The sequence below is a fragment of the Roseivivax sp. GX 12232 genome (genome assembly GCF_021272185.1).
Taxonomy (GTDB): Bacteria; Pseudomonadota; Alphaproteobacteria; order Rhodobacterales; family Rhodobacteraceae; genus Roseivivax.
The window spans coordinates 1-57,671 of sequence record NZ_JAJSEC010000003.1; the positions used below are offsets into that span (position 1 = coordinate 1).

Annotated in this window: 44 protein-coding genes (1 of these 44 running past the window's edge); 27 read left to right on the forward strand and 17 right to left on the reverse strand. The window is 65.4% G+C overall.

Going from position 1 to position 57,671, the window contains the following annotated elements; all coding sequences use genetic code 11:
- Positions 1-513: 513 nt before the first annotated feature.
- On the reverse strand, positions 514-720 hold the full coding sequence (locus LR948_RS06520; RefSeq protein ID WP_232753186.1) for a SlyX family protein: 207 nt from the start codon (positions 718-720) through the stop codon (positions 514-516).
- An 89-nt stretch (positions 721-809) separates the two neighbouring features.
- On the opposite strand from LR948_RS06520, the gene hisS reads away from it, so the two are divergent.
- The 4 genes from hisS (at position 810) to choX (ending at position 5,123) form a co-directional block, all read left to right on the forward strand.
- Complete coding sequence (hisS, locus tag LR948_RS06525; protein ID WP_232753187.1) at positions 810-2,294, forward strand: histidine--tRNA ligase; 1,485 nt, start codon at positions 810-812, stop codon at positions 2,292-2,294.
- On the forward strand, positions 2,291-3,373 hold the full coding sequence (locus LR948_RS06530; RefSeq protein WP_232753188.1) for an ATP phosphoribosyltransferase regulatory subunit: 1,083 nt from the start codon (positions 2,291-2,293) through the stop codon (positions 3,371-3,373). Before hisS ends, LR948_RS06530 begins: the two co-directional genes overlap by 4 nt.
- Positions 3,370-4,062 carry an ATP phosphoribosyltransferase gene (hisG, locus tag LR948_RS06535; RefSeq protein WP_232753189.1) on the forward strand — a complete coding sequence of 231 codons (693 nt, stop codon included), beginning with the start codon at positions 3,370-3,372 and terminating at the stop codon, positions 4,060-4,062. The genes LR948_RS06530 and hisG overlap by 4 nt, the downstream gene beginning before the upstream one ends.
- Positions 4,063-4,196: 134 nt before the next feature.
- Positions 4,197-5,123, forward strand: a complete 927-nt coding sequence (gene choX / locus LR948_RS06540; RefSeq protein WP_232753190.1) for a choline ABC transporter substrate-binding protein — start codon at positions 4,197-4,199, stop codon at positions 5,121-5,123.
- 509 nt (positions 5,124-5,632) lie between these two features.
- Here the strand turns inward: choX and LR948_RS06545 are convergent.
- The 3 genes from LR948_RS06545 to LR948_RS06555 form a co-directional block, all read right to left on the reverse strand.
- Positions 5,633-6,478: a class I SAM-dependent methyltransferase gene (locus tag LR948_RS06545; RefSeq protein ID WP_232753191.1), complete on the reverse strand. Its 846-nt coding sequence runs from the start codon at positions 6,476-6,478 to the stop codon at positions 5,633-5,635.
- Complete coding sequence (gene yghU, locus LR948_RS06550; protein ID WP_232753192.1) at positions 6,475-7,329, reverse strand: glutathione-dependent disulfide-bond oxidoreductase; 855 nt, start codon at positions 7,327-7,329, stop codon at positions 6,475-6,477. Before yghU ends, LR948_RS06545 begins: the two co-directional genes overlap by 4 nt.
- Positions 7,330-7,725: 396 nt before the next feature.
- Positions 7,726-8,154: a DUF1489 family protein gene (locus tag LR948_RS06555; RefSeq protein WP_232753193.1), complete on the reverse strand. Its 429-nt coding sequence runs from the start codon at positions 8,152-8,154 to the stop codon at positions 7,726-7,728.
- A gap of 102 nt (positions 8,155-8,256) precedes the next feature.
- On the opposite strand from LR948_RS06555, the gene LR948_RS06560 reads away from it, so the two are divergent.
- Positions 8,257-10,542 carry an adenosylcobalamin-dependent ribonucleoside-diphosphate reductase gene (locus LR948_RS06560; protein WP_232753194.1) on the forward strand — a complete coding sequence of 762 codons (2,286 nt, stop codon included), beginning with the start codon at positions 8,257-8,259 and terminating at the stop codon, positions 10,540-10,542.
- A gap of 456 nt (positions 10,543-10,998) precedes the next feature.
- On the opposite strand, the gene LR948_RS06565 is transcribed toward LR948_RS06560, so the two are convergent.
- The 4 genes from LR948_RS06565 to LR948_RS06580 form a co-directional block, all read right to left on the reverse strand.
- On the reverse strand, positions 10,999-11,352 hold the full coding sequence (locus LR948_RS06565) for a hypothetical protein (protein ID WP_232753195.1): 354 nt from the start codon (positions 11,350-11,352) through the stop codon (positions 10,999-11,001).
- A 282-nt stretch (positions 11,353-11,634) separates the two neighbouring features.
- Complete coding sequence (locus LR948_RS06570) at positions 11,635-11,976, reverse strand: hypothetical protein (RefSeq protein WP_232753196.1); 342 nt, start codon at positions 11,974-11,976, stop codon at positions 11,635-11,637.
- A 165-nt stretch (positions 11,977-12,141) separates the two neighbouring features.
- Positions 12,142-12,660 carry a CIA30 family protein gene (locus tag LR948_RS06575; RefSeq protein ID WP_370634887.1) on the reverse strand — a complete coding sequence of 173 codons (519 nt, stop codon included), beginning with the start codon at positions 12,658-12,660 and terminating at the stop codon, positions 12,142-12,144.
- 198 nt (positions 12,661-12,858) lie between these two features.
- On the reverse strand, positions 12,859-13,152 hold the full coding sequence (locus LR948_RS06580) for a hypothetical protein (RefSeq protein WP_232753197.1): 294 nt from the start codon (positions 13,150-13,152) through the stop codon (positions 12,859-12,861).
- 73 nt (positions 13,153-13,225) lie between these two features.
- Here LR948_RS06580 and LR948_RS06585 point away from each other — a divergent pair, with 73 nt between their 5' ends.
- The 9 genes from LR948_RS06585 to LR948_RS06625 all read left to right on the forward strand — a co-directional run bounded on the left by LR948_RS06585 (position 13,226) and on the right by LR948_RS06625 (position 24,989).
- Complete coding sequence (locus LR948_RS06585) at positions 13,226-13,930, forward strand: hypothetical protein (RefSeq protein WP_232753198.1); 705 nt, start codon at positions 13,226-13,228, stop codon at positions 13,928-13,930.
- A 31-nt stretch (positions 13,931-13,961) separates the two neighbouring features.
- Positions 13,962-15,527, forward strand: coding sequence for an AAA family ATPase (locus LR948_RS06590; RefSeq protein ID WP_232753199.1), 1,566 nt, complete (start codon positions 13,962-13,964; stop codon positions 15,525-15,527).
- Positions 15,528-16,055: 528 nt separating this feature from the next.
- Positions 16,056-16,910, forward strand: coding sequence for an AraC family transcriptional regulator (locus LR948_RS06595; RefSeq protein WP_232753200.1), 855 nt, complete (start codon positions 16,056-16,058; stop codon positions 16,908-16,910).
- Between the two features lie 115 nt (positions 16,911-17,025).
- A complete protein-coding gene (locus tag LR948_RS06600; RefSeq protein ID WP_232753201.1) occupies positions 17,026-20,010 on the forward strand; it encodes a molybdopterin cofactor-binding domain-containing protein in 2,985 nt (994 codons plus the stop codon).
- A complete protein-coding gene (locus LR948_RS06605; protein WP_232753202.1) occupies positions 20,007-20,834 on the forward strand; it encodes a xanthine dehydrogenase family protein subunit M in 828 nt (275 codons plus the stop codon). The genes LR948_RS06600 and LR948_RS06605 overlap by 4 nt, the downstream gene beginning before the upstream one ends.
- A complete protein-coding gene (locus LR948_RS06610; RefSeq protein WP_232753203.1) occupies positions 20,822-21,328 on the forward strand; it encodes a (2Fe-2S)-binding protein in 507 nt (168 codons plus the stop codon). Before LR948_RS06605 ends, LR948_RS06610 begins: the two co-directional genes overlap by 13 nt.
- Positions 21,321-22,850 (forward strand): AMP-binding protein, encoded by a 1,530-nt coding sequence (locus LR948_RS06615; protein ID WP_232753204.1) that lies wholly within the window; start codon positions 21,321-21,323, stop codon positions 22,848-22,850. Before LR948_RS06610 ends, LR948_RS06615 begins: the two co-directional genes overlap by 8 nt.
- A gap of 35 nt (positions 22,851-22,885) precedes the next feature.
- On the forward strand, positions 22,886-23,692 hold the full coding sequence (locus tag LR948_RS06620; protein WP_232753205.1) for an enoyl-CoA hydratase/isomerase family protein: 807 nt from the start codon (positions 22,886-22,888) through the stop codon (positions 23,690-23,692).
- Positions 23,693-23,729: 37 nt separating this feature from the next.
- Complete coding sequence (locus LR948_RS06625) at positions 23,730-24,989, forward strand: benzoate/H(+) symporter BenE family transporter (RefSeq protein ID WP_232753206.1); 1,260 nt, start codon at positions 23,730-23,732, stop codon at positions 24,987-24,989.
- A 953-nt stretch (positions 24,990-25,942) separates the two neighbouring features.
- On the opposite strand, the gene LR948_RS06630 is transcribed toward LR948_RS06625, so the two are convergent.
- The 8 genes from LR948_RS06630 to LR948_RS18985 form a co-directional block, all read right to left on the reverse strand.
- The gene (locus LR948_RS06630) at positions 25,943-27,316 is read right to left on the reverse strand and encodes an aspartate ammonia-lyase (RefSeq protein WP_232753207.1); all 1,374 of its coding nucleotides are present in this window, start codon (positions 27,314-27,316) and stop codon (positions 25,943-25,945) included.
- 95 nt (positions 27,317-27,411) lie between these two features.
- The gene (locus LR948_RS06635; RefSeq protein WP_232753208.1) at positions 27,412-28,218 is read right to left on the reverse strand and encodes an ATP-binding cassette domain-containing protein; all 807 of its coding nucleotides are present in this window, start codon (positions 28,216-28,218) and stop codon (positions 27,412-27,414) included.
- A complete protein-coding gene (locus tag LR948_RS06640) occupies positions 28,211-29,248 on the reverse strand; it encodes an ABC transporter ATP-binding protein (RefSeq protein WP_232753209.1) in 1,038 nt (345 codons plus the stop codon). The genes LR948_RS06635 and LR948_RS06640 overlap by 8 nt, the downstream gene beginning before the upstream one ends.
- Before the next feature lies 1 nt (position 29,249).
- A complete protein-coding gene (locus tag LR948_RS06645; RefSeq protein ID WP_232753210.1) occupies positions 29,250-30,146 on the reverse strand; it encodes an ABC transporter permease in 897 nt (298 codons plus the stop codon).
- Complete coding sequence (locus tag LR948_RS06650; RefSeq protein ID WP_232753211.1) at positions 30,143-31,150, reverse strand: ABC transporter permease; 1,008 nt, start codon at positions 31,148-31,150, stop codon at positions 30,143-30,145. The genes LR948_RS06645 and LR948_RS06650 overlap by 4 nt, the downstream gene beginning before the upstream one ends.
- A gap of 61 nt (positions 31,151-31,211) precedes the next feature.
- Positions 31,212-32,786 carry an ABC transporter substrate-binding protein gene (locus LR948_RS06655; protein WP_232753212.1) on the reverse strand — a complete coding sequence of 525 codons (1,575 nt, stop codon included), beginning with the start codon at positions 32,784-32,786 and terminating at the stop codon, positions 31,212-31,214.
- A gap of 92 nt (positions 32,787-32,878) precedes the next feature.
- Positions 32,879-36,733: a hydantoinase B/oxoprolinase family protein gene (locus LR948_RS06660; RefSeq protein ID WP_232753213.1), complete on the reverse strand. Its 3,855-nt coding sequence runs from the start codon at positions 36,731-36,733 to the stop codon at positions 32,879-32,881.
- Between the two features lie 14 nt (positions 36,734-36,747).
- Positions 36,748-37,488: an IclR family transcriptional regulator gene (locus LR948_RS18985; RefSeq protein ID WP_232753214.1), complete on the reverse strand. Its 741-nt coding sequence runs from the start codon at positions 37,486-37,488 to the stop codon at positions 36,748-36,750.
- 1,288 nt (positions 37,489-38,776) lie between these two features.
- On the opposite strand from LR948_RS18985, the gene LR948_RS06670 reads away from it, so the two are divergent.
- From LR948_RS06670 to LR948_RS06685, 4 genes are read left to right on the forward strand one after another with little or no spacing between them, the layout of a single operon-like run.
- Positions 38,777-39,451, forward strand: coding sequence for a hypothetical protein (locus LR948_RS06670; RefSeq protein WP_232753215.1), 675 nt, complete (start codon positions 38,777-38,779; stop codon positions 39,449-39,451).
- Positions 39,448-41,667: a transposase family protein gene (locus LR948_RS06675; protein ID WP_232753216.1), complete on the forward strand. Its 2,220-nt coding sequence runs from the start codon at positions 39,448-39,450 to the stop codon at positions 41,665-41,667. Before LR948_RS06670 ends, LR948_RS06675 begins: the two co-directional genes overlap by 4 nt.
- 2 nt (positions 41,668-41,669) lie before the next feature.
- Positions 41,670-42,641 carry a TniB family NTP-binding protein gene (locus LR948_RS06680; RefSeq protein WP_232753217.1) on the forward strand — a complete coding sequence of 324 codons (972 nt, stop codon included), beginning with the start codon at positions 41,670-41,672 and terminating at the stop codon, positions 42,639-42,641.
- On the forward strand, positions 42,641-44,464 hold the full coding sequence (locus LR948_RS06685; protein WP_232753218.1) for a TniQ family protein: 1,824 nt from the start codon (positions 42,641-42,643) through the stop codon (positions 44,462-44,464). The genes LR948_RS06680 and LR948_RS06685 overlap by 1 nt, the downstream gene beginning before the upstream one ends.
- Before the next feature lie 554 nt (positions 44,465-45,018).
- Here the strand turns inward: LR948_RS06685 and LR948_RS06690 are convergent.
- On the reverse strand, positions 45,019-45,699 hold the full coding sequence (locus LR948_RS06690) for a GntR family transcriptional regulator (RefSeq protein ID WP_232753219.1): 681 nt from the start codon (positions 45,697-45,699) through the stop codon (positions 45,019-45,021).
- Between the two features lie 125 nt (positions 45,700-45,824).
- Between LR948_RS06690 and LR948_RS06695 the strand changes: the two genes are divergently transcribed.
- From LR948_RS06695 to LR948_RS06735, 9 genes are all read left to right on the forward strand, one after another.
- A complete protein-coding gene (locus LR948_RS06695; protein WP_232753220.1) occupies positions 45,825-47,150 on the forward strand; it encodes a malonyl-CoA decarboxylase in 1,326 nt (441 codons plus the stop codon).
- Positions 47,151-47,193: 43 nt separating this feature from the next.
- Positions 47,194-48,717, forward strand: coding sequence for a malonyl-CoA synthase (locus tag LR948_RS06700; protein ID WP_232753221.1), 1,524 nt, complete (start codon positions 47,194-47,196; stop codon positions 48,715-48,717).
- Between the two features lie 59 nt (positions 48,718-48,776).
- Complete coding sequence (locus tag LR948_RS06705) at positions 48,777-50,213, forward strand: amidase (protein WP_232753222.1); 1,437 nt, start codon at positions 48,777-48,779, stop codon at positions 50,211-50,213.
- Positions 50,214-50,234: 21 nt separating this feature from the next.
- Positions 50,235-51,554 carry a short-chain fatty acid transporter gene (locus tag LR948_RS06710; RefSeq protein ID WP_232753223.1) on the forward strand — a complete coding sequence of 440 codons (1,320 nt, stop codon included), beginning with the start codon at positions 50,235-50,237 and terminating at the stop codon, positions 51,552-51,554.
- Between the two features lie 290 nt (positions 51,555-51,844).
- Positions 51,845-52,843, forward strand: coding sequence for a Gfo/Idh/MocA family protein (locus LR948_RS06715; RefSeq protein ID WP_232753224.1), 999 nt, complete (start codon positions 51,845-51,847; stop codon positions 52,841-52,843).
- Between the two features lie 2 nt (positions 52,844-52,845).
- Positions 52,846-54,417 (forward strand): acyl CoA:acetate/3-ketoacid CoA transferase, encoded by a 1,572-nt coding sequence (locus LR948_RS06720; protein WP_232753225.1) that lies wholly within the window; start codon positions 52,846-52,848, stop codon positions 54,415-54,417.
- The gene (locus LR948_RS06725; protein WP_232753226.1) at positions 54,414-55,181 is read left to right on the forward strand and encodes an enoyl-CoA hydratase/isomerase family protein; all 768 of its coding nucleotides are present in this window, start codon (positions 54,414-54,416) and stop codon (positions 55,179-55,181) included. The genes LR948_RS06720 and LR948_RS06725 overlap by 4 nt, the downstream gene beginning before the upstream one ends.
- A 2-nt stretch (positions 55,182-55,183) precedes the next feature.
- A complete protein-coding gene (locus LR948_RS06730) occupies positions 55,184-56,722 on the forward strand; it encodes an aldehyde dehydrogenase family protein (RefSeq protein ID WP_232753227.1) in 1,539 nt (512 codons plus the stop codon).
- 41 nt (positions 56,723-56,763) lie between these two features.
- A protein-coding gene (locus LR948_RS06735; RefSeq protein ID WP_232753228.1) for an ABC transporter substrate-binding protein crosses the window boundary here: on the forward strand, positions 56,764-57,671 show its 5' portion. Its footprint extends 337 nt past the window's final position; only the first 908 of its 1,245 coding nucleotides appear in the window; its start codon is at positions 56,764-56,766; its stop codon lies off the right edge, out of view.

Here is a 57,671-nt window from a genome sequence, read left to right on the forward strand (position 1 = left end):
GGGGGGGCGGGGGGGGCCCCCCGGACCCGGTGAGGGGGCTCTGCCCCCTCTGCGGGCGTGCCGCCCGCATTCACCCCCGAGGTATTTGGACAAGCTGAAGGGCGAAGGGGGTGCGCTGGGTGCGCGGGTGTGCGTCGGGCCTGGAGGGTGCCGCCGGTTGTGGGTGCGGGATCTTTTGGGGGTGTCGGGCTGGCTGTGGTGCTGCGCGTCGTGGGGTGGCGTGTGGGCTTGCGGCGGCGTGGCGCGGGTGGCGGCGCGCGGACATGTGCGGTTTGCCGCAACTGAGGGCCGTGTGGCGCACGCGGCTGCGTGCGGGCCGCCTTCGTGCGCGACTTCGGGCTGTGTGGAGCCGACGGCGCGGGACGGCGTAGCGCGACTGCGGGCCGTTAAGAGCGGGCGGCGGCACTTAGTCCAGGAGGCCGTGAGCCGGTGGCCGAGCCCCGTGTCGGGCGTGCGGCGGGGCAGGCCCCTCGGGCGGCCTGCCGGTGGCCGGGGCCCCTGCGGCGCAGGCGCTCAGTAGTGCGGCGGGGTCTCGTCGCCGTAGAGATGCGCGCCGCCGCCTTCGGTCTCGCGCTGGGCCTCGCGTTCGAGCAGCATGGCGACCCGCGTGGAGAGCCGCTCAATCTCGCGGTCCTGGCGCGCGGCGAGATCCGAGAGGTCCTCGACCTGGCGGATCACATCGGCCAGCCGTTCCTCGATGCGCTGCACTCTGTCGTCCATGGCTTGCTCCTGGCGTTCTTGCCCCCCGGGGCGGGAGCGGCTAGAGGAGGCCGCGCGATCCCCAGCCCCCGAATCCAGAGCCTTACACCATGGCCAAACAGAAGAAACAGCCCCGTCCCAAGGCGGAGACGCCCAAGGGTTTCCGCGACTATTTCGGCGCCGAGGTGACCGAGCGGGCCGAGATGCTCGGCCGGATCACCGCCGTCTACCACCGCTACGGCTTCGAGGCGCTCGAAAGCTCGGCGGTGGAGACCGTCGAGGCGCTGGGCAAGTTCCTGCCCGATGTCGACCGCCCGAACGAGGGGGTCTTTGCCTGGCAGGAAGGCGAGGAGGCCGGCAAGGGCGACTGGCTGGCGCTGCGCTACGACCTGACGGCGCCCCTGGCGCGGGTCTATGCCCAGCACCGCAACGACCTGCCGACGCCCTACCGGCGCTATGCCACGGGGCCGGTCTGGCGCAACGAGAAGCCCGGGCCGGGCCGCTTCCGGCAGTTCTACCAGTGCGACGCCGATACCGTGGGGGCGCCCTCGGTGGCCGCGGATGCGGAGATCTGCGCGATGCTCTGCGACGCGCTGGAAGAGGTGGGGATCGCGCGCGGGGATTACCTCGTGCGGGTCAACAACCGCAAGGTGCTGGAAGGCGTGCTCGAGGCCATGGGCGTGACCGAGGAGGCCCAGAAGGCCGCGGTGATGCGCACCATCGACAAGTTCGACAAGGTCGGCGAGGCGGGCGTGCGCGAGCTCCTGGGCAAGGGGCGGCTCGATGCCTCGGGGGCCTATATCGACGGCGTGGGGCTGGCGGCGGAACAGGCCGAGCCGGTGATCGCCTTCCTGACCTCCAAGGGTGCGGGCGCCGAAGAGACGCTCGACAACCTCCAGCGGGCCGTGGGCGAGAGCGCGCTTGGCGCCGAGGGCGTGGGCGAGCTGCGCGAGATCGCGACGCTTCTGGCCGCCCAGGGCTATGCCGACGACCGCATCGTCATCGACCCCTCGGTCGTGCGCGGTTTGGGCTATTACACCGGGCCGGTCTTCGAGGCCGAGCTGACCTTCGAGATCCTCGACGAGAAGGGCCGCAAGCGGCAGTTCGGCTCGGTCGCGGGCGGCGGGCGCTACGACGACCTGGTCAAGCGCTTCACCGGCCAGGCGGTGCCCGCGACGGGCGTGTCGATCGGCGTCGACCGGCTGCTGGCGGCGCTGCGCGAGAAAGGCCGCGCGGGGGCCCGCGCCGAGGGGCCCGTCGTGGTCACCGTCATGGACCGCGCGCGCATGGCCGACTACCAGGCCATGGTCGCCGAGCTGCGCCAGGAAGGCATCCGCGCCGAGGTCTACCTCGGCAACCCCAAGAACTTCGGCAACCAGCTCAAATATGCCGACCGGCGCGGCGCGCCGGTGGCGGTGATCGCGGGCTCCGAGGAATTCGACAACGGCCGGGTGCAGATCAAGGACCTGGTGCTGGGCGCCGAGATCGCCGAGAACGCCACGCTCGAGGAGTGGAAGGAACGCCCCTCTCAGTTCGAGGCCCCGCGCGCCGAGCTGGTGGCCCGCGTGCAAGAGATCCTGGACCGCCGGTCATGAGCAGCCGGGCGGCACGCGACCGGGCCTTCGCGCTCCGGGGCGGCTTCGAGGCGGAAGGCGCCCGGGTGGTGGACTGCGAGATCCTGCAACCCGCCGAGACGCTGCTGGATCTATACGGCGAGGACATCCGCGCCCGTGCCTATGTCACCCAGGACCCGGGCCGGGGCGAGCGCATGCTGCGCCCGGATTTCACCGTGCCGGTGGTGCAGATGCACATGGCCCATGGCGCCGAGCCCGCGCGCTACACCTATGCCGGCGAGGTCTTCCGCCGGCAGGAGGACTTCCCGGGCCGGGCCTCGGAATACCTGCAGGTGGGCTACGAGGTCTTCGACCGCGCCGATCCCGATGCCGCCGACGCCGAGGTTTTCGCCGCGATCCGCGGCGCGCTGGGCAGCGCGCCCCTGCGCGCGGCGACCGGCGACATCGGCATCCTCAAGGCCGCGGTGGCCGGGCTCGAGACCAGCGAGGCGCGGCGGCGCGCGCTGATGCGCCACATCTGGCGGCCGCGCCGCTTCCGCGCGCTGATCAACCGCTTCTCCGGCAAGACCCCGATGCCCGAGGCGCGGGCCGCGTTGCTGGCCGCCGAGGACCCCTTTGACGGCGCCGGGCCCGAGATCGGCCTGCGCAGCCGCGCCGAGGTCGAGGCCCGGATCGCCACCCTGCGCGCCGAGGCCGAGACCCCGCCGCTGGCGCAGAGCGAGGTCGAGATGATCGACGAGCTCCTGGGCGTCTCCGAGACCTGCCCCTATGCGCTCGACCATCTCAAGCACCTGGCGATGGACTTCCCAGTCCTGCGCGCCGCAGTGGGCCGTTTCGAGCGGCGCTGCGCCGCGCTCGAGGCGCGCGGCGTGGACGTGGCGACGCTGGACTTCGAGGCCGCCTACGGGCGCAGCTCGATGGAATATTACGACGGCTTTGTCTTCGGCTTCTACGCCGAGGGGCGGCCCGACCTGCCGCCGGTCGCCACCGGCGGGCGTTACGACGCGCTGACCGAACGGCTGGGGCAGGGCGCCAGCATCCCCGCCGTGGGCGGGGTGATCCGGCCCGACCTTCTGGACGAGATTGGAGCGGCGGCATGAGCGTGAAGCTGGGCGTGCCCTCCAAGGGCCGGCTGATGGAGAAGACCTTCGACTGGTTCGGCCAGCGCGGCATCACGCTGGAGCGGACCGGCTCGGAGCGCGAATACGCCGCGCGGGTCACCGGCATCGAAGGTGTCTCGCTGGTGCTTCTGGCCGCCGGGGAGATCCCGCGCGAGCTGGCCGCCGGGCGCATCCACCTGGGCGTGACAGGCACCGACCTGGTGCACGAGAAACTCGTGCAATGGGACCAGAAGGTCGAGGCGCTGGCCGAGCTGGGCTTCGGCCACGCTGACCTGATCCTCGCGGTGCCGCAGTCCTGGGTGGATGTGACCACGCTCGACGATCTCGACGGGGCGGCGGCGGCCTTCCGGGCCGAGCACGGCTTCCGGATGCGGATCGCCACCAAGTATCACCGGCTGGTGCGGCATTACCTGCGCGACGGCGGCGTGGCCGATTACGCGCTGGTCGACAGCCAGGGTGCCACCGAGGGCACGGTGAAGAACCTCACCGCCGAGGCCATCGCCGACATCACCTCGACCGGCGAGACGCTCCGGGCCAACCACCTGCGGGTGCTCTCGGACGAGCCGATCCTGCGCAGCCAGGCGACTCTCTTCCGCTCGCGGACCGCCGAGAAAAGCGCCGAGACCCGCGAGACCCTGCGCGAGCTCTTGGCCAAGCTGGACCTCTAGCGCCGGTTTTTCTGTCGTGATCCCAGGGGCTTGCGCGCGCGTCGCGCAAATGTCGGGAATGTTCTTTGACTCGCGAGTCAAAAACCGCATGATCCGCCCCACACTCGATTGAGACATCTCAGGGAGAGACCGACATGAAAACGACGCTGACTTCCGCTTTCGCGCTGGCCCTCGTCGCCGGCAGTGCCGCGGCGCAGGAGACCTGCGACAGCGTGAGCTTCGCCGATGTGGGCTGGACCGACATCACCGCCACCACCGCCGCCACGACCACCGTGCTTCAGGCGCTGGGCTACGAGACCGACGTGAAGGTCCTGTCGGTGCCGGTGACCTATACCTCCATGGCCGACGGCGATATCGACGTCTTCCTCGGCAACTGGATGCCGACCATGGAGAACGACATCGCGCCCTACCGCGAGGACGGCTCGGTGGTCACCGTGCGCACCAACCTCGAGGGCGCCAAGTACACGCTGGCCACCAATGCCGCCGGTGCCGAGCTGGGCATCGACAGCTTCGGCGCCATCGCCGAGCATGCGGACGCGCTCGACGAGACGATCTACGGCATCGAGCCCGGCAACGACGGCAACCGGCTGATCCTCGACATGATCGAGGCGGATGCCTTCGGTCTCGGCGGCTTCGACATCCGCGAGAGCTCCGAGCAGGGCATGCTGGCGCAGGTCGGCCGCGCCTCGGACCGCGACGAGCCCATCGTCTTCCTGGGCTGGGAGCCGCATCCGATGAACGCCAACTTCGACCTCACCTACCTCGAGGGCGGCGACGACTACTTCGGCCCGAACCTCGGCGGCGCGACCGTGCACACCAACACCCGCGCCGGCTTCGGCGAGGACTGCCCGAACGTGCAGGCGCTGCTCGAGAACCTCGTCTTCTCGCTGGAGATGGAGAACGAGATCATGGGCGCGATCCTGAACGACGGCATGGACCCCGACGAGGCCGCCGCGGCCTGGCTGTCGGAGAACACCGACATGGTCGCGGGCTGGCTCGAGGGCGTGACCACCGTGGACGGCGGCGACGCCGAGGACGCGGTGATGTCGGCGCTGCAGTAAGCGGCTTCGGTTTGACCGGTTGGAAGGGGCGGCCCGGGGTGGGCCGCCTCTTTGTTGTTTGGGGGTGGGTGTTGTGGCTGATGGTTGGGGTGAGCCTCTTGGGGGCGATGCCCGTCACTGACGCCCGCTGCTGCGGAGCCGCTCGGCTTGCCAAGCCTCAGCTCCGCCCCGCTCAACCCAACCACCCCGCCGGATCAGCGCCCCACGCCTCCACATGCCCCCCTTGCGCCCGAATAGCACCGAAGGTGCCGGGCGCGCGCCGGACCGGCCCGATGGGCCGGCGCTCCTTGGGGTGGCGTGCTAAGATCGCCTCTAGTCCTGACCTTGCTGGGATAAAGCGCACCGCTCAGAGGTCAGCAGCGCCGGCCCCCGGTCCGGCGCGCGCCCTCCGTTTGGACGGGTTGGGAGGGGAGAAAGGCGTCTGGTGAGCCTGTCAGGAGAGAGACCGCCTGCGCCATCCCCGGTCAGCTCAAGCCCCCGACCAACACGCCCACAAACCCGCACCCCCTCTACCCCCTCGCCGCCACCAGGTTCACCCGGGCGGGCAGGCGGATGCCGTCGGCGGAGAGATACTTCTCCCAACGCCTGTGCATCCGGGCGAGGATCGCGGCCCGGTCGGCGGCGCTGCCGCCCATGTCGCGCAGCACCGAGGGGATCGGGCCGATCGCGGGCAGGAGGCGCTCCATCGCGGCCCAGCCCTCGGGGTGGTGCAGGCTCAGATCGACGGGCTCGACGGTGATGTCGCGCCAGCCGGCGGCGGCGAGGATCGCCTGCACCCGGGCGGGGTCGCGGAAGGCCATGGGGCCGGGCGCGTCGGGATCGCCGGCGGGCGGGGCGCCGAGGTGATCCACGGCCACCGCGCGGGCCTCGCCGAACCAGGGGTTGTGGCGCGCCTCGGACCAGGCGGCGAAAAGCATCCGCCCGCCCGGCGCCAGGGCGGCGCGGAGCCGGGCAAAGGCCGCCTCCGGGTCGTCGAAGAACATCACCCCGAAGCGCGAGAGCACCAGGTCGTAGGGGCCCGGAAGCTCGCCCACCTGGGCATCGGCCTCGAGAAAGCGCGCCTGCGCGAGACCCGCCGCGGCGCGGTCGGCCTCGGCCAGCGCCAGGAGCGGGGCCGAGATATCGACGCCATGGGCGGCCCCCTCGGGCCCCACGGCGCGGGCGGCGGAGAGCGTCAGCGCCCCGCCGCCGCAGCCCACGTCCAGCACCCGTTCACCGGGAGCCGGCGCCGCGCGGGCCATGAGCAGGGCCCGCACGGCATCGTGCAGAAGATCGAGGTCACGGTGATGCGTGACCCAGCGCTGCCCGGCGTCGCCGCTCCAGAACTCGGCCTGCGCGGCGTTCGGGCCGGTCATGCGCCGATCTTGTCCTGCGTCTTGGTCTCGAAGTCGCTGGCGTCATGGCGCTCGAGCAGCTGCTCGTGCGGCTCGCCCGAGGTGCGGTTGACCATGCGGCCGCGCGCCACCGGGGCACGGGCGTCGAGCGCCTTGGCCCAGCGCAGCACGTTCTTGTATTCATGCACCGACAGGAAGGTCCCTGCGTTATAGGCGCGGCCCAGGACCATGTTGCCGTACCAGGGCCAGATCGCCATGTCGGCGATGGAATACTCCGCGCCCAGCATGAATTCCTTGTCGGCCAGGTGCTTGTCCAGCACGTCGAGCTGGCGCTTGCTTTCCATGGCGTAGCGGTTGATCGGGTATTCCATCGGCTCGGGCGCATAGGCGTAGAAATGCCCGAAGCCGCCGCCGAGGAAGGGCGCGGAGCCCATCTGCCACATCAGCCAGGACAGGAGTTCCGGCCGGTCCTCGGGCTTGCCGAGGAACTTCCCGTAACGCTCGGCCAGATGCATCATGATAGCCACGGATTCGAAGACGCGGACGGGCTCGGAGCCAGTGCGGTCGACCAGCGCGGGGATCTTCGAGTTGGGGTTGGCCTCGACGAAGCCCGAGCCGAACTGGTCGCCGTCGCCGATGCGGATCAGCCAGGCGTCGTATTCGGCCTCGGAGACGCCGGCGGCCAGCAGCTCCTCGAAGAGAACCGTGACCTTCACGCCGTTCGGGGTGCCCATGGAATAGAGCTGGTAGGGATGCTTGCCGACCGGCAGCTCCTTGTCGTGGGTCGCCCCGGCGATCGGACGGTTGAGGCTGCCCCAGGTGCCGCCGTTCTCGGCGTCCCAGGTCCAGACTTCGGGCGGGGTATAGCTCATCTCGGCGCTCCTTGGGCGGCTGGGAATTGGGTTGTCTCGGGCCAGAACCTAACGAGCATGCGGCGAATGGCCAGAGCGGGGGAGGTTCGCGCCCGCACAGATGGCTCTGGGAATGCGAACAATGCGGGGTGCGAGGGAGGGGCGTGGTGGGAGCGGGTCAAAGCTTGGCGCGCGGGCTTGCGAAGCTGTGAGCCCGGGGAGGGTAGAGGGCGTCTCCGCGCAAGATTGCGGGCGACGGGCGGGCGATGAAGGGGACATTCCGAGCGACGCGCGCACTGCCAGCGAGCATCCCGACCATCCCGAGCGCCCAAACCACGACGGACGCCGAGCGTCACCAACGCCCCGAAATCACACCACCCCGAGGCGCCGCGCCCTAAAGCACTTCGCGCCGCCCCCTCAAAGCACCCCGAGCTCGGCCAGCGCCCCGGCCAGCTCCGGCGGCAGTTCGTCGTCGTCCTCGCGGGCGCGGGACAGATCGGCGGGCGCATCCTCGTCGGCGAGATAGCGCCAGCCCTGGAAGGGGCGGCGCGGGGCCGGGGTCACGCGGAAGATCTCGGGGTCGAGCACGATGGCGCAGCGGCGGATGCCGTCGCCGCCCGAGACCTCGTCGAGCCGGAGGATCTGCTGGCGGCACTGGATCAATCCCTTGATCACCCAGTAGATCGAGCCGCCGTCCAGAATCTGCTGCTCTTTCTTGGGCCACATGCGGGTGACATGGCGCGGCAGCCCGTCCGGCCCCTTGGCCCGGGCGGAGCCCTGCCAGCGGTTCAGGCTTTCGACGCTTTCGGTCCCCGCAGAGAGCTTCAGAAGGTGAACGATTGCCATGGCACTCCCCGATTTCTTCCCCTATATTGTAGGTCCCCCGCTCGGGCCTTCAAACCCTTGTGGGCAAACCCGTTCCCGACCTCAGCGACCGAGAATCACACTATGACCCGCTTCGCCGCCCCCATCGCCGAGCAAATCTGGGACATGAAGTACCGGCTCAAGGATGCCGACGACAGCCCCATCGACGCCAGCGTGGAGGACACCTGGCACCGTATCGCCAAATCCCTCGCCGAGGTCGAGAGCGACCCCAAGGCCTGGGAGCCGCGCTTCTACGAGGCGCTGGAGGATTTCCGCTACCTGCCCGCCGGGCGGATCACCGCAGGCGCCGGCACCGGCCGGGCGGTGACGCTCTTCAACTGCTTCGTCATGGGCACGATCCCCGACAGCATGGCCGGCATCTTCGACATGCTGAAGGAGGCCGCGCTGACCATGCAGCAGGGCGGCGGCATCGGCTATGATTTCTCCACCATCCGTCCCAAGGGCGCCCTGGTCGAAGGCGTGGCCGCCGACGCCTCGGGCCCGCTGTCCTTCATGGACGTCTGGGACGCCATGTGCCGCACCATCATGTCCGCCGGCTCGCGCCGTGGCGCGATGATGGCGACCATGCGCTGCGACCATCCCGACATCGAGGATTTCATCTCCGCCAAGGCCGACAGCGCCCGGCTGCGGATGTTCAACCTCTCGGTGCTGGTCACCGACGCCTTCATGGAGGCCGTGAAGGCCGACGGCAAATGGGAGCTGCTCTACGACGGCAAGGTCTACCGCACGCTGAAGGCGCGCGACCTCTGGAACCGCATCATGCGGGCGACCTATGACTATGCCGAGCCGGGGGTGATCTTCATCGACCGGATCAACGAGGCCAACAACCTCAACTACGTCGAGACCATCGCCGCCACCAACCCCTGCGGCGAGCAGCCGCTGCCGCCCTATGGCGCCTGCCTGCTGGGCTCGGTGAACCTGGCGCGGCTGGTGACCGATCCCTTCGGGCCCAAGGCCGAGCTTGACCCCAAGGCGCTCGACCGCCTGGTCGCCACCGCGATCCGCATGATGGACAACGTCGTCGACGCCTCGCGCTTCCCGCTCGAGAGCCAGCGGCTCGAGGCGCAGAACAAGCGCCGGATCGGCCTGGGCGTCACCGGGCTGGCCGATGCGCTCCTGATGCTGGGCCTGCGCTACGGCTCGGACGAGGCCGCGCGGCAGACCGAGGTCTGGCTGAAGCAGATCGCCCGGGCGAGCTATCTCGCCTCGGTCGAGCTGGCCAAGGAGAAGGGGCCCTTCCCGCTCTTCGACGCCGAGGGTTACCTCGCTTCGGGCAACATGCAGAACATGGACGAGGACGTCCGCGAGGCGATCCGCACCCATGGCATCCGCAACGCGCTTCTGACCTCGATCGCGCCGACCGGGACGATCTCGCTTTACGCGGGCAATGTTTCCTCGGGCATCGAGCCGGTCTTCGCCTATGCCTACACCCGCAAGGTGCTGCAGAAGGACGGCTCGCGCACCGAAGAGGAGGTGGTCGACTACGCCGTGCATCTCTTCCGCGAGAAGTTCGGCGCCGACGCCGAGCTGCCGGAGTATTTCGTCAACGCCCAGACGCTGAGCCCCAGCGAGCACGTGAAGATGCAGGCGGCGGCGCAGAAATGGGTCGACAGCTCGATCTCCAAGACCATCAACTGCCCCGAGGACATCGGTTTCGAGGCCTTCAAGGACGTCTACATGCAGGCCTATGAGACGGGCTGCAAAGGCTGCACCACCTACCGCCCGAACGAGGTGACGGGCTCGGTGCTGAGCGTGTCGGACGCCGAACCCAAGGCCGAGGAGAAGCCGGTGCTGGTCTCCGAGACCGAGGAGAGCGCCGAGGTGGTCTATATGTCCGAGCCGCTCGACCGGCCGCAGGCGCTCGAAGGGGCGACCTACAAGCTGAAGTGGCCCGACAGCGAGCATGCGATCTACCTGACGATCAACGACATCATCGTCGGCGGCCGGCGGCGGCCCTTCGAGGTCTTCATCAACTCCAAGAACATGGAGCATTTCGCCTGGACGGTGGCGCTGACGCGGATGATCTCCGCGGTCTTCCGCCGCGGCGGCGACGTGAGCTTCGTGGTCGAGGAGCTGAAGGCGGTCTTCGATCCGCGCGGCGGCGCCTGGGTGAAAGGCAAATACATCCCCTCGATCCTGGCCGCGATCGGCGGGGTGATCGAGCAGCACCTTCTGGCGATCGGCTTCCTCGAGGGCGAGGGCATGGGTCTGAAGAGCGACCCCCAGGCCTCGGTCGTCAACCTCGACGCCCCCCGCGGCAAGGCCTGCCCCTCCTGCGGGCAGTTCGAGATGCGGATGGTCGAAGGCTGCATGACCTGCGCGAGCTGCGGTCACTCGAAGTGCGGCTGAGGTGAGCGGGGGGCTGTTGGTCTGTCCCGACAGCCAATTCGTAGCCACCGGCGGGCTTGAAATGGCCATTTGACAACCAATTCGCGGCGATCACGCTGAATGCGCGTGATCGCCGCGTTTTGTTTTGGGTATTCTGGCCGGAGGTTCGGGTCCTTGGACGGAAGATAGGTTCACGTCCTGGGCGTCGCAAAGCGGGCTACTTCGGAATTCAGGGGGGGCTGGTGCTCGACGTTCGCAGAGATCAATCTGTCGGCGGCCAACCTGTAGAAAGATTGCGCGCATTCAGGATGCGAGACCGTGATAGGTGGGCTCTCCTTCGGTGGCCCGCACCCCAATGCCGGAGGCCGCGCCAAGTATCCGGCGACAGCGCCCATCCAATTTCCGGAAATATGATTGCCCCATGAAAAAAGCCGCGGCACCTGTGGCCGCGGCTTCACTCATGAGTTTTTTGGCGGGTTAGTGAAACCCGGCCAGCAGGTCGCTGATCCGTGCGCCATACCATCGCAGAGCGGTACCCACGCAGTATCCCGCGCGCAGGCTTACCTCGTCGAGCGTGCTGGCCTGGACTGAGGCGAGCGCTTCATGAATGGTCCGCAGCGCGCCGCGGACAAGGTATGTGTCCGGGCACACGGATCCGGACTGCGCATGCAGATCGCAGAGCGCATCGAAGGCGGTCGGCCCTGCTGCCAGATCCAGCAGGTCACACAATCCGGCGCCGTGACGGCGCAGGAAATCCGTCGCGCCGAGGGCGGCCTCGACGGCTTTGTCGGTCCCGTCACTATCCGTGACAATGGGTGAGGTGGTGAACATAAGTGCACTCCCGACATCCAGCCCGTGGCCCCTGCCACATGTTTCTTGCTGGTGTCAGATCGCCCGATGCCAGGATGTGCTTTGGGCCAGGACGCGTGGGTCGATATCTCTCCTTGGTCGTTGCAGGCTTCGGTTTTGGTGCTGGTAGTCCGGATGTTGGCTCTTTCGTGCAGAGCCGAAGAAGAAATCTGTGTCTCCGCCGAATTTCCAATGACGGTATCCGTCCCGCGGCTGTCTCCGAGGCAAGGCACGCCCGGCGAAGCACGCCGGGCGTAAGATTGATCAGCCGTGATGCGCTTCTGCGGCTCGGGCATCGCGCAACCCATCGAGCAGCTGGCAGATCTCCTCCACGGCCGGATCGAGCGGGTCGATGCGATTGAACCGGGCGGCCTCGACGCGGTCGAGATCGTGAACATGGCGCAGTGCCAGCAGGTCTTCGAGCGCGTCGAGTTCCCGGTTCAACCGCCTGGTCAAAGGCGGCGCAAGCGAGAGGTCGTCGACGAGGCACTGGACCCGTATCGAGGCGGCTGGTCCGCCGAGCAGATGGGCCGCGCAGGCAAGAGCGGCGCGGTTGGCAACTATGAAACCCGCGCAGGGCGAGGGGTTGAAGATGTCCTTGGGCATTCGAGATGATCCTTCTCATCCGTGCCGGTCCCCTGTGGACCGGCGTCAGAACGCCGCCGCGCTGCCCATCTGCGCCGCGTCGAGAATGAGATTGGCCGGTGCCCGAAATGGCGAAGAAAAAATAATGGCGAATGCGAGATCCGGGTTATGCCGCGCGCGAGGTTCTCAGCAGCGGCACAGCCGGACGCCCGCCACCGCGATCTCGGCATGGAACTCGCGTCCGATGGCGAGGATGCCGATCCGCCTCAGGCCGCTCGGATCGAACGCGACGTCGGTCCTGTGCGGGGTAACGGTCTCGAAAGGGACAATATGCGTCCGCCAGTCTTCGGTGGCGGTGACCGATACCCGAAACGACTGCCAAGGGTCGGTCCTCAGGCGGATATCGTAGGTCTCTCCGTTGCCGCAAAGGTCGAGCGCGATGCCGTTCCAGGCGCTGGCGTCGAAGGCAGACCCGTCGGGGCACAGGTCGAAGGCGATTTGGATGAAGCCGCCGTTATTGTCGAGCGAGACGTTGCCCCGTAGCACCGTCGCCTTCCGGCCTCGGTAGTCCTCGCATGACATGCGCCCCTGCGAGACGCCGCCCATGACGGCGTCGGCGACGTATTCCCAGTCGGGGTGCAGTTCCATGGAGACCACCTTGTTGCTGGATGTCGAATGCCAAGTGGCTACGATCATATCGAACATCAATTGTGCACCGGTATCTTGGCCGAAAGCACGCCGCACCTCCGAGCGGTACAACCGATTGCCCCGATGTTTGGCGCAAACACTTCCGGCCCTCTGCGGTCACTCACCAGATTGGCCTTAGCTGCATCGCAGCTTCCCAGAACCAGTCCTTCGCGGCACCTCCATCACCGCAGTCGTGGCCAGTGGTGTTTTCCCCGTCTAATTTTCGTGCCAGTCTCTGATGGAGCGGCAAAGATTGCTCATAGCCATCCCGGTCCGCATTCCACTACTCAGAGCCGGAACATTTTCAGTGAACATCGGCTCACTTTCGCCGTCCGCAACAAAGTGAATCACACCAGTTTCGTTGTCTTCGTCCTTGATAAATGTCCAGACGCCGAGATACTCGCCATCGCGCGTCAGAACGTCACCGCGCTCGACGTCGCTTTCAAAACCAACGAGCTTGATAAGGTATTTGAGTTCCATGACCGCAAGATACAGTGCCACAACGAACATGCAACGCCTCAGCGACCTGGCCTGGGTAACTACACGTTCACTTGCGGCCTGAAGCGGACTTTGAAGGGGCATTATGTTACAGAAGATAGCAGTTATAGAAAATGTCGGTCGATTTGAGAAAGCGCTCCCGACCCAAAATGTTCGATTCGAAAAATGCACACTTTTGTTTGGTGAGAACGGTTGGGGAAAATCAACGATTGCAGATATTCTGCGATCTCTCTCGCGCAGAGATCCTGAAATTATCGTTGGCCGCAAGACACTCGCTGGAGGGCCGGACCAGAAGATTTCTCTTCAGTTTGATTCAGGTCGGGCCAATTTCGAGCGAAGCAGTTGGAACGGGGCCCAAAGCCGCGTGGCAGTGTTCGACAGCCTCTTCGTGAATGACAATGTCTATTCTGGTGACACGGTCTCATCTGACCATCTACGTCGACAGTATGGTCTCGTTGTTGGCGAAAAGGGCGTGAAACTCGTTCGCCAGATCGTGTCGCTGGATGAAGCGAACACCGAGAACAATAAGATCATTCGCGCCCTCGAAGCGGAGCTTACAGCCGATCTTCGAGGGATAGGCCTTGCAGCCATGAGCCTGCCAGACTTTCAAGGTCTGGAAGAGGACCCGGACATCGATACGGCCATCGCTGAGAAACAGGCAGAAGTTTCCCGCGCAGCGAAGTCGAAAGAGCTTAAAGCCGCAGCAGTCGCGAGCACTTTTTTCACTTCCATCCGATCCGACGACCTTCGCCTCAACCCTCAGCCAGACGGTCGAAGGAATTGCCGCTGACGCGGTGGAAGCCGTTAGGTCACATGTCGTAGTGCATGAATGCGCAGAACCGGCTGAGCCGGGGCTGGAAACGTGGCTGGAACAGGGGCTGCCCTTCAAAGCGGAGGACACCTGTCCATTCTGCGGCCAGGAACTCAGAGATCGGAAGCTACTGGAAGCCTATAGCCGTTTCTTCAGCGAAGCGTATCGAAAGCTGGCCCAAGATGTTCAAAAACTCCGTAAAAAATGTCTACGCTACTCAAATGGAGATTTTCGAAATGCAGCGGAACAAGTCGTAAAATCCAACGATAAAAATTTCGAATATTGGCGAGAAGCGGCGGGCATTGATGCCCCCGCGACCATCGACCTTGAAGTATTGATCTCAGGGATGGAGCGCGCTGCTGCGAAAATGGATTCAGCTCTAAAGACGAAAGCCGCAAACCTCACTGAGGCGTTGGACATGGAACGAATTGGCGCAGCCATCGATGCCTGGACGAGCGCGAGGGCGGTCATCGAATCTGCCAATGCAACACTTGGTGAATACAACCGAAAGGTCGATACCGTTAAGGCCATGGTTGACGCCGGGCAGCTTGAAAACCTCACAAACGAGTTGAAAACCCTCCAGGCCCGAAAGCATAGCTTTGAGGCTGAGATCATCATGAAGGTCACAGACCTACAATCGAAGAAGCAGCGGAAACGCGAAATTGCAAAGGAGAAAGCCGAGCTTCGCGATGAACTGACCGCCCATGGAAAAACCATAACCGAAAACCTCGGCAAGACGATCAACTCCTATCTCGTGCTTTTGAATGCGGGCTTTCGGATTGATTACAAAGAACCCGACTATCGCGGCAAGGAACCTGCCGCCAGCTACCAGATTCTGATCAACGAAGTTCCAGTTTCACCCCGAGCGAATGGAGATTCAACCGGTGCGCCGAGCTTCCGAAACACACTCAGCGCCGGGGACAAGTCGGTTCTCGCATTGGCGCTGTTTCTGGCGCAATGCAACGCGGACCCGGACCTCGGTGAGACGATCATCGTACTCGATGATCCGTTCACGAGCTTGGACAATTTCAGGCGGCAGTTCACGGCCATAGAGATCAGAAGGGTTTGTGACCGGGCGAAGCAGACCATCGTTCTGTCACACGACAAAGGATTCCTCCGCCTGCTGTGGGACAAGATCGACCAGAAACCGATCAGATCATTCGCGCTACAAACAGGCGCGCCCGGCGTGACGACCATCACGCCCTACGACATTCCTGGCTCGACGCAACCGCGCCATGTTTCGGAGCGCATGAAAATTGAAGAGTTCATCGAGGGTGAGCCCCACGAACTTTCTTATATCAGGTCGCGCCTGCGAACTGTCTGCGAGGACTTCTACCGCAAAGCTGACCCCGGTCTCTTTGGCGAAGCTGCGACGCTCGACCAAATCATCCGCACCCTAAACGATGCGCACGACGATCACCCATTCAAAGGTGCACTTGAGGACCTCAAGGACATTATTGCCTATTCGCGGGTAGAGAACCATGCCGAGATCGATGGCGATCCCTATGGCGATACAAGTCCCGACGAATTGAAAGGGTTCTGCAGTCTTGTCCTCGGCCTAACGCGTGGGATGTAGGGGCCGCTTCTGGCATTGTAATGAGATCGGTTTGCAACCGCTGCGAACTTCCGCTTCCCGCCGGGTCAGCAGGTAGGCGCTCACGGCCCAGAGCTGTCGTCCGTAGCAAGCGCAGTGAATGATCGGTGCCAGCGCCTTTCCCTCAAGTCGATCATTCGATTTCTGACAGTTTCATCTGTGAACTAAGACTGACGACGTAAGGCTTTGCTTCTCTCGAACGCCTGAGATTTAGAAGAAGTTCAAGCCTACGTGGAACTGAAAGGAATTTGGCTTCTGTGCTGCCGAAGGGCCTTCAGCAAGGTATTAGTGCATCTTCACTTCAGTGAATAGATTTCCGAACCAACGAAGTAGATCGATTGATAGAAGAAATTCCGATCAAGTTGATTAAGCGTGATATCCGGCATCTGTCAAACGGGTGACGTTGCAGGCTTATCAAGTGCCGCCGACGTGGTCCCGAAACGCCGAACCGTCATGATGCCTGCAGCCGAGCGAGATTGACCGGATCGCGAAAACTGGTAACGATTCCGGATGTCGTCTGCGCTGAGGATCGCTATCGGGACGTTCGGGCGGGTCGCTCTGCTTGATATGGACCGGCCCCTCGTCAAGCATGCCCATGCGCAATGCCACGTGCTGCTGAAGGTTGAGGGTGCCGATACCGAGTTCGTTGTGGGCGGGCGGCGCGTGGCGCTGACCGATGAAAGCGCCGTGCTCATAAACGCTTGGGAACACCACAGCTACGTGCACTGCGCGGGCCAGCCGCCGACGATCATCCTGGCGCTTTACATCGAGCCGGACTGGCTGGGCGCGTTTCGCGGCAATTGGCAGGCGAGCGCGGGACCGGGCTTTTTCCCGCATCCGGGCGGTGCCATCACCCCACAGATCCGCCGCCAGGTCGGCGAGACCGCCGAGGCGATGGTGCAGGCCCCGGGCGACGCCGCAGCACATGAGCGGCTGATCGGGCGGTTGATGGTCTCGATCGTCGAGCGGCTGGCGCTTTGGCGCGAGGCGCAGCCGTCGCTCCGGGCGCGGGCCACGGCAATGCGCGCGCCCGACCGGCGGATCGCGCGGGCCCTGGCTTTGATGCGCGCGGACCCGGCCCGCATTCTCTCGATGGAGTGGTTGGCGCGCGAAATCGGTGTGTCCCGCGCGCATTTCTTTCGGCTGTTCGAGGCCGAAACTGGCATTTCTCCGCGTGTCTACCTGAACACCCAGCGGGTCGAGCGCGCAGTGCAGGCGGTCGCAAACGACACCCGCAGCTTCACCGACATCTCCGACGATCTGGGCTTCTCGGTGCCGGCGCATTTCTCGCGCTTCTTTCACGACCATGCCGGCTCCTCGCCCAGCGTATTCCGCGATGTCTCGGCGCTTCGCGACTGCGACTGACCCCTGTTTTTGAGACTCCTTGGTAAGGTCCGAGACCTGGCGGGATCGCGGGGCCTGCGGATGCGCGCCTAACGTCCCTTCCTGAAGGCTTGTCCATGCCAAGCCGGGAGGAGACATGAAAGATACCGTTACAGAGCGATTTGTCGGCCGCTCGGTCGCACGCGTCGAGGATCCGGCACTCCTGTCGGGGCACGGGCGTTACATAGACGATTTGCCGGTGTCACCCGGAACGCTGGCGTTGGCCTTCGTGCGGTCGCCGCACGGCCATGCCGAAATCCGGTCGGTCGAAACCGCCGAGGCGGCCCGCGCGCCCGGCGTCGTAGCTATCATAACAGGAAAAGACTTCGCCGCGCGCACCCGGTCGATGACGGTGGGCGTGAAGGCCGATGTCGAATGCTGGCCGATGGCTGTCGACCGCGTGCGCTATGTCGGCGAACCGGTGGTCATGGTCGTGGCAACCGACCGCTACCTGGCCGAGGATGCCGCGGATCTGGTCGCGGTCGACTATGCCCCGCTCGGCGCGGTGGTCGATCCCGTCGCGGCGCTCTCGGACGATGCGCCGGTGCTGCATCCAAGCCTCGGCGGCAACCTCATCAACGAACGGCGCTTCCGCTACGGCGATCCCGAGGCGGCGTTCGAGGCCGCCCCGCACCGGATCGGCATCGACATCACCTATCCGCGCAGCGCCTGCACCCCCATCGAAACCTACGGAGTGATCGCCAGCTACGATCCGGGCGAGGATGCCTATGACGTCACCGCAAATTTCCAGGGCCCTTTCTCGATCCACGCGGTGGTGGCCAGGTCGCTGCAAGTGCCGGGCAATCGGCTGCGGTTGCGCACACCGCCCGATTCCGGCGGCTCTTTCGGGATCAAGCAGGGCGTCTTTCCCTACATGATCCTTGCCGGCATCGCCGCGCGCATCGCGGGCGCGCCGGTCAAGTGGATCGAGGACCGCCTGGAGCATCTTTCGGCCAGCGTCTCGGCCACCAATCGCCAGACCCGGATCGAGGCGGCGGTCGCGACGGATGGCCGGATCACCGCGCTTGACTGGGATCAGATCGAGGATTGCGGCGCCCATCTGCGCGCGCCGGAGCCTGCCACGCTCTACCGGATGCACGGCAACATGACCGGAGCCTACGACATCCCGAACATGGCGATCCGCAACCGCGTCGTGCTGACCAACAAGACGCCGACGGGGCTCAATCGCGGCTTCGGCGGGCCGCAGATCTATTTCGCGCTGGAGCGGCTGATGGACACCATCGCGCGGCGACTCGGGCTGGACCGGCTCGAGGTCATCCGCCGCAATCTCATTCCCGCGGAAGCCTTTCCCTACCGCACGACCAGCGGCGCCCTCTACGACTCGGGCGACTACGCCAAGGTGCTGGATCGCGCGGTCGCCGAAGGCGGGCTGGACGCTCTTTACGCCCGCCGCAACAAGGCCCGCGCCGCAGGCCGGCGCTATGGCATCGGCTTCGCATGCGTGGTGGAGCCCTCGGTGTCGAACATGGGCTACATCACCACCGTCCTGACGCCTGAGGAGCGCGCCAAGGCCGGGCCGAAGAACGGTGCGCAGGCCACGGCGACCATCTCCATCGACCCGCTCGGCTCGGTTACGGTCAAGGTTGCCTCCGTCCCGCAGGGCCAAGGCCACCGGACAGTGCTGGCGCAGGTCGTGGCCGACAAGTTCGGCCTGCCGATGGACGCGGTGCGTGTTCTGGCCGATGTGGACACGATGCGCGATGCCTGGTCCATCGCCTCGGGAAATTACGCCTCGCGCTTTGCCCCCGCCGTCGCCGGTGCCACCGAGATCGCGGCCGAGCGATTGCGCGACAAGCTGGCAAAGGTCGCGGCCACGCAGCTGAATATCCCGCCGGACGACGTGATCTTCGAGGCGGGCCGCATCGGTGCCGCAGGCAATCCCGACAATAACCTGTCCTTCGCACGGGTTGCCGCCACGGCCCATTGGTCGCCGGGCACACTGCCCGACGGCGTGGACCAGACCATGCGCGAGACCGTCTACTGGACCCCGCCCGAGCTGGAGGCACCGACGGCGGACGACGGGGTCAATTCCTCGCTCTGTCACGGGTTCATTTTCGATTTCTGCGGGATAGAGATCGACCCCGAGACAGCCGAGCCGAAGATCGACCGCTACGTGACCATGCATGATTGCGGGCGCATCCTGCATCCCGCCATGGTCGATGGTCAGGTGAGGGGCGGCTTTGCCCAGGCGGTCGGCGCGGCCTTCCTCGAGGAATACGCATACGGGCCCGATGGGTCTTTCCGCTCGGGCACGCTTGCCGACTACCTGCTGCCTACGATGGTGGAGGTCCCCGAGCCGGTGATCCTGCATCACGAGACAGTGTCGCCCTTCACACCGCTCGGGGCTAAGGGCGTGGGCGAAGGCAATTGCATGTCCACGCCGGTGTGTATCGCCAACGCCGTGGCCGACGCGCTGGCCCCCGAAGGTGAGGCACCTGATATCGTCCTGCCGGTGACCGCGGCCAAGCTCGCGCCGAGTATCTTCGGCGACGAGCCCGCCCCGAAAGACCCAGTGCCGGAGACGAAGGCCGATGCCACGACGGGCGGGCGCAAGCTCACGGGCGAAGGCCGTGCCATGGTGCAGGCCAGCCGCACTGATGTCTGGAAGATGCTGCTCGATCCCGCGACGCTCGATGCGATCATTCCTGGCTCGCACGGCGTGCAGAAGGTCGGCGAGACACGCTTTAAGGCGGATGTGACGCTGGGCGTCGGGCCCGTGCGGGGGCGCTACAAGGCCGATATCGACTTGTCGGACCTCGATCCGCCCAACGCGGTCACCCTCTCGGGGCAGGCCGTAGGCGCGCTCGGTACGGGCGGTGGACAAGGCCGTATCACCCTGACCGACACCGACGACGGCACCGAGATCGCCTACCGCTACGAGGCCGAGATCGGCGGCAAGGTCGCCTCAGTCGGCGGACGGCTTCTGGACGGCGCGGCGAAAGTCGTGATCGGCGAGTTCTTTCGCGCCCTCGCGCGCCATTGCGGCGGCGGCGCGTCCAGCGGTGCCCTGGCTCGCCTGCGGGGTCTTGTTGATCGCGTAATTAAGGGAGGCCGGTCATGAAACCCGCCCCGTTCGATCTCGTAGTGGCCAACGACATGAGTGAGGCGCTGGAGGCGCTGCACCAAGGCGGCCCCGAGGCCCGCGTCATTGCTGGCGGTCAGTCGCTGGTGCCCATGCTCAACATGCGCCTCGCGCGGCCCACCACGCTTGTCGACATCACCCGCATCCCGGAGCTGTCGCGGATCGAAGCCAATACCGACCGGATTAACATCGGTGCCGCCGTGCGCCAGAGCACGCTGGAGCGCTGGCCGGACCTGGCAGATCGCCTGCCCTTGGTGCACGCGGCACTGCCTTGGGTCGCCCATACGCAGCTGCGCAATCGCGGCACGATCTGCGGCTCTGTAGCCCATGCCGATCCCAGCGCCGAGCTGCCGCTGTGCCTGATCGCGCTCGGCGGCACCGTGACCCTGCGCCGCCGCCGCAAGACGCGTGAGGTTGCGGCACGCGATTTCTTTCAGGGCATGATGTCCACCGACCTCGCCCCCGGCGAAATGATCGCATCGGTCACCTTCCCGGCCCGGCAGACGGGCACCGGATATTCCTTCCGCGAAGTGGCGCGCCGACACGGCGATTTCGCCATCGTTGCCTGCGCCGCCATCGCTCGACCTGATGGCACCGCCACGCTGAGCGTGGGCGGCGTCGCCGACACTCCCCGCACGCTCGATCTGCCCGCAGACCCGCAGGGTCTCGATGACCGCTTGAATGAATTCGCCTGGCATTTGCAGGCCCGCGACGACCTGCATGCGACCGCCCGCTATCGCCGCGATCTGGTCCGGCAGCTCGGCCGCGCAACCTTGGAGGAGGCTCTCTCATGCCGCGACTGACCCAAAACGAGACACACCCGGTGCGCTTCACCCTGAATGGACGCCCTGTTTCGGCGCGTGTGCAGCCACGCATGTTGCTGACGGATGTCCTGCGCCACGAGATCGGCGCGACCGGCACCCATGTGGGCTGCGAGCATGGCGTCTGCGGTGCGTGCACGGTCCAGATCGACGGGGAGCCCGTGCGCGCTTGCCTGATGCTCGCCCAACAAGCCGAGGGCTGCGAGGTTCGCACCGTGGAGGGGCTCGCGACAGACGATGCGCTGACCTCGCTGCAAGAGGCCTTTCGAGAGCATTTTGCGCTGCAATGCGGCTTCTGCACCGCGGGCATCCTGATGACGCTCGACGCGCTGTTTTTGCGCCAACCGGACGCGGATGAAGGCGCGATCCGCGAGGCGCTCTCGGGCCATCTGTGCCGTTGCACTGGTTACGCGCCCATCGTTCAGGCGGCGCTGGCCGCCCGGAACCGCATCAAGGGAGGACCAATCGATGCTTGACCTCGGAACCAGCTTTCTCGCGTCCGTGGAACGCGACCCCGTGGCGATTGCCATCGCCGAAGGGGACCAGACAATCACTTACGCCGACTGGTATCGCCGGATCAGCGCGCTGGTGGACGGGCTTGGCCAGATCGGCCTGCGGAAAGGCGACACACTCGTAACGGCAATGCAAAACCGGTGGGAGAATGCTTCGCTGCATTGGGCCTGCCAGCTTGCCGGGATCGTCATTACGCCAGTGAACTGGCGCGTCACCGCCGATGAGCTGGACCACGCGCTGCGCGACAGCGCGACTCGCGTGCTGGTGCATGACGATGCCGCGTCTGATGCGGTCGCCGGATCGGTGCTCGCGCAGGGCCTGAAAGTCATACCGCTGGGCGGCGATCAGGGCCTCGCGGCGCTGCTGGCGGGACACGCGCCCGACGCGGTGCCACAAGCAGCGGCCGAGGATCTGTCGGTCATGCTCTACACATCCGGCACGACCTCGAAACCCAAGGGCGTGCCGCGTCGACACCGGGCCGAGCGCGCCGCCGCCGTCGCCCATGTGGCGCAGAACTTGTACCACCACGGCGAGCGGACGCTGGGCGTCATGCCGCTTTACCACACCATGGGCATTCGGTCGCTCCTGTCGGCCAGCGTGATCGGCGGTGCCTTCATCTGCCAGCCGCGCTTTGACGTTCCAGACGCGTTGGACGCCATCGAGACGTATCGGGTCACGAACCTTTATCTCGTGCCGACGCTCTATCATGACATTGTCCACCACGCCGCGTTCACGCCGCAGCGGGTCGCAAGCGTGCGCAAGCTGGGCTTTGCCGGCGCGTCGATGACCGATGGCCTGTTGCAGAAACTGGCGGAGGCCTTTCAGCCCGATCTTTTCGTGAACCATTACGGCTCGTCCGAGATCTACACCTTCTCGATCTGCCAGGACGCTGCGGCCAAGCCCGGATCGGCGGGTCGCGCGGCGATCAATCAGCGCCTGCGCGTGGTGCCGCTCGGCTCGGCGGATGCCAGCAAGATCTGCGCGCCGGGCGAGGAAGGTGAAATCGTTGCCTCCATGCAGGGCGACGAGGCCTTCGAGGGTTACTGGAACCGCCCCGAGGCGGACCGCAAGGCGATCCGCGACGGCTGGTATTTCACCGGCGATTGCGGGCATTTCGACGACGACGGCGATCTGTTCGTGACGGGTCGCGCCGACGATATGATCATCACCGGAGGCGAGAACGTCTCGCCCGTCGAGGTGGAAAGTTGCCTCTCGCTGCACCCGGCCGTGGCCGAGGTCGCGGTGGTCGGCCTGCCGGATGCGCGCTGGGGCAAGGTCGTAACCGCCTTCGTCAAGCGCGCCGGCGATGTCACCGAAGACGATCTCGACGCCCATTGTCGCAGCTCGGACCTGTCCAATTTCCGCCGTCCGCGCCGCTACGTCTTCGTTACCGAAATCCCGAAATCCCCGGTCGGAAAGCTCCTCCGCCGTCTGCTCGTCGCGGGCGAATACGAGCTCGAGCCTACCGAAACTACACCGGCATGAACCCAAGGAAAGACACTGACATGAAAGACGCTCACATGACCGAAACTCTGACCTTTACCGATCCGCGCCTCGCTGAGCTCGACGGCTTCCACGTTCAGCTCGATGCGAGCAACGAACGCGCCGACATCATCCTCGCACGACCGCCCTACAACGTCATCTCGATGGGCGCACGCGATCAGCTACGCCTTGTCTTCGAGACTCTCGATGCCGATGACCGCGTGCGCATCATCGTGATCTCGGGCGAGGGCGAGCACTTCTCGTCGGGTGGCAATATCAAGGGCTTCCTTGAGGCAAGCCCCGAGCATGTCTCGCATTTGGCTTGGAACATCGCCGCGCCTGCGCGCTGCTCCAAGCCGGTGATCGCGGCCAATCGTGGCTACACGTTCGGCGTGGGCTTCGAGCTGTCGCTGGCCTGTGATTTCCGCATCGTGTCTGAGACCTGTCGTTACGCGCTGCCCGAACAGAAGCTGGGCCAAATCCCCGGCTCGGGCGGCTCCGCACGGCTGCAAAAGATCGTCGGGGTCACCCGCACCAAAGACATCGTCATGCGTTCCAAGCGCATCCCGGGTCAACAAGCACTCGACTGGGGGATCGCCACCGAATGCGTGACCGACGGCGATCTCGAGCAGGCGGTGACCGACCTCGTTAACGAGCTCCGCGAGTTTTCCCCGATGGCGCAGCGCACTGCGAAGAAGCTGCTGAACGACACCGACGATGCGCTTCTCACCACAGCAATCGAAATGGAAGGGCTGAACTACAGCCGCCTGAGGCAATCGGAGGATTTCCGGGAGGGCGTCGAGGCCTTTCACGCCAAGCGCAAGCCTGAATTCACCGGCCGCTGAGATGGCCATGTAACCCCATTCAAGGGAGGAGACCCAGATGGAACAGACAAAACAGACGAATTGGATCGAGAAAGGACCGGGTTTCGGCGCGGGCCTGTCTGGCCTGCGTGAGGCGCTGGGCATCAAGACGGCGAGCGCGGGATTGGTCGCGGCCATCTTCGGATGCTCGGGACCGGCGCTGATCGTAATCGGCGCGGCCAATAATGGCGGGCTCTCCGAGGGCCAGACCGTGGCCTGGCTTCTGGCGATCTACGGCCTCGGCGGGCTGATCAGCCTGATCATGGCGCTTTACTACAAGCTTCCGGTAACCGGGGCCTATTCGATCCCGGGCGCAGCCCTGGTCGCGGGTGCGCTTGGCACGTTTCCCTTCGAACAGGCGGTCGGAGCATTTCTGATGGCAGGCGCGATGGTCTTCGCGCTCGGCATCACCGGGCTTATTGGCAAGGTCATGCGCTGGCTGCCGATGCCCATCGTGATGGCGATGATCGCAGGCGCGCTCATCCGCTTCGGCATCGGCGCGGTCACCTCGATCGAGAAGCTGCCCATCGTGGTCGGTGCGGCGACTATCGCCTTCTTCTTGTCGATGCGTTTCCTGCGGGCCGTCCCGCCGGTTCTGACGGCACTGATCGTGGGCCTCGTGGCCGTGACCCTGACCGGAGGCTTCCAGGGAGGCGAAGCGGCAATCAGCTTTGTCGCACCGGAGTTTACCGCGCCCGTATTCACTGTTGACGCCTTCTTGGCCATCGCCGTGCCGCTGGCCGTGCTGGTCATCGGGGCCGAGAACGCCCAGGCCATCGGGGTACTCTACGCCGAAGGTTATCGTCCGCCGATCAACGCGATGACCGTGATCTCGGGCATCGGCGGCATGCTGGCCGGACTGATCGGCGGCCATAATGCCAATATCGCGGGGCCGATGACGGCGATCTGTTCGTCCGATCAGGCTGGCGAGAACCCAACGGGGCGCTATGCGGCCACGGTCCTGAATGGCGTGCTGTTCGCGGCCTTCGGGGTCTTCGCCGGGGTCGCGGTGCCGTTGATCATGGCGCTGCCCGGACCACTGATCGGGGCCGTGGCGGGTCTGGCGATGATTACCGTCCTTCTGAGCGCGTTCCAATCCGCCTTCGACCGCAATGCGGGCCACCAGATCGGTGCCTTTGTCGCGCTGATTGTGGCGATGTCGAACGTGTCGTTCCTCAGCATCAGCGCGCCCTTTTGGGCCCTAATCGCAGGTGCCGCGGTGTCAATGCTGAATGAACGGGTGGTCAGATCCAAGCCCGTGGCCACCCCAGCGTCCTGAAGAACAGCGCCAAGTCGCACAAGTGATCAAATGGGGGGCGCCAGAGCACTGCGCCCCCCACGAGCATTTTTGTGTTGCCGCCGCGGTTCTGTCGAACTGGCGGGACAGCGATAGACTTTAGATTTCGATCACTGCGCTGGCGTTCCGACAACGTGGCGCGGTGACGTGTGTCGCCTTGCCGAGTTTGTGGTCTTCCGTTTCCCGAACATGATGTCGAACCAATTCAGATTGGGAGGCTGTGGGTTGTTAACTAAATTGATAGAAAAGTGTCGAGAGACTTTTCCGTCGCGCTTTCCGCATTCCAAAACTGGGTTGCAACCATTTCAGAGTATCTTGATGTTTCTTTGCAGGCACAAAGAATGACCGCTTTTCACCGCCGTTCTTGATGACTTTCAAATCCGCAGCGCAAATCGAGCACTCGCGCCGAACGGCAGGAAGGGTCCGCACTGTCGACATTGGTCTCATATGCGGCGAACTTCCGCTTTCCGCCCAGAGCAACCATCCGCAGCACCCCTTCAGCATCACCTGAGCTGGCTCCAGAGCTGCCCGGCCGATCGTTCCTTATTCATGCCTGTGCAGAAAGTCAGAGCCGAAATAATAATCGGCGGCTGCAAGCCCGGCCTGCTCCAGACGGACGCTGCGCTGATGGCCGATGGCGTCTCAAACTTCGATAGCCGCCAACCAAAATCGGCCACATCGGCGAGCCAGATCATCCGATATCGCGCAGAGTGCCGACGAAGGCGGACGTCATAGGTGACCTCTACGAAATGATTCTGGACCGAGCTTAGGGGCGATTCTCCAGTTGCATGAGATAGGTACCACGGGTCTGAGACCACAAGGCTACAGAGGCCATTCGATACAAGAGGAGAAACGACCGAATCAAACGGCGCTCGAGGGAGAATGTGACAGCCTATTAAACTTGGGCGCTGCGCTCGAAGCCAAATTCTCCCCACTTACATCAGCATAGCATCAATTTTCTCTCGTGTCCCAATTCCCATCTCGAAAGCTGTTTCGGCGACTGATGTGTTCCTGGCCAACGCGATCTTCGCGACTTCGGCGGCAGCTGAATAGCCAATATGCGGCACAAGCATTGTTGCCAGGACAAGACTGTTGTCGAGCATGCCTTCACAACGTGTGGCATTGGCTTCGATGCCTGCGACGCAGCGCGTGGCCAGTGTATCCATGGCCTTATGTAGGATCCGGAGGCTTTGAAGAATGTTGAGCAGGATCACAGGCTCAAACGCATTCAACTGCAATTGGCCCGCCTCTGCCGCCATCGTCACCGTCAGATCATTGCCAATGACCTGAAAGGCGACCTGATTGACGACCTCCGGGATTACCGGGTTTACCTTGCCCGGCATAATCGACGAGCCTGCCTGCATCGGCGGCAGCCGTATCTCATGAAAGCCGGAGCGTGGGCCCGAGGAAAGAAGTCTCAGATCATTGCAGATTTTCGATAGCTTCACCGCGATCCGCTTCAGGACGCTCGAGAAGGTTACATATGCCCCCGTGTCGGAGGAGGCCTCGATCAGATCTCCGGCCAGTTTCACCGGCAGGCCGGTGACCTGCACCAGTTCTGACACCACCGCTTCGGCGTAGCCGTCAGGCGTGTTGACACGCGTGCCGATTGCGGTGCCGCCCAGGTTCACTTCGAGCAGCAATTGCTTCAGGCGCTGGATCATCTCGACATCTTCCAGGATGGTCACCGCAAACCCGGTGAATTCCTGGCCCAGTGTCATGGGCACGGCATCCTGCAGCTGGGTCCTGCCGATCTTCCTGATGCCGCGGAAAGCTTCCGCACGATCTTTGAACGCCTCGGCCAACCGGATTTGAGCGTCAGTGAAGGCGTCACATTGGGAGACCAATGCCAACCGCATCGCAGTTGGATACACATCGTTGGTCGACTGCGATTTGTTGACGTCATCGTTCGGGTGCAGGTGGGCGTAGTCTCCGGGACGATACCCCATCTTGAGTAGCCCAAGGTTCGCAACGACCTCGTTGAGGTTCATGTTGGTCGAGGTTCCGGCCCCGCCTTGGATCATGTCCACGCGAAAGGCGTCGTGCCAGAGACCGGCAAGAATCTCGTCGCAGATTTCCTCGATTACCCGGGCCTTTGCAGGTGCCAGAACATCTAGATCGGCGTTGACGCGGGCCGCAGTTTTCTTCACCCATGCGAGCGCCCTGACAAACTCCGGAAAATGGTACAACGGAAGTCCCGAGATCGGAAAGTTGTCGATGGCGCGTTGTGTATGGATCCCCCAGATGCAGGTCCGCGGCAGATCCATCTGTCCGAGGCTATCGCTCTCGGTTCGAACGTCGTGTTTCATCTTATTTTCAAGGCTCGCTCATGTGAGGTCACGGCCACCGGCGCTGGAGAGGCCGGGCGGTGGCGCATAGACGTCCGTGGTGGCGCTGTGCCGGTTCAGGCCGGCACACGCACCTCCGGCATGGCTCGGGTCAGCATCCGGGCGTACTCGCTCTCGGGGTGGTCGAAGATCCGATCTGTCTCTCCCTCTTCCACCAGTTCGCCGCGATAGATCAGCGCCACTCGATCGCAGAGGTAGCGCACCACCGCGAGATCGTGGCTTATGAAGAAATAGGTCAGCCCAAGCTGGTCCTGCAGCTCGCAGAGCAGGTTCAGCACCTGCGCCTGCACCGAGACGTCGAGCGCCGAGGTCGGCTCGTCGAGTAGCAGAAGCTCCGGCCCCGAGGCCAAGGCCCGGGCGACACAGATGCGCTGCCTCTGGCCGCCGGAGAACTCGTGTGGAAATCGCGACAGGTGCTGCGGGCCGAGGCCAACCAGCGACAGCAGCTCAGCCGCTCGCTCGATGCGCTGGCGCCGGTCGAGGCCGAGCGTCTCGCGGTGGATCAACATCGGCTCGGTGACGATGTCCTGCACAGACATGCGTGGATTAAGTGAGGCGTAGGGGTCCTGAAAGACGATCTGCACGCGGGCCCGGAGCCGGCGCATCTCGGCCGCCGAGAGCTGCGCCAGGTCGCGGCCCTCGAATAGGATACGGCCTGCGGTGGGCGTCTCGAGATGCAGGATCGAGCGGGTCAGCGTGGTCTTTCCCGAGCCGCTTTCCCCGACCAGGCCGAAGCTCTCGCCCTTGCGGACCGAAAGCGAGACGTCTTGCAGCGCTTGCACCTCGGCGGTCTTGCCGAAGAGCGCGCGGCGGGCGCCATAGACCTTCGAGACATTTTCGATCTGCAGGATGGGATCAGACATGTTCCAACTCCTCGCTCTCCGCCAGGCGGATACAGGCCGCGTGGTGTTCGCCCGCGACCGGCAGGGCAGGTGGCTGCTGGGCGCTGCAGGCCGCGATGGCGCGGGCACAACGCGGCGCGAAGCGGCAGCCAGGCGGCGGCGTCACGAGGTTGGGCACGGCTCCACCCAGCCCATTGAGCGAGCCGCGCTGCGAGGCTCGGGTCGGGATCGCCGCCATCAGGGCGCGGGTGTAAGGATGTGCCGGTCGGTTGATGACTTCGGCCACCGGACCGCGCTCGACGATATTGCCGGCATACATCACCGCGACGTGGGTACAGGTTTCGGCCACCACGCCGAGGTTATGGGTGATCAGGATAACGCCGATGTCGTGATCGGAGACAGTGCCTTTCAGTAGCTTGAGGATCTGCGCTTGCACCGAGACGTCGAGCGCCGTTGTCGGCTCGTCTGCGATCAACAGGTCGGGTCGGCCGATCAGCGCCATTGCGATCAACACCCGCTGACGCATCCCGCCGGAGAACTCGTGCGGGTAGTTGTCGAGCCGTTCCTCGGCATTCGGGATGCCCACCCGGTCGAGCATCTCGGCTGCCAGCCGGTGCGCCGCCCTACGGCGTGTGCGTCGCCCGGCTCCGGCCTCGCAGTCGAGGATGGACGGATCGTGTTTCGCTGCAGCCAGCGCCACGTCGACCAGCTGCTCACCGATCCGATAGGCTGGGTTGAGGTTGGTTGTCGGGTCCTGGAAGATCATGCCGATGCGCTTGCCGCGCAGGGCCTGCACCTCGCGCATCGGCAATCTTAGAAGGTCGCGGCCTTCGAAGGCGATCTCGCCCCGTTTGTAGGCTGCGGGCGGCGCTGGTACGAGCCGCGAGATGGACAGGCCGGTCAGCGACTTGCCGCAGCCAGACTCGCCGACGAGACCCCAGATTTCGCCGCGTCTCACGGTCAGGTCGATACCGTTGAGCACATGTGCCTCGCCTTCGAAGCTGGTCATTGTCAGGTGCAGGTCGCGGATGGAGAGAAGGGGGGGTGCCATGTCAGCGCCTCGCTTTCGGATCGAGAATGTCGCGCAGGCCGTCGCCCAAAAGGTTGAAGCCGAAGACTGCGAGAAACATCGCCATGCCGGGCGCCATCGCCGTCCACCAGTAATCGGGCATGTAAGCGCGCGACAGGGACAGAAGCGTGCCCCATTCCGGTGTCGGCGGCCGCACTCCGATGCCGATGAAGCCCAGGCCCGCGACAGTCAGGATCGCAAAGCCCATGTCGAGCGACATCTTGACGATGATCGGTGAGACGGTGTTGGGCAGGATGTGGCGGAACAGGATGCGGGCCGGGCTGGCGCCGATGGCGCGCGCGGCGGTCACATAGACCTCCTCGCGTGCCGCCAGCACCTCGCCGCGCACCAGCCTTGCGTAGCCGGGCCACCAGGAGAGCGAGATCGCGATCACCATGTTGGTGAACCCCGGTCCCAGCGCCGCGGCAATCGCCATGGCGAGGATCAGCCCGGGAATGGTCAGCGTCAGGTCGGTCAGGCGCATCAGCACCTCATCGGTCCAGCTGCCGACGAAGCCGGCGATGCCGCCCACCAGCGTGCCGATCACCGTGCCGATCAGCACGACGCCGAAGCCCGCCAGCACCGAGACTGTGGTCCCGGCCATGACCAGCGATAGCACGTCTTGGCCCAGCTCGTTGGTGCCGAAGGGATGCGCGGCCGAGGGTGGCAGAAAACGATCCGCGGTGGCGACGCCGCCGGCCACGTGTTCAGGGTAGGGCGCAAGCACGGTGCCGAAGAGGGTGAAGAACAGCACGACCGCCACCATGGCCGCACCCAGCATCGACAACTTCGACTGGCGGAAACGGAACAGCGCGCGGCGCCAGCGATCATTGCCGGTGGAGAGCATCTCGATGGGCGGGGTTTCAGCGATCTCGGTCATGAGTAGCGCACCTTCGGATTGATGACCCCGTAAGCCAGGTCGATGATGAGATTGGCGACGACGAAGAGCAGCCCGATCACCAGCGCCACTCCGATCACCGGCATCATGTCCTGTGAGATGATCGCCTTGGTGGCGTAGAGACCGAGGCCGGGCCAGTCGAACACGGTCTCGACCAGCACGGTGCCGCCCAGCAGCCACCCGAAATAGAGGCCGATGACGGTCAGCGTGGCCGACACCGCGTTGCGGGCCACGTATTTCAGAATGATCTTGCCGCGCGGCAGGCCCAGCGCCCGGGCGGTCATCACGTAGTCCTGGTTCATCACCTCGATGGTCGAGGCGCGCATCATCCGCATGATGGTCGCAAGCGGTGAAAGCGACATGGCGATGGCCGGCATTGCGAGATGGCGCAGCGCAGTCCAGAACGCTTCGAGGTCGCCGGCGATCAGCGTGTCGATGGTAAGAAAACCGGTCACGGTGGGAGGTGGGAAGACAATGATCGGCAGACGCCCGCCCAAAGGCAGCCACATCAGCCACATGGCGAAGCAGAGCTGCAAGAGCAGGCCGAGGAAGAAGCGCGGCATCGAGATCGCGCCGATCGCCAGAACCTGGCTGACGTAGTCCGGCCAGCGGTTGCGCCAGACAGCGGTCACCAGTCCCAGCGGGATGCCGACCACCACGGCGATGGTCATGGCGGCGATGACCAGTTCCAGTGTCGCTGGAAGGAAGGCCGCGATGTCGGCCGCCACAGGCCGTCGGGTCAGGAGTGAGGTGCCGAGATCGCCTTGCAGCAACCCTCCGACGTAGTTGGCATATTGCACCCAAATGGGCTTATCGAGCCCGAATTCTCGCGCCAGTGCCGCAATCTCTTCCTGCGTGGCATTGGGACCAGCGGCGAGGCCGACCGGATCGCCGGGCAGCAGCCGGGCGATGGCGAACATCACCAAGGTCAGCCCGATCAGGACCGGGATCAGCATCACGCAGCGCCTGAGAATGAAATAGAGCATCGCTTTCGCCTTTTGTTCGGGGTGGGCCGGGCGGAGGGAGCAGGCGCCCGGCCCCGGGGGCTCAACCGATCGAGAGCGGCCAGGCCTGAATCGCGTTCGAGGCCACCGGCGTGAACTGGTAGTTCTGCACGCTGTCCCGCAGTCCAATCTTGCGCAGCTCCAGCACGCCGAAGATGTCGGGCGCATCCGCCACCACCTTGCGCTGGAACTCGCCGTAGATCTCGGCACGTTTTTCCGGCTCAATCTCCGTGCGACCGGCCTCGATCAGTGCATCGACCTCGGGGTTGGAATAGACTGCGTTCTGCCAGCCGCCGTTGCGGGAGGAATGATAGGCGGCAAAGGCGATGTTGTCGGGGTCGCCGTAGTTCGCGGTCTGGTAGACCGGGAAGAAGTCGGGGAAGGTCTCCGGCGAGGCGCAGGCCGCCACCATGTCGGGCCATTTCAGCGGCTGGATCTCGAGGTCGATGCCGATCTGCTTTAGGCTGTCGAGCATGATCAGCGCCCAGCGGCGCTGCTGTTCCAGCCCCGAGACATGCACCATGCGCAGCGAGAAGCCGCCATCGGGCCGCTCGGTCTTGGCCATGTATTCGCGCGCCTTGTCGAGATCCATGCGCGGCACCTCGAGCGCGGGATCATGGCCAAGAATGCCGGTCGGCAAAGGCCCGGTCATCAAGTCGGCGAACCCGGCGCTGTCGCGGATCGCCTCGTAGTTCACTGCGTGTACGATCGCCTTGCGCAGGTTGATGTCGGCAAGCGGCCCGTGCTCGGTGTTCATCTTGATCGAGAAAGTGCGGTATTCCGGCTCCATCACGCGGACCACGCCGGGTGCGTCGGCAAGCGACTCCATGTCCTCGCTGGTCAGGTCAACGGCGATATGCGCCTCGCCCCGCTGCAGCATCAGCCGTTGGGTCGCGGTTTCGCGGACGATCTGCCAGATCACGCCGTCAAGGTTGCCGCCGCCCTCCTGCCAAGAGGTCTCGGCGCGGCCCAGGTGATAGAGCGTGCCGACCTGGTAACGCGCGACCTGGAAGGGACCGGAGCCGGCGGTGTTGGTCAAGAGCCAGCTCTGGCCCATGTCGTCGCCGAGGTTGGCCTCGACCGCGGCTTTTTCCACCACGAAAATCCAGGGCAGCACCTGTAGGAAGGCGGCAAAGGGTTTCGCCAGCTGGAACTCCACCGTCCGGGCGTCCGGCGCGGTGATGCCTTCGGGCGTGACCACGCCGCGGATCATCCAGGAATTGCCCTTGGCGAGCTCCAGAGCGCGCTGGAACGAATAGATCACATCCTCGGAGGTCACCGAGTTTCCGCTGTGGAAGGTGGCCGCGGGGTTCAGGTTGAAGCGATAGGTCAAACCGTCGTCGCTGACGTCCCAGCTTTCGGCCAGTGCCGGTCGCGGCTCCGGCGGGCTGCCTTCGACGCGGACCAGCGGGTCATAGACGTTGCGCATGAAGAAGGACGCAGAATAGCCGGTGGCAGTATGCGGGTCGAAGTTGGGGATATCCTGACCCGAGGCGACCACGAGGATGTTGCGGCCGGACTGTGCGAAAAGCTGGCTTGGCAGGCTTGCCGTGGCGAGACCGGCGCCAGCCATGGCGAGCAGGCCGCGGCGCGAGAGGTGGAAAGAAGAGGACGTCATCGGTGTACTCCTTGCTGGAAGGTTTTGCTTTTGTTGTCTTTCTTACTTGTGTGTCTTGTTGCCGCGGCGGGGGGGCGCCGCGGCAGATTGGATCAGGCCCATGCCGTGCTGGGTTGCGGTTCGGCCTCCTTGCCGCCGGGCACTGCGTGGTTCTGGTAGAACCGCGCCGCATGCTCCGGTGTCACGAAGCCCAGCGCGAGATCGCGGGCCACCGCTGCCGGGTCGCGCGCGTCGGGGTTTCCAAAGCCCGCGCCGCCGCCCAGAACCAGTTCGACGATCTGGTCGGTGTCGGTGAGCGAGACCAGCGCACCCGTGCCACAGTCGCGCAGCAGGTGGCCGTTGGCGTCATGCACCAGCCCGCGCGCGCCGCCGCCGGCATGCCCGCCGAACAGCCCGGGGATCGGGTTGTCGACGCCCTCGGGATAGACCGAGACAAGCATTTCCTGCCCGTCGTTCGCGCGCTTGCGGAAGCGCACCACCTGGCCGACGCCACCGCGGGCCTTGCCGGCGCCGCCGCTGTCGGCGAGGAAGGATTTTTCAAGCACCAGCACGGGCACCCGGCTTTCCATCAGCTCGATCGAGGTGTTCGCCGCCGAGGTTGGCCAGAGCAAAGCCGACTGGCCGTCCTTGCGCTCGGAACCGCCTTGCCCGCCGCCGCAGAACAACATGTCTGAGTAGAACTGCCCGTCGCTGTCCTGCCCGTAGATATTGGCCGCCACCGCAAGGCCGGTGAAGCTCTGCACCTTGTCCGGTGCCGCTTTGGAGAGCGCCGCGAAGATGTTCGGTGCGAGATACCACCCGGTGCGGGTCCGAAGGTTAACAGCCGCCGGGTAGGTCGGGTTGAGGATCGAGCCTTCCGGCGCCTTGACCTCGAAGGGCCGGTAGCAGCCCGCATTGCCGCGCACCGTGGGCGTCAGCATGCACTTCAGCGGATAGGTGGCATGCGCTGCGGTGTAGTTCAGCGTGGAGTTCAATCCTCCTTGGGGAAGCTGCGGCGGCGCGCCGTCGAAATCAACGGTGATCGCATCGTCCTTGACCTCGACCAGAACCGGGTAGGTGATGGTCTCGCCCAGCGGGTTGTTGGTGATCGTCGCGCGGTATTCGCCATCGGGCATCGCCCGGATGGCATCCCGCATCGCCTTTTCCGACAGGCCCTGGCAGACCTCGGCCAGCGCGCCGAGATCATGCATCCCGTAGTCCCGCATGAAGGCGTCGAGGCGTTCGGTGCCCAGCTTGTTGGCCGCGACAAAGGAGAAGATGTCGCCCAGTACCTGCTCGCCGTTGCGCACGTTCTGCCGGATCAGCCCAATCAGCGTCTCATTGGCGTTGCCTCCGTCGAAAAGCTTCATAGGCGGGATTTGCAGGCCTTCCTCGTAGATCTCCCGGGCATGCAGAGAGTCCTTGGTGCCGCCGATATCCGACACATGGCCGACTGTGCCCATCATCCCGACCAGCCGCCCGTCGCGGAAGGCCGGAGTGACGATTGCAATGTCGAACAGGTGACCTGCGCAGAGCCAGGGATCATTGGTGATCAGCACGTCGCCCGGTTTCAGCGTCTCGGCCGGAAACTCCTTGAGCAGGGCCTTCACGGCGCGCGGCAGAGTCAGGTTGAAGACCGGCATCGCACGCGGGCTGTGGGCCAGAGTCTCGCCGTTGGGGTCGAGCAGTTCGCAGGCGAAATCCTGCGCCTCGGCGATCACCAGCGAAAAGGCGGTGCGGCATACCGTCAGCCACATCTCTTCGGCCACGTTGACCAGCCGCGACCACATGATCTCCAGGCCGATCGGGTCCTGCTGGATGCGGGCCACCGCCTCGGCGCGGGTCATCTCTGGTGTGACGATTGCCTCGGCCGGCTTGATTGCACCAAGGCTGACGCAGAGGTTCAGGCCAGCGTCGATCGTCACGCTGTCCGCGGGTCCGATCACCGTGGTCGACTCGCGCTCCTCAATGATCGCCGGGCCCTCGATTTCGTCTCCGGGACGCAGTGCGTAGCGGTCGTAGACGGCAGTCTCAAACTCGCCCTCTTCGAACCAGCACTGCCTCGTGCCCTTGATGCGGTCGGCGTTTTCGGCACCGCCGGCGGCGCCAGTCAGCGCCGGTCTCGGTGTCGGACCTGCGACGCGGACGCGGAAGTTCACGGCTTCGAAACTCGCGCCGTCGAATGGGGCTGCGTAGCGTGCGGAATAGGCCTTCACGAAGGCCTCGCGGATCGCATCGAGGTCGGCCTCGCCAATCTCGCCCTCGGGCAGAGGCACCGAGATGTCGTGCATTTGCCCGACCAAGCGCATATCGGCGCTGCGTTCGATCACCGCGTTGTCACGCGTGGTGCCGGCGCGTTCAAGGTGGCCGAGGCCTTCCTCTTCCAGCTCGGCCAGGACCTTATTCACGGTCGCTGCATCGAAGCCCGGCGCCAGCTCAACGCGCAGCGATTTCACGTCTTCGAATGACAGGGGTGCCGCGAGGAAGCCCAGCGCCGAGGCCGCACCCGAAGCCGGCGGGATCAGCACCGACTGCACGCCCATGACGCGGGCTACGTCGACTGCATGTGCCGGGCCGGCACCGCCGAAACCCACCATGGCATAGTCGCGCGGGTCTTTTCCGCGTTCGACAAGGTGCACCCGTGCGGCGGCGGCCATGCTCTCGACCACCACCTTGTGAATGCCGAGCGCTGCCTCTTCGACGCCGAGACCCAGTGGCTCGGCGACACGTGTCATCGCCGCGCGTGCGGCCTCAAGATCAAGCGACATACGGCCGCCGAGGAAGAACCCTGGGTCGTAATAGCCCAGCACGAGGTTGGCGTCAGTCACCGTGGGTTCGCTGCCGCCAAGGCCGTAGCAGGCCGGGCCGGGATCAGAGCTGGCCGAATGCGGGCCGACCTTCAGAAGACCCACCTCGTCGATTGCGGCGATCGAACCGCCGCCGGCGCCGATCTCGATCATCTCGATCACCGGCGCCTTGATCGGCAAGCCGGATCCCTTGGTGAAGCGGTGCACCCGCGCCGCCTCCATCATCGGAGCGACCTCGGCGCGGCCGTCTTCGATCATGCAAGCCTTTGCGGTAGTGCCCCCCATGTCGAAGGAGATCACGTCCTTTAGGCCCGCGCCCTCGGCAAAGAGCGCGGTGGCCAGTCCGCCACCCGCAGGGCCGCTTTCCAGCAGGCGGATGGGGAAATCGCGCGCTGTCTCTACCGAGACCAGGCCTCCGGCGGAATGCATCAACCGCAGCGGCCCGGCAAAGCCTTGGCCGCGCAGCGCGTTCTCCAGCTTGGTCAGGTAGCGGTGCATCAGCGGTTGTACGAAGGCATTGGCGCAGGTGGTCACCGCACGCTGGTATTCACCCATCTCGGCGACCACGTCGCTCGACACCGAGACCGAGATGGTGGGGCAGCATTCGCGGATGATCTCCGCGGCGCGTTGCTCGTGCGCCGAATTTGCATAGGCGTGCATGAAGACTACGGCCACCGCCTCGCAGCCCTGAGCTTCAAGCGCGCGGGCCGCACGGCGCACGGCGTCCTCGTCCAGCGCGGTCTCGATCTCGCCCTTGGCAGTGATGCGTTCGTCGACCTCGAGCCGGAGGTCGCGGCTGACCATGGGATCTGGGAAGGAGACGAAGAGATCGTAGATGTCGTATCGCTGCTCGGTGCCCATCTCGAGGATGTCGCGGAAGCCGCGGGTGGTGATCAGCCCGACCGGCGCGCCCTTGCGCTCGATCACCGCGTTGGTGACCAACGTGGTGCCATGAACGATCTCCGACACATCGGCGTGCGAGATATCCTGCAACGCCAACAGCTCCTCGAGCCCTTTTAACGCCGCCTCGGACGGATCGTGGGGCGTGGTCAGCCGCTTGTGCAGCGTGACCGAGGCATTCTGTCCGTCGTAGAGCACGAAGTCAGTGAAGGTGCCGCCGATGTCGAAGCCGACGCGCCAGCGCGAAGCGGAGATGGTCATGGGGTCGTTCCTTTCTATGAAGTCCGGGGCGCGACGAAGCCGCTGTCGCCCAAGTCCTTGGCTGCGCGGGTCGCGCCTTCGGCCAGCGCTGCGATCATTTCGTTGCGGCCGTCGCGATCGATGACGGCGTGGGGGTAGACGATGCAGAGGCTTACGGCCTCATCGGTCTGTGGGTCGGCCAAAGCCAGCGCGATGGCATCGACGCCGCGGGTGGCTTCCTGTTCCGAATAGGCGAAGCCGCATTCACGTACCTGGGCCAGCTTGGGCAGCAGTGCGTCGAGGTCAGGGTCGCCTTGGTAAAGGTCGCGGACTTCGTCATCCGAAATGCGAGCCAGCAATGAGCGGCCCGTGGCAGAGTTCTTGGCTTCCAGACGGCGACCGACGGCCCCCATCACCCGCAGGACGTTGCTGCCTGGGAAATCCGCGACGCCGGTGACTTCGCGCCCCTCGCGAAGCGAAACATAGCCAGTGTGGCCGAAGGTGCGTGAGACTTCGGCCACGATATCGCTGGCGCGGCCGATCAGGCTGGAGGAGTGGCGGAAGGCGGACGCGAGATCGAGCATCAGCTTGCCCGGACGATGCCGGCGCGTGTCGCCGATCGTCTCCACCATCCCGGCATCGCGCATCGACTTGAGCAGCCGGGAGGCATTCGCCTTCGGCATGTCCAGCATGTCCGACACCTCGGTGACGGTGACATTCTCACATCCCGATCCGAAGAGCCGCAAAACGTTGGCTGCGTTCTGGAGGATTGTCACTGCGTCTGTCCTTCCGATTTATGCAACACTTGTTCCATAAAGCGGAACTACACGCATCGAGCCGATTCTGTCAACACAGAACTCCGGACGCAGGGACGCCATTCGGCTCTGCAAAAGCGCGGCATGCAGAATTGTCCTTTGTCGGTTGTTGCAGAGACCGGCCCGTGACTCGCTTGACCTGCCATGGATCCACCTACGGTCGGCCGGCCTCAGGCGGCGGCAGACGTGACGCTGGAGTAGGTAGCTTGGCCGCAAGGGTCAGTGGCCTGCCTGGGTCGGCTTCGGCGACGGGTCCGAGGTCGCCGCCATGGTCGCGGGCTCCACCTCGCGTGCGACTGCAAGTCGTGCGCGCGGTCATGGCTTTCCTCGCCACCTGAGCCACCGCGGTCTTTCTCAAACTGCACCGCTTCCCGGGAAAGGACCTCATCCAGTGAGGCTCCACCTGGATGCTGTTGCACGGCGAGCCGCGCTGGGTGCCAAGGATCTGGTTGTTCGTAGATTACCTTTGCGACGCGCTCTTCGTACGGCGCGCGGCCTTCCTCGGATGATCGCGCTCACCGTTTGATCTGACGGGACGGATGCGGCCTCCCGCGGCTGGTGGGTTGCATGCGCAGGCCGCGCGCCAGCGAGAGATTCGGCGATTTCGCCGCGATCGAATCCGGCTTACGGGGAGTCGAACCTTTGTCCTTGGATTCACATCCGGGCGGTCTGTGACAAAAATATCGCTCGATGTTTTGTGGATCGGCGACGGATCAGGAATGGTTCTGGACCCGGCTGTGGATACTTGAAGAGCTTGTCGCAGTCGAACCCGGGCTGGCCTTCTGTAAGGTTTTATGAATCAGATACTTAGGATGGGTAGCCTGTCTCTCTGGGATTGATTTTCCTGGTCCGGAAAAGATTTCTGCAGATTTTTTTCGGCCAAAATCGGCAGTTGTTTGGCCATCTGAGTTCGGGGAACTCTCTGCCTCAAGCGAAGGCTGCCGGGCGGATCACACGCCTCACAAACCGGATTTTTCTTCGCGAAACAGGCGTCCAGCCAACCTCGAATGCGACAGAGCTGAGGTGCGACGGGCGGTAGCGAGACAGAGGCCACAAGGAGGCAGACAAACACTAACGCGCCGGGGCCAAGGCACCGGCACACGCAGGCCCAACAAACCACGCGCCTGCGCAAGGAGCTCGATTACGACACGCGGCTCCAAAATCGCAACCAGAAATCGGTGCCGCCGCCTACGGGCAGCGTCGGAGTGCTTTCCGGCGAGCGGTACCCCTATGCCAAAGGAGAAAAGGCATGATGAGGACAACAGATGGCGGCGTCACGATGCCGGAGCGCGTGGAGGCCGCACGGAAGACGGCCGTCGGTGCTCGGGAGCATGCAACGGGTCAGGTAACGATGGACCCCGATGAGGGCTACACGGTGGGCTTGGACAGCAACACCGAAATGAAGTGGATGCTGGTGCTTCTGGCCCGCCCAAATGTCGCTGGGCTCGAAAGTCAGGTGCTCTTCGAGTGGCTTCAACCGGACGGGAAGGTGGGCAAGCACTTCTTCGATTTCCGCGTCGTCATGAACGACGGCATGCGCGTCGCGATCATGGTGAAGTCGGAAGATCGCCGCAACCAGCCAAAGGTTCAGAACGAGCTTGCAGACGTTGCGACTCGGGTGCCTCGGGGTTTTGCTGATCGAGTCTTGGTGGTGACCGAACGCGACCTCGATCCAGTGGAATATTTCAATGCCGAGATGATGCACGAGATGCGTCGTCCCGATCTCGATGCGGACGCCGCAGCGCGGAGGCTTCTTTTCGAGATCGTGGGGGCTGTCCGTGTCCAGGATCTGGTCGATGCCATCGGACTCGGTGCACGCGGCTTCCGGGCCGTGGTCCGCCTCCTCCGCTCTCACGAACTCGAACTCACACTCAACGTGCGCATCACGCACGAAGCATATGTCCGCCGGAGGACGTCCAAATGATCGCCGCCAAACCCAGCCCCGTTCAGCCCAAATTCTCCTTCTCGGTATACGATGGCATCACCATCGGAGGGCAGCCTTTCCGCTATTTCGAGACCCGCAAAGAAGGCCACATGTTCGTCAAGATGACCGGCGAGGGCGTGCCTCAGGTCATGACCAATGCCGAGATCAGCCGCTACCTTACGGTCGGAAACTTCAAGTGCATCCCGAACGAACACCAGCCGGAGCATCTGCGTGCGCGTGCTCTGCCGGATGGGGAACTGCTTTCCCTCCGGGACACAAAGGCTCACAAGAAAGCGGCCATGCGTCTGGCCGTGGTCCGCGCGTTCCGTGAACTCCTGGACGACGAGACCAATAATATCACCCGGACCGCGACATCGATCAGGCCACATCTTCGGGCCATCAGGTTTCGTGCTGGCGAGATTCTCGAAGAAGGCGAGCCCGACGGAGAAGAAGACACTTTCGCCGTGCCGAAACAGCTCGGCGTGAAGACGGTTCTCGACTGGGAGCGCAAGGAGCGGCGGTTCGGGCTGGCGGGCCTCTACGACCGGATTTCCGAGCGCGGCAACCGCGACCGTCGTATGACGGCCGATGAACTCATGATCATGGGCAAGGTCGTGGGCAAGTATCTCGACGATCAGCGTCCATCGCAGGAGATCATCTTCGGTGAGGTCAAAACCGCTTTCAGCGATGAGAACAAGCGGCGCCGGGCGGAGGGCAAACCGGAAATCGTCTGCCCATCCCGTGAGACAGTGCGGCAGGCAATCCGGAAGCTCGATCCCTTCGATATCACTCTGACCCGGAAGGGGCGCGAGGCAGCAAACCGGCAGTTCGCTCCGGTCGGTATGGGGCTGGACATCACCCGCCCGATGCAGCGTGTGGAGTTCGACGAGTGGGAGGCCGACGCCATCACTCTGATGGCCGAAGGTGGGCTGTTCCATCACCTGACGGACGAGGAAAAGAAGGCTCTCGGGCTGGATAAGAAGAAGGCGCGGTGGTGGATCACCGTGGCCATCTGCTGTGCAACGCGCTGCATCGTCGGGCTGGTTGTTTCCAGGCAGCCCAATTCACAGAGCGCGCTTCGGGTCATCGAGATGATGATGCGCGACAAGGGTGTGTGGGGAGATGCCTGCGGCGCTCTCACGCCCTGGAACCAGTTCGGCTGGCCGTCGGTCATCGTGACCGACTGCGCGAGCTACAACATCTCGAGCCTTGTCCAGGCACGCGTGTCCGATCTCGGCATCACACTGCAGTATTGCGCTGCTGCAAATCCGGAAGCCAAAGGCACGATCGAGCGCGTGTTCGGCACTTTCGCGACCCAACTCATGCCCCGGCTTAGCGGGCGGACCTTCAGCAACATCGTCGAGCGTGGCGACTACGATTCGGTGAAACGTGCCGCCCTGAATCCGGAGGAGTTCTGCTCGGTCCTGGTTCGCTACATCGTCGATGTCTATCACCGAACACCGCATAGGGGGCTAAATGGGGAAACTCCGCTCGACTGCTGGAACCGGCTGGTTGAGAAATTCGGTGTCCAGCCGCCCCCCGATCTCGGGCGCCGGCGCCTGATTTTTGGCAACGAGCGGGAACGCACTGTCACCCGGCAGGGAATCACCATCATGGGAGTTCGGTATCACTCGGAAGTCCTCGCACGCTTCATGACCAGGGCGCAGCAGCGCAAGGTCGTGATCCGGTGGTATCCTGAGGACATCGGCGCCGTCTGGGCCGAGCTGAATGGGCGCTGGTTCGAGATCCCCGCCGTGTTCGATCGGTATCAGGGTGTCTCCGCCCAGGAGTGGGTGGATGCCGCGGCCGAAATCCGGGCCCAAAACGCCCGCAACGCCGAGGTCAACTTCGCGGTCGTCCGCCAGGCGCTTGACTACATCAAGGAAACCAACAGCGCCGCCATGACCCGTGTCGGGCTCATCATGGAGGACTGGTCCGAGAAGCGCATCGACTACGAGGAAGACCGCCTGTTCATCGGGTTCAACACCTCGGAGACGGAGCCTGAGAACCCCTATGATGGGGACCGGGATGAATGGGGGACCCGCCTTGCCACGGGCGTTTCCACTCCCTTAGGCGAGCCCGCCGATGAAATTTACTCCAGCGCGGAAGATTCTGCTTCCGGCAATTTCGGCCCGATCCATTTTCCCGATCATCAGCCTGGCGATGGTGCCGATGCGACTGATGACGGCGACGACTGGATCCTGGAGGACGAGTGACCATGAACGCAGCAGACCTCAACTTCAACGCGAAACTTGCAGCCGTGGACCGGCTGCAAGACAAGTACCTCGCGACCCCGCGGGACGCTCAGCTCCGGAGCTACCTGGACCGGCTGCTGCAGCGCGATGATCAGGGCAACCCGCTTCCTAAGGCCCGGCTTTTCAACAAGGCGGGTGATGCACGAGGCATCGCGGTCGTGGAGCCCGCTGGCGGAGGCAAGACCTCGCTGGTCCTTCATGGTCTCAAGACCCATCCGGCCCTGCAACCGCGCGATGCGGCGCATCAGCCGTGGGTCGGGGTCCGGGTCCCGAGCCCGCCCACCGCCAAGAATCTCGGGCTCGAGATTCTCAAGGCCAGTGGGTATCCTGCGGTCTCGCGCCGGTCCGTGACCGAATACGACATCACGCAAAAGGTGCGTGATCATTTCAAACTGAGGGGCACGGCTGTCCTGTGGATCGACGAGGCGCATGATCTATTCGGGGCTGGGAGCCAGCATAAGGTCGACGTTTCACTGAAGATTCTCCGTAATCTGATGCAGGGGGAGGATGCGGTCAGTGTCGTTCTGAGTGGCATCGAGAGCCTTTGGCAGATTGCGTCCTGCGATGCCCAGGTCACCCGCCGCTATTGGCGGCTGCCGCTCGCTGAGGTCTCGCCGCATTCCGACCGCAAGGCGCTCCTCAAGGTCATTGCCAATTTCTGCGATGCCGCCGGCATGCGGCCGCCCGTGGACGCGGATCTTGTGGATAGGCTCGTCCACGCGAGCCGGAACCGTTTCGGCCGTTGTATCGAGAATATCCTCGCGGCACTCGAGGCGGCGGCCTCGGACGATGCCGATGAATTGATGATCAACCACTTCGCCGAGAGCTGGGGCATGCAGGAAGGCTGCGGCATGGGCCAGAACGTCTTCCTTGCCCGTCACTGGGCCAAGATCGATCTGGGTGAGGCCCAACTGAACTGGGAGGGCGCGCCCTGATGCTCGCGCCCCACACCCCCTTCGACCCGCAGGAGAGCCCTCTGTCTTATGCGGCGCGTCTCGCCGGGGTTCACGCTAATGATCGCCTGGTTCCTTTCCTTCGCGATGTCGAAATTGAGCCTGAAGATATGGCTGCCAACAAAGAGGAGGCGCTCAGCCGTCTGGCCGAGCTTTCTGACGTCCCGCTTGGGGACTTGCGCGCCAATGCTCCGGTCCCGCTCGGGGAGCGGACCTACGATCTTCGCGGTGAGCTGGTCAGCGCAGAGTTCCTGGCTAACCCGTACACCGTCTTCTGTCCGGCGTGCTTGGCAGAGGATGATCGGACGGGCGGGCGTCGCGGTCGCTGGGAATGGGCGCTGTCGGTCGTGCGGACGTGCTCGCGCCATGGCATTCCGCTGCTGCGTCAGGCCAAGGGCCCCTGGGATGACGTATTCCATGAGCTCGAATACGTCGTGCCAGAGCGTGGCGAAGACCTTCAGGCCTTGATCGAGGAGGCCGAGCCGCGCGAGTCCTCGCCGCATCAGGAATACGTCATCCGCCGTCTCAATGGGGAAGCTGGTCCCCAATGGCTGGATGCGCAGTCGCTGGAGCAGGCGGTCCGGGCGACGGAGCTTCTGGGGGTTCTGGTCGAACACGGACCGGATCAGCTCTTGCCAGAGCTGACACCGGAAGATTGGGATCACGCCGGTCGTATCGGTTACGGGTTCACGTCCCGCGGCGAGGAAGGGATCCGGGAGGCGCTGGTGGCGCAATTCCAGAAATTTGACGACGCGTCGGGCACGCCAGGAGCCCGCAAGATCTTCAGGTGCCTCTACGAAGCCTTGGCATACTCAAAGTCGCACAAGGAGCCGGGCGACATTGCGCGCATCCTTCGCGGGGTCATCACCGAGGACATTGCCATGCCGGCCGGTGCCAAGGTGTTGGGGATCAATCTCGCAGAGCGTCGCCTGCACACCGTCGCGTCACTGGCAAAGGAGCAAAACCTCGACCCCAGGACGCTACGCGATTTGCTGATTGTGACAGGGCTGATACCCGAAAAGGCACCCGCACACTATCCGATCCCGGTTCAAATGGGACGTGAGGTCGCCAGTCGCGTGAAGCGGATGGTGACGGTCATCTCGTTGCCCGATGCGTTGGCTTGTACGTGTCCCTTGGTGGATCAGCTTTTTGATGACCGGCTGCTCACACCCATCTTTTATGGGAGGCCGGGAATTCGGGGCCGCACCCAGAAAGGTGTCGATAGCGAAGAGATTGTCAAGCTGGTTGGCAAGCTGCACGCGACGGCGGTCAAACTGGATTCCGAAATTGGCTGGCTGGTGCCGGTATCGAAAGCCGCTGAAAAGGCCAAGGTGGCGGCGGTCACCGTAGTGCACATGATCCTCGGCAGCTTCCTCGAGCGCGTCTTTCGCCTGGCAGGTCAGGATGGGATCGCCGCGCTTCGTGTCGATCCGGCGGAAGTCAAGCGGCAGCGGGCATTCTGCACGGTGGGGCTTTCGACCTTGGAAGCGTTCGGTTCTTTGAAGATCTCGCCGAACATCCTCTGGCGTCTGGTGGATCGGTGCCCGGAAGAGGTGAGCCTTTCCGTCAAGTGGATCGTTGGCAATGATGCGGAACACAGGATTCCGCGGTTCGATCCGACGGTCGTGGCGGACTTCAAAGACCGGTTCGCCCATCCTGCTCGGATAGCCGAGCAGCATGGTCTCGAGGTCGGTAAGGTGGTTAGTCGGTTGAAACGACGGGGAGTTCGACCTGCGCTGACAAAAGGTGAAGTCGGTGAAGATTTCTACCGGATCCGCGATCTGAAGACGGATTTGTTCACTTAACATAAGGGGCTCTATCGGCCCGCTATCATGTCGATTTTGGAAGGCCGCCCTTGTGGGCGGTCTTCTTTTTGTTTGGTGCTCGGGTTTGAATACTCCCCGGCCGTCCAGTTCCGGCCACGAAGTATAGGCTGCAGCAATGCCCGAGAATTGGCGTCTTATGCGTGTCGAAAATGGACGTCATAAGCTTGGAGAATGGACAAGTCCGTGGCCGCATTCTGATGTGGTTCTAATGAAATCAGTGGCTTAGGATTTTGCGGTGGCCAAGTAATGCTTGCCGCGACAGTTGGTCCGACATCCCCTTCGCGGCCACTGGCGGGCCTGACATGGCCCTTTGAGAGCTAATTCGCGGCGATCACGCAAAAAACGCGTGGTCGCCGCGTTTCGTTTTGAGTGGTCTGGTCGGAGGTTCGGGGGTCTTGGACGGAAGGTAGATTCACGTTCCGGCCGCCGAGAGATGGGCAACATCTCCAGCGGTTGGATCATTCGCGCGGGCATCTGAACCTTGGGAGAGCGCGAGCGCCCCGAAAAGGCGTCACGCAGGCCAGCCCACCCGTTCAGGAGGCGTCCACCTTCCGTTTCTGCGCATCCATCCGCAGGGCGGCCAGCAGGTCGTGGAACCGGTCGCCCTGAACCAGCACGTGGTCTCGCATGGCCTTGTCGGCGGCCTCGTCGTCGCCGTTGCGGATCGCCGCCACCACGGCGTCATGCTCGTGGAACGACCGCTTGACCCGGTTGCGGACCTGCAACTGGATACGACGATAGGGCTGCAGCATGGAGTGCAGGCGCTTGGCCTCCTGCTCGATGAAGCTGTTGTGAGTCGCCCGGTAGATGCAGGCGTGGAAGGCCGAGTTCTCCGAGTAGTAATCGTCGAACCGCTCTTCCTCGGCCAGCTGGCGGCACGACGCGTGCCGGGCCTCCAGCTCTGCCAGCTCCTCGCCGGTAATGCGCCTGGCCGCGAGGCGCGCGCAGGTGGCCTCCATCTCGGCCATGGCTTCGAACCGCTCGGCAAGTTCGTCCACCGTCCACTCGGTGACGAATGTGCCCTGCTTGGAATGGATCCGGACCAGGCCGGAGGCTTCAAGCTGTTGAAGCGCATCGCGAATTGGGGTGCGGGAGCACTCGAACTCCTGGGCCAGCGCATCCGGGTCGATCCGCATGCCCGGCACGAGCCGGCCGTTGACGATGGCGTTCTCCAGCGCTTCGCGGACGCGCACCGTGTTTGATTTTCGAGCCATGATCGGCGCCCTCTGAAGCCTCCCTCAAGATATAGATGGGGTCGGTTGAAAAATCCACTTTCGTTTTTGTTATATACAACGTGAGTGTGTTGATGTATAAGGTTGGCGAGGATGGAGGAGAGCTGATGTCCGGTTCCAATATCTCGCTGCTGAGTGAGCTTCTGCAGAACATCGGTGGCCGCATGCGGTCGATGGGGGCGGTGCAGGCGTCATCGCAACCTCCCGCCCAGCGGCTTGAGGCCAGTTGCGCCGAGCTGATGCGGAGAGGCGGCGAAGCGTCCCGGATCGCCGTGGCGGAACAGGCGCTTGCCGCCTACGCCGAGCTGGACGACCAAGAGAAGGCGCGGTTCTTCCGCATGCTCCTGGAGAGCTACAGCGCGGACCCCGCGGCCCTCCGGTCGGCCTATGCGGACTGGGACGCCGGCCAGTCCGAGGCGGCGCTGCAGAGCCTCTTCGAAGCCGTGGAGCCCCGGCGTCAAAGCCTCTTGCGCATGCTCAACCACGCGGCGGGCGGCACCTTGCAGCTGGTGCGGATGCGCCAGGACCTCTTGCGTCTGATGCGCGAGGCGCCGGATCTGGCGCCGCTCGACAGCGACTTCAGCCACCTCTTGTCGTCCTGGTTCAACCGCGGCTTCCTGGTCATGCGGCGCATCGACTGGAACTCGCCGGCGGCGATCCTCGAAAAGATCGTCGCCTACGAGGCGGTGCATGAAATCAAGGATTGGAACGACCTCAGGCGGCGGCTCGAGCCCTCGGACCGCCGGTGTTACGGCTTCTTCCATCCCGCCACCGGGGACGAACCGCTGATCTTCGTCGAGGTCGCCCTCTGTCAGGGCATCCCCGGCGCCATCGGGCCTCTGTTGGCCGGGGACAGCGCCGGAGGAGGCGAGGCCGCCGATACCGCGGTCTTCTATTCCATCAGCAACTGCCAGCCCGGTCTCAAGGGCGTGTCCTTCGGGAATTTCCTGATCAAGCAGGTGGTCCGCAGCCTGTCGCAGGAACTGCCGCAGATCCGCACCTTCGTCACGCTCTCCCCGGCGCCGGGGTTCGCCCGCTGGCTCGCGGCGCAGGACGAGGACGACGCGCAGGCGCTGTCGGCAGAGCTGACCTCGGGGCGCTGGCAGCAGGATGAGGGCCTCTGTGAGGTGCTGGCGCCCAGGGTTCAGTATTGGGCCGCGCGATATTTCGTGCACGGCAAGACCGGTGCCGGACTGCCGGCCGATCCGGTCGCCCGGTTTCACCTGGGCAACGGCGCCTCGGCCCACCGGATCAACTGGCCGGCGGACTATGCCGAGGGGGCGCTGCGGCGCGCCCATGGCCTGATGATCAACTACCTCTACGAGCTGGATCAGATCGAGGCCCGCCACGAGGCTTTCGCCGGCGCGGGCACCGTGACCTCTGGCCCCGCCGTCTGGCGCGCCCTGCGAAGCGGCAAGGGCGCTCCCGCCTGACGGGCCCCGGCTCACCGAAACCCACATGGAAGCGAGACAGACAATGACCTGCACCATCCCTGAAATGTTCGATGCCATCTGCCGCGAGGAGGGCGCCAAGGTGATGTTCGAGCGGCCGGGGCAGCCGCCGATCACCTATGCCGCGGCCCATGGCCTGGTGCTGCGACTGGCCACCGCGCTTGTCGAGCTGGGCGTGCGTCCCGGCGACCGGGTGGCCGTGCAGGTGGAGAAGAGCCCGGAGGCCGTGCTGCTCTACCTGGCCTGCCTGCGCACCGGCGGTCTGTTCCTGCCGCTGAACACCGCCTATCCCGGCCCCGAGATCGACTATTTCCTGGGGGATGCCGAGCCGCGCCTCTTCGTCTGCGCGCCCGAGGCACTGCCGCAATACGCGGGTCGGGCCTCCGAGACGCTGGCCGTGGAAAGCCTGGGCGCCGCCGCCGATGGCACGCTGATGCAGCGCGCCGCCGAGGCTGTGCCGCAACCCGCGCCGGTCACGCGCGGCGCGGCCGATCCCGCGGCGATCCTTTACACTTCCGGGACCACCGGGCGCTCCAAGGGCGCGGTTCTGACCCATGGCAACCTGGCGTCCAACACCGTGGCGCTGAACCAGGCCTGGCGGTTCACCAGCGCGGACCGGCTGATCCACGCCTTGCCGATCTTTCACACCCACGGGCTGTTCGTGGCCTGCAACATGGCGATCAGCACCGGCGCCACGATGATCTTCCTGACGCGTTTCGACGTCGACCAGATCATCGACGAGATGGCCGACGCGACGGTGCTCATGGGGGTACCCACCTTCTATTCCCGCCTGCTGGAATCGCCCCGTCTCGACCCGCTTGCAGTCGCGGAGATGCGGGTCTTCGTCTCGGGCTCGGCGCCCCTGCCGGAGGATGTGCATAGGCAATTCGCCGCGCGCACCGGACATGTGATCCTGGAGCGATACGGGATGACGGAGACCTGCATGATCGCCTCCAATCCCTACGACGGCGAGCGCCGCACCGGGGCGGTGGGCTTTGCCCTGCCGGAGGTGGACATCCGCATCACCGACCGCGAGACCGGCGCTGCCCTGCCGCCGGGGGAAACCGGCGCGATCGAGGTGCGCGGCCCGAATGTGTTCCAGGGCTACTGGCGCATGCCGGAGAAGACGGCCGCGGAGTTCCGCGATGACGGCTACTTTGTCACCGGCGACCTCGGCCGCTTCGACGATGAGGGCTACCTGCAGATCATCGGCCGCGACAAGGACCTGGTGATCAGCGGCGGCTACAACGTCTACCCCAAGGAAGTCGAAACCGCGCTCGACGCGCTGCCCGGCGTGGCCGAATCCGCCGTGTTCGGGGTGCCGCATCCCGATTTCGGCGAAGCGGTGGCGGCCCTCGTCGTGCCGGAAGCGGGCGTGTCTCTGGACAGCGATGCCCTGCTCAAGGCGCTCTCCGGGGAAATCGCCCGCTACAAGCAGCCGAAATCGGTCCTCTTGGCCGACGAGCTGCCGCGCAACGTCATGGGCAAGGTCCAGAAGGCGGAGCTGCGCCGCAGGTTTGCCAACCTGCACAGCCCCGCCGCCGGCTGACGCCCGGCCCGGCGGCCAAGCTCAGAGCAACAGAACATCACGCATGGGGAGGAGCCCAGATGACTGCCAAATCAAAAGCCACCGATGACTTCATCAACATGACCGCGACCGAGGCGGTTGCGGCGCTGAAGACAGGGGAGGCGGCGCCGCTCGATTTCCTGGACGCGGCGATTGCCCGGATCGAGGAGGTAGAGCCGGACATCAACGCCCTGCCGATCCGCTTCTTCGAGGAGGCGCGCAAGGTCGCCAAGGCCTTCCCGTCGCAAGCGCACGCGGGCGCGGATCGGCCCGGCTGGCTGGCCGGGCTGCCAGTCGTCGTCAAGGACTACAACGACGTCGCCGGGCAGGTGACGACCTACGGCTCGCCGATCTTCGCGGAGAACAAGGTGGCGGCCTCCGACTTCACGGTTCAGACGCTGGAAGACAGCGGCGGCATTCCGATGGCGAAGTCCAACGTGCCCGAGATTGCCGGGGCCAACACCTTCAATCCGGTGTTCGGCGCCACCCGCAACCCTTGGGATCTGCGGATGACCGTGGGCGGCTCCTCCGGCGGCTCCGCCGCCGCGCTGGCCGCCGGGCAGGCCTGGCTGGCCACGGGCAACGATCTGGGCGGCAGCCTGCGCATCCCGGCCAGCTATTGCGGCATCGTGGGCATGCGCCCCAGCGTGGGCCGCGTGCCGCGCGGCGCCGGCCTTTTGCCCTTCGATCCGCTCTGGGTCGAGGGTCCGATGGCGCGCAACGTGGCGGATGCGGCGCTGATGCTCGACTCGCTCGCACACGGGCACCCCAGGGACCCGCTGTCCGTTCCGGCCCCGGCACGCCCCTTCGTGGACGCGGTCGCGGCCCCCAGGGCGCCGAAGCGCGTGGCCTTCACGCCGGATCTGAACCTGTCGCTGGTGGACCCGGAGGTGGCCGAGGTCTGCCGCAGCGGCACGCAGGCCTTTGCCGGGGCCGGCGCCGAGGTCGCGGAGGCCTGCCCGGATTTCTCCGGCGGTCTCGAGGCCTTTCAGACCCTGCGCGCGGTGCTGGTCGCCAGCCTGCGCGGCGATCTTCTGGAAACCGACCGCCACCGCGTGGCCCCGGAGATCATCTGGAACATCGAGAAAGGCCAGAACATCACCGCCGACGAGGTGCTGCGCGCCGAACGCACCCGCGCCGCCATTTTCCACAATGTCGCGGCCTTCTTCGAGACCTACGACCTCCTGGCCTGCCCGACGGTGGCGGTGCCGCCTTATCCGGTCGAGCAGCGGTTCCCGACCCATATCGGCGGCGAGGAGCTGACCAGCTACATCGACTGGATGTTCCTGACCTTCGTGATCACGCTGACGGGCTGCCCGGCAATCTCGATCCCCTGCGGCGCGACCGCCAGCGGTCTGCCGGTGGGCCTGCAGCTGATCGGCAAGCCGAAAGGGGACTTCGACCTGCTGTCGGCGGCCCAGGTCCTGGAAACCCAGCTGGATCTCGCCGGTCCCATGCCGATCCACCCGCGCAAGTGACACAGCCCGAGGGAATTCAAGATGATACAAGGACTCACTCGCGCCTCGGTCACCATGGTCGAGCGCTATCTCCCGGACGCCTTCGTGCTGGTCCTCCTGCTGACCCTGACCGTCTTCGGCGCCGGAATGCTCTTGGAGGGCCATGGCCCCATGGCGATGGCGCAGTTCTGGGGCGAAGGCTTCTGGAACCTCTTGAGCTTCTCCATGCAGATGGTGCTCATCCTGGTCACCGGCTTCGTGGTCGCCAGCACGCCGATCTTCAAGCGCCTGCTCCGGGTGCTGGCCAAACTGGCCCGCACGCCGCGTCAGGGCATCGTGCTGGTGACGCTCGTGTCGCTGGTCGCGGCCTGGATCAACTGGGGCTTCGGCCTGGTGATCGGCGCGCTGTTCGCCCGTGAGCTGGCCCGCGCCATTCCCCGGCTGGACTACCGGCTGGCCATCGCCAGCGCCTACAGCGGCTTCATGGTCTGGCACGGCGGGCTCTCTGGCTCGGTGCCCCTGGTGATCGCCACCGACGGGCATTTCACCGCCGACAGGATCGGGGTCGTGCCGACCAGCGAAACCATCTTCTCGCCGATGAACCTCGGGATCCTGCTGGCGCTCTTCATCGTCATTCCGCTGGTCAACTGGCTGATCGCGCCGCCGGAAGGGCAGGAGGTGACGATCTCCCGGGACAAGCTGGACGCAGAGGAGGCCGCGCGCCGCTCCGCGCCGGACACGCCTTCGGCCCGGCTTGAGGACAGCATGGCGCTGTCGCTGGCGTCAGGGGCGCTTGGGCTGGTCTATGTCGGCTTCTACACCTTCGGCACCGACGGCGGGCTGAACCTGAACATCGTCAATTTCACCCTGCTGTTCCTGGGCATCCTGCTGCACGGCCGCCCGTCGCAGTTCCTGGCCTCGGTCAAGGAGGCGGTGGATGGGGCCAGCGGCATCATCGTGCAGTTCCCCTTCTACGCGGGGATCATGGGAATGATGGTGGGCTCCGGGCTGGCTGTCTCGATGTCGAACTGGTTCGTCTCGGTCTCGACGGCGGAAACGCTGCCGCTCTTCACCTTCCTCTCCGCGGGCATCGTGAACCTCTTCGTGCCCTCGGGCGGCGGCCAGTGGGCGGTGCAGGCGCCGATCATGCTCGAAGCCGGGGAAGCCCTGGGGGTCGAGCCGGCACGGACGGCGATGGCCGTGGCCTGGGGAGACACCTGGACCAACCTGATCCAGCCCTTCTGGGCCTTGCCCGCTCTGGCGATCGCCGGCCTCTCGGCCAAGGACATCATGGGCTATTGCCTGGTGGTGCTGATGGTGACCGGGGTGGTGCTGGCCTGCGGGTTGACCTTCCTGCCGTGAACACGCGTCCCTGACGCTTTGCGGGCAGCCAGTCTTTGGCTGCCCGTTTCTTGTTGGGGTGATGCGGGGATTGATCTCTCAGGATTGGCTCTCGTCCGGATCGCCGTTTGTAGGGCCGACCCATTCCCGAGCCTAAGGCTTGGGTTTTCGACGCCAAAACGCGGTCTTAGCTTCCTCCCCAACGCCTCCGAACCCTTACCCCTGAAAAATCCCCTTGACGGATTTGGATCGTTCCAATTACTCACGTTTTGGAACGATCGAAATCACGAGCGGCACACAAGGGAGACGTCATGCGCTGGGCATTGCTGGGGGCGAGCCGGATCGCCTCATCCTACATGATCGACGCGATCCGGGCGCAGGAGGGGGCCGAGATCACCACTGTCCTCAGCTCCGATACCGAGCGCGGGCGCAGCTATGCGGAGCGCCACGGCATCGCCCGCAGCACCACCGATCTGGACGCGGCGCTGGGCGCGGATGTCGAGGCCGTCTACATCTCCACCACCAACGAAAAGCACTTCCCGCAGGCCATGGCGGCCATCGCGGCGGGCAAGCATGTGCTCTGCGAGAAGCCGCTCGCCATGGACCTCGCCCAGGCGGTCGAGATGGTCTCGGCGGCGCGCGACGCGGGCGTCACCTTCGGCACCAACCACCACCTGCGCAACGCGGGCGCCCATCTGGCGATCCGAGAGGCGGTGAGCGCAGGCCGGATCGGCACGCTTCTCAGCATGCGGGTCTTCCACGCCGTCTCGCTGCCCGAGGAGCTGCGCGGCTGGCGCGTGGCCGATGCGGCGGCGGGCGGCGGGGTGATCCCCGACATCACCGTGCATGACGCCGACACCGTGCGCTTCCACCTCGGCGAGGACCCGGCGCGGGTCGTGGCACGGGCGGGCGAAAGCGGGCTCGGGCAGGGCGTCGAGGACAGCGTGATGTCGGTCTGGTCGATGCCTTCGGGCGTCATGGTGCAGTCGCACGAAAGCTTCACCCACCGGTTCGCCGGCACCGGGCTCGAGATCCACGGCACCGAGGGTTCAATCTTCGCGCGCGGCGTGATGACCCAGGAGCCGGTGGGCGAGGTCTGGATCGAGGACGCCGAGGGCCGCCGGGCGCTGCCCTTCGAGGGGCACAACCTCTACCACCGGGCGCTGGCGCTCTTCACCGCGGCGGCCCGGGACGCGGGCGCGCCCTCGGCCGATGGCGTCGACGGGGTGAAATCCCTCGCCGTGGCGCTGGCGGTGCGCGAGGCGGCCCGGACCGGCCGGGCGGTCGACGTAGATTACGGGGGGCTCTGAACATGGCGCGGATCGTCTCGGCGGCCGAGGCCGCGCAGCACATCGCGGATGACGCGGTGGTCACGGTCTCCTCCTCCTCGGGGCTGGGCTGCCCGGACGCGGTGCTCTCCGCGATCGGCGCCCGCTTCGAGGCCGAGGGCCACCCGCGCGGGCTGACCACCCTGCATCCGATCGCCGCCGGCGACATGTACGGCATCAAGGGCATCGACCACATCGCCCGCGACGGGCTGCTGAGCCGGATCATCGCGGGCTCCTATCCCTCGGGGCCGTCCTCGCTGCCGATGCCCGAGATATGGAAGATGCTGACCGAGAACCGGGTCGCGGCCTACAATGTGCCCTCCGGCATCCTTTTCGACATGCATCGCGACGTGGCCGCGCGCCGGCCCGGGGTGCTGACCAAGGTCGGGCTCGACACCTTTGTCGATCCCCGGCGCGAGGGCTGCGCGATGAATGCCGCCGCCGCCGAGGCCCCGATCGTCAGCCGCCAGGAGATGGGCGGCGAGACCTGGCTGCATTTCCCCAACATCGTGCCCGACGTGGCGGTGATCCGCGCCACCACCGCCGACGAGCGCGGCAACCTGACCTATGAACACGAGGGCGCCTATCTCGGCGGGCTCGAACAGGCCATCGCGGTGCGCAACCACGGCGGGCTGGTGATCGCGCAGGTCAAGCGCGTGACCGCCTCAGGCTCGCTGCGCCCGCATGATGTGCGGGTGCCGGGGCACCTGGTCGACCTGGTGGTCGTCGATGCCGAGCAGCGCCAGACCACCGAGACGCTCTATGACCCGGCCATCTCGGGCGAGATCATGCGTCCCTGGTCGAGCTTCAGCGCCGCGCCCGCGGGGGTGGAGAAGCTCCTGGCCCGCCGCGCCGCGATGGAGCTGTCGCGGGGGATGACCGCCAACCTGGGCTTCGGGATCTCGGCGCTGGTGCCGCGCATCCTTCTGGAGGCCGGAGAGCCGGACGCCGTGACCTGGGCCATCGAACAGGGCGCGACAGGCGGCATGCCGCTTCTCGACTTCGCCTTCGGCTGCGCCTCCAACGCCGACGCCTATATGCCCTCGCCGCAGCAGTTCACCTATTTCCAGGGCGGCGGCTTCGACCTGTCCTTCCTGTCCTTCCTCGAGGTCGACCGGACGGGCAACGTCAACGTCTCGAAGCTTGGCAAGAAGCCCTATCTGACCGCCGGTTGCGGCGGCTTCGTCGACATCACCGCCCATGCCCGCAAGATCGTCTTCTCGGGGCTCTTCGAGGCCGGGGCGGACCTGGCGCTCGGCCAGGACGGGCTGACCGTCCGCGCGCCGGGCAAATTTACCAAGATGGTCGACGCGGTCGAGCATGTCACCTTTTCGGGCGCCCGCGCGCGGGAGACCGGGCAGGAAGTGCTCTATATCACCGAGCGCTGCGTGATCCGGCTGACCGAGGCGGGGCTTTTGGCGACCGAGATCATGCCGGGCGTCGATCCCGCGCGCGACATCGTGGCGGCATCCGAGGGCCGGGTGCAGATCGCCGAGGGTGCGACCGAAATGCCGCGCGCGCTCTTCGCCGAGGGGCCGATGGAGCTGGCGCTATGAGCGGGCTCGACCTCATCCGGCACGGCGCGGTCGTCGAGCTGCGGCTCGACAACCCCGCCAAGCTCAACGCCTTCACGCCCGAGATGCTGGCCGCGCTCGAGGCGCATTGCGCCGAGATCGAGGCCGACCCCGCGCTGCGCGCGCTGGTGCTGACCGCCGCGCCCGCCAAGGCTTTCTGCGCGGGCGCCGACATCGCCGCCTGGTCGGCGCTGGCGCCGGCCGATTTCGCCCGGCACTGGGTGCGCGCGGGCCATCGGGTCTTCGACCGGCTGGCGCGGCTCTCGCTGCCGAGCGTCGCGGCGCTGGGCGCCCATGCCTTCGGCGGCGGGCTCGAGCTTGCGGCGGCCTGCGACGCGCGGGTCATGGCGCCAGTCGCCACCCTGGCGCTGCCCGAGGCCGGGGTCGGCATCGTGCCCGGCTGGTCCGGGACCCAGCGGCTCCTGCGGCTGATCGGCGAGCCCGCGGTCAAGGAGATGGCGCTCTTCGGACGCCGCATCTCCGCCGAGCGGGCGCTTGCGCTGGGTTTTGCCTGCGAGCTGGCCGAGGCGCCCGAGGCCGCGGCCTTCGCCATGGCCGAGCGGCTGACCGGCACCTCGCCGCGCGCCGTGGAAGTGGCGAAATACATGATCCACGCCGCGGCGGGCGAGGACCGCGCCGCGATGATCGAGGCCCTGGGCGGCGGCATGGCCGGCGCCACGGGGGACCGCGACGAGGGTGTCGCCGCCTTCGCCGAGAAACGCAAACCGAACTTCACCGGGACCTGAGAATGACCAAGCTGACCGTGATCTCCGCCGCCGCGGCGACCCCCGAGGACCGGCCTTTCCGCGCCCGCCACCTGATCGGCGGCACCTTCCGCGACAGCGCCGACGGCGCGGTGATCGAGCGCCGCTCGCCCGCCCATGGCCTGCTGGTCAGCACCGCCGCCGAGGGCGGGCGAGCGGAGGTCTCCGAGGCGGTGGCCGTGGCGCGCGCCGCCTTCGACGCGGGCGACTGGTCGCGCCGGGACGGCAAGGCGCGGGCGGCGCTCCTCTTGCGCGTGGCCGACCTGATCGAGCGCGACCTGGACCGGATCGCGCGGATCGAGACGCTGGAATCCGGCAAGCCGATCTCCCAGGCGCGGGACGAGGTGGCCGGCGCCGCCGATCTCTGGCGCTACGCGGCCTCGCTGGCGCGGACCATGCACGGCGAAAGCCACAACACGCTCGGCCCCGACATCCTGGGCGTCGTCCTGAAGGAGCCGGTGGGCGTCGTCTCGGTGATCACGCCCTGGAACTTCCCCTTTCTGATCGTCAGCCAGAAGCTGCCCTTCGCGCTGGCGGCGGGCTGCACGGCGGTGGTCAAACCCTCCGAGCTGACGCCCTCGAGCACCGTGATGCTGGGCGAGCTGCTGATCGAGGCGGGGCTGCCGGACGGCGTGGTCAACATCGTCTTGGGCCATGGCGACCCGGTCGGCATGGCGATGACCGAGGATGCCCGCGTCGACATGGTGACCTTCACCGGCTCCACCGGGGTCGGCAAGGCGATCACCGCCGCGGCCTCGGGCACGCTCAAGAAGGTCTCGCTGGAGCTGGGCGGCAAGAACCCGCAGGTGGTCTTTCCCGACGCCGACCTCGATGCCGCCGCCGATGCCATCGCCTTCGGCGTCTATTTCAACGCCGGGGAATGCTGCAATTCCTCCTCGCGGGTGATCGTCCACGAGGACGTGGCCGAGGCGCTGATCGAGAAGGTCGTGGCGCTGTCGCGCGCGGTGCCCTTCGGCGACCCGCTCGATCCCGCGACCAAGGTTGGCGCGATCATCTCGCCCGAGCACCAGGACCAGATCGACGCCCATGTGCAGGACGCCGTGGCGGGCGGCGCCTGGCTGCGGCTGGGCGGCGCGGGCCTGCCGGTGCCGGGGCTTTCGGGCCAGTTCTACCAGCCGACGATCCTGTCCGAGGTGCGCCCCGAGATGGCCATCGCCCGCGCCGAGGTCTTCGGCCCGGTGCTGGCGGTGCTGCGCTTCTCAAACTTCGAGGAGGCCGTCGCCCTGGCCAATGACGCCAGCTACGGGCTCTCCGCCGGGGTCTGGAGCGAGAGCGTGCACACCTGCCTCGACTTCGCGCGCCGCGCCGAGGCCGGGACGGTCTGGACCAACACCTGGATGGACGGCTTCCCCGAGATGCCCTTCGGGGGAATGAAGGAAAGCGGGCAGGGCCGCGAGCTCGGCCGCTACGGGCTGGAGGAGTTCCTGGAGGCGAAGACCGTGACCATGCGGATCGGCCGCGGATCGCGGGCGCCCTGGGTGCAAGGGTCCGCGCCGCTTTGAGCGCACGGATCACGCGAGGATACGCAAGAAGGAGGAGAACCATGCGTAGACTGACAGCAACTATGACGGCGCTCGCCCTGGTGGGAACCGCGACCGCGGGCCAGGCCGAGGATGTGGAGGTCCTGCACTGGTGGACTGCCGGCGGCGAGGCCGCGGCGCTCAACGTGCTGAAGGACGACCTCGGCGGGCAGGGCATCGGCTGGCAGGACATGCCGGTCGCCGGTGGCGGCGGCACCCAGGCGATGACGGTGCTGCGCGCCCGCGTCACCTCGGGCAATGCACCCACCGCGGTGCAGATGCTGGGCTTCGACATCCAGGACTGGGCCGCCGAGGACGCCCTGGCCGACCTCAACCCGATCGCCGAGGCGGCGGGCTGGAACCAGGTCATCCCCGCGGCGATCCAGCGCTTCGCCACCCATGACGGCCAGTGGGTCGCAGCCCCGGTGAACGTGCATTCGACCAACTGGGTCTGGGCCAACGCGGGGATCCTCGCCGAGCTGGACCTCGAGCCGCCGCAGGACTGGGACGGCTTCGTCGCCGCGCTCGAGGCCGCGCAGGAGGCGGGCTATGTCGCGCTCGCCCATGGCGGCCAGCCCTGGCAGGACGCGACCGTCTTCGACGCCGTCGCCATGGCCACCGGCGGCCCGGAGTTCTACCAAGAGGCCTTCATCGATCTCGACGAGGACACGCTGGCCTCGGACACCATGCGCCAGGTCTTCGACCGCATGGCCACGCTCCGCGGCTATGTCGACGACAACTTCTCGGGCCGCGACTGGAACCTCGCCACGGCCATGGTCATCAACGACGAGGCCGCCTTCCAGATGATGGGCGACTGGGCCAAGGGCGAGTTCCTGAACGCCGGCGAGACGCCGGGCGAGGACTTCCTCTGCTTCCGCTTCCCGGGCACCCAGGACCAGGTGATCTTCAACTCCGACCAGTTCGCCATGTT

What these genes read in the sequence shown, in the direction of transcription:
- LR948_RS06520 (WP_232753186.1), bottom strand. Translation starts at nt 720, where the DNA reads ATGGACGACAGAGTGCAGCGCATCGAGGAACGGCTGGCCGATGTGATC.
- hisS (WP_232753187.1), top strand. Translation starts at nt 810, where the DNA reads ATGGCCAAACAGAAGAAACAGCCCCGTCCCAAGGCGGAGACGCCCAAG.
- LR948_RS06530 (WP_232753188.1), top strand. Translation starts at nt 2,291, where the DNA reads ATGAGCAGCCGGGCGGCACGCGACCGGGCCTTCGCGCTCCGGGGCGGC.
- hisG (WP_232753189.1), top strand. Translation starts at nt 3,370, where the DNA reads ATGAGCGTGAAGCTGGGCGTGCCCTCCAAGGGCCGGCTGATGGAGAAG.
- choX (WP_232753190.1), top strand. Translation starts at nt 4,197, where the DNA reads ATGAAAACGACGCTGACTTCCGCTTTCGCGCTGGCCCTCGTCGCCGGC.
- LR948_RS06545 (WP_232753191.1), bottom strand. Translation starts at nt 6,478, where the DNA reads ATGACCGGCCCGAACGCCGCGCAGGCCGAGTTCTGGAGCGGCGACGCC.
- yghU (WP_232753192.1), bottom strand. Translation starts at nt 7,329, where the DNA reads ATGAGCTATACCCCGCCCGAAGTCTGGACCTGGGACGCCGAGAACGGC.
- LR948_RS06555 (WP_232753193.1), bottom strand. Translation starts at nt 8,154, where the DNA reads ATGGCAATCGTTCACCTTCTGAAGCTCTCTGCGGGGACCGAAAGCGTC.
- LR948_RS06560 (WP_232753194.1), top strand. Translation starts at nt 8,257, where the DNA reads ATGACCCGCTTCGCCGCCCCCATCGCCGAGCAAATCTGGGACATGAAG.
- LR948_RS06565 (WP_232753195.1), bottom strand. Translation starts at nt 11,352, where the DNA reads ATGTTCACCACCTCACCCATTGTCACGGATAGTGACGGGACCGACAAA.
- LR948_RS06570 (WP_232753196.1), bottom strand. Translation starts at nt 11,976, where the DNA reads ATGCCCAAGGACATCTTCAACCCCTCGCCCTGCGCGGGTTTCATAGTT.
- LR948_RS06575 (WP_370634887.1), bottom strand. Translation starts at nt 12,660, where the DNA reads ATGTTCGATATGATCGTAGCCACTTGGCATTCGACATCCAGCAACAAG.
- LR948_RS06580 (WP_232753197.1), bottom strand. Translation starts at nt 13,152, where the DNA reads ATGTTCGTTGTGGCACTGTATCTTGCGGTCATGGAACTCAAATACCTT.
- LR948_RS06585 (WP_232753198.1), top strand. Translation starts at nt 13,226, where the DNA reads ATGTTACAGAAGATAGCAGTTATAGAAAATGTCGGTCGATTTGAGAAA.
- LR948_RS06595 (WP_232753200.1), top strand. Translation starts at nt 16,056, where the DNA reads ATGTCGTCTGCGCTGAGGATCGCTATCGGGACGTTCGGGCGGGTCGCT.
- LR948_RS06600 (WP_232753201.1), top strand. Translation starts at nt 17,026, where the DNA reads ATGAAAGATACCGTTACAGAGCGATTTGTCGGCCGCTCGGTCGCACGC.
- LR948_RS06605 (WP_232753202.1), top strand. Translation starts at nt 20,007, where the DNA reads ATGAAACCCGCCCCGTTCGATCTCGTAGTGGCCAACGACATGAGTGAG.
- LR948_RS06610 (WP_232753203.1), top strand. Translation starts at nt 20,822, where the DNA reads ATGCCGCGACTGACCCAAAACGAGACACACCCGGTGCGCTTCACCCTG.
- LR948_RS06615 (WP_232753204.1), top strand. Translation starts at nt 21,321, where the DNA reads ATGCTTGACCTCGGAACCAGCTTTCTCGCGTCCGTGGAACGCGACCCC.
- LR948_RS06620 (WP_232753205.1), top strand. Translation starts at nt 22,886, where the DNA reads ATGACCGAAACTCTGACCTTTACCGATCCGCGCCTCGCTGAGCTCGAC.
- LR948_RS06625 (WP_232753206.1), top strand. Translation starts at nt 23,730, where the DNA reads ATGGAACAGACAAAACAGACGAATTGGATCGAGAAAGGACCGGGTTTC.
- LR948_RS06630 (WP_232753207.1), bottom strand. Translation starts at nt 27,316, where the DNA reads ATGAAACACGACGTTCGAACCGAGAGCGATAGCCTCGGACAGATGGAT.
- LR948_RS06635 (WP_232753208.1), bottom strand. Translation starts at nt 28,218, where the DNA reads ATGTCTGATCCCATCCTGCAGATCGAAAATGTCTCGAAGGTCTATGGC.
- LR948_RS06640 (WP_232753209.1), bottom strand. Translation starts at nt 29,248, where the DNA reads ATGGCACCCCCCCTTCTCTCCATCCGCGACCTGCACCTGACAATGACC.
- LR948_RS06645 (WP_232753210.1), bottom strand. Translation starts at nt 30,146, where the DNA reads ATGACCGAGATCGCTGAAACCCCGCCCATCGAGATGCTCTCCACCGGC.
- LR948_RS06650 (WP_232753211.1), bottom strand. Translation starts at nt 31,150, where the DNA reads ATGCTCTATTTCATTCTCAGGCGCTGCGTGATGCTGATCCCGGTCCTG.
- LR948_RS06655 (WP_232753212.1), bottom strand. Translation starts at nt 32,786, where the DNA reads ATGACGTCCTCTTCTTTCCACCTCTCGCGCCGCGGCCTGCTCGCCATG.
- LR948_RS06660 (WP_232753213.1), bottom strand. Translation starts at nt 36,733, where the DNA reads ATGACCATCTCCGCTTCGCGCTGGCGCGTCGGCTTCGACATCGGCGGC.
- LR948_RS06670 (WP_232753215.1), top strand. Translation starts at nt 38,777, where the DNA reads ATGATGAGGACAACAGATGGCGGCGTCACGATGCCGGAGCGCGTGGAG.
- LR948_RS06675 (WP_232753216.1), top strand. Translation starts at nt 39,448, where the DNA reads ATGATCGCCGCCAAACCCAGCCCCGTTCAGCCCAAATTCTCCTTCTCG.
- LR948_RS06680 (WP_232753217.1), top strand. Translation starts at nt 41,670, where the DNA reads ATGAACGCAGCAGACCTCAACTTCAACGCGAAACTTGCAGCCGTGGAC.
- LR948_RS06685 (WP_232753218.1), top strand. Translation starts at nt 42,641, where the DNA reads ATGCTCGCGCCCCACACCCCCTTCGACCCGCAGGAGAGCCCTCTGTCT.
- LR948_RS06690 (WP_232753219.1), bottom strand. Translation starts at nt 45,699, where the DNA reads ATGGCTCGAAAATCAAACACGGTGCGCGTCCGCGAAGCGCTGGAGAAC.
- LR948_RS06695 (WP_232753220.1), top strand. Translation starts at nt 45,825, where the DNA reads ATGTCCGGTTCCAATATCTCGCTGCTGAGTGAGCTTCTGCAGAACATC.
- LR948_RS06700 (WP_232753221.1), top strand. Translation starts at nt 47,194, where the DNA reads ATGACCTGCACCATCCCTGAAATGTTCGATGCCATCTGCCGCGAGGAG.
- LR948_RS06705 (WP_232753222.1), top strand. Translation starts at nt 48,777, where the DNA reads ATGACTGCCAAATCAAAAGCCACCGATGACTTCATCAACATGACCGCG.
- LR948_RS06710 (WP_232753223.1), top strand. Translation starts at nt 50,235, where the DNA reads ATGATACAAGGACTCACTCGCGCCTCGGTCACCATGGTCGAGCGCTAT.
- LR948_RS06715 (WP_232753224.1), top strand. Translation starts at nt 51,845, where the DNA reads ATGCGCTGGGCATTGCTGGGGGCGAGCCGGATCGCCTCATCCTACATG.
- LR948_RS06720 (WP_232753225.1), top strand. Translation starts at nt 52,846, where the DNA reads ATGGCGCGGATCGTCTCGGCGGCCGAGGCCGCGCAGCACATCGCGGAT.
- LR948_RS06725 (WP_232753226.1), top strand. Translation starts at nt 54,414, where the DNA reads ATGAGCGGGCTCGACCTCATCCGGCACGGCGCGGTCGTCGAGCTGCGG.
- LR948_RS06730 (WP_232753227.1), top strand. Translation starts at nt 55,184, where the DNA reads ATGACCAAGCTGACCGTGATCTCCGCCGCCGCGGCGACCCCCGAGGAC.